At 53.3% G+C, this 54878-nt stretch carries 69 protein-coding genes and 2 tRNA genes (2 of these 71 only partly in view); 17 read left to right on the top strand and 54 right to left on the bottom strand.

Features of this window, described 5'->3' with window-relative positions:
• The 6 genes from VB016_00985 to VB016_00960 all read right to left on the bottom strand — a co-directional run.
• Positions 1 to 119 carry the beginning of an ArsA family ATPase gene (locus VB016_00985; GenBank protein ID MEA4977119.1) on the bottom strand. It extends 1075 nt beyond the left edge of the window, so the window shows 119 of its 1194 coding nt (coding positions 1–119); its start codon is at positions 117 to 119; its stop codon lies beyond the left edge, outside the window.
• Positions 120 to 266: 147 nt separating this feature from the next.
• A tRNA-Met gene (locus VB016_00980) sits at positions 267 to 371 on the bottom strand.
• A 78-nt stretch (positions 372 to 449) separates the two neighbouring features.
• The gene (locus tag VB016_00975; GenBank protein MEA4977118.1) at positions 450 to 1148 is read right to left on the bottom strand and encodes a 30S ribosomal protein S3ae; all 699 of its coding nucleotides are present in this window, start codon (positions 1146 to 1148) and stop codon (positions 450 to 452) included.
• 240 nt (positions 1149 to 1388) lie between these two features.
• Positions 1389 to 2234: a CoB--CoM heterodisulfide reductase subunit B gene (hdrB, locus tag VB016_00970; GenBank protein ID MEA4977117.1), complete on the bottom strand. Its 846-nt coding sequence runs from the start codon at positions 2232 to 2234 to the stop codon at positions 1389 to 1391.
• Positions 2235 to 2239: 5 nt separating this feature from the next.
• Positions 2240 to 2734 (bottom strand): CoB--CoM heterodisulfide reductase subunit C, encoded by a 495-nt coding sequence (hdrC, locus tag VB016_00965; protein ID MEA4977116.1) that lies wholly within the window; start codon positions 2732 to 2734, stop codon positions 2240 to 2242.
• Between the two features lie 86 nt (positions 2735 to 2820).
• Positions 2821 to 3624 (bottom strand): LysR family transcriptional regulator, encoded by an 804-nt coding sequence (locus tag VB016_00960; protein ID MEA4977115.1) that lies wholly within the window; start codon positions 3622 to 3624, stop codon positions 2821 to 2823.
• Between the two features lie 81 nt (positions 3625 to 3705).
• Here VB016_00960 and VB016_00955 point away from each other — a divergent pair, with 81 nt between their 5' ends.
• Positions 3706 to 4191, top strand: coding sequence for a hydrogenase maturation protease (locus tag VB016_00955; protein ID MEA4977114.1), 486 nt, complete (start codon positions 3706 to 3708; stop codon positions 4189 to 4191).
• Here VB016_00955 and VB016_00950 read toward each other — a convergent pair whose 3' ends face one another.
• Positions 4192 to 5463, bottom strand: coding sequence for a pitrilysin family protein (locus VB016_00950; GenBank protein ID MEA4977113.1), 1272 nt, complete (start codon positions 5461 to 5463; stop codon positions 4192 to 4194). It lies immediately after the preceding gene.
• 49 nt (positions 5464 to 5512) lie between these two features.
• Between VB016_00950 and VB016_00945 the strand changes: the two genes are divergently transcribed.
• Genes VB016_00945 through VB016_00935 form a run of 3 tightly spaced genes read left to right on the top strand, consistent with a single transcriptional unit; the run spans position 5513 to position 7203 of the window.
• Positions 5513 to 6259 (top strand): PAC2 family protein, encoded by a 747-nt coding sequence (locus tag VB016_00945; GenBank protein ID MEA4977112.1) that lies wholly within the window; start codon positions 5513 to 5515, stop codon positions 6257 to 6259.
• A gap of 33 nt (positions 6260 to 6292) precedes the next feature.
• Positions 6293 to 6766, top strand: coding sequence for a pyruvoyl-dependent arginine decarboxylase (locus VB016_00940; protein MEA4977111.1), 474 nt, complete (start codon positions 6293 to 6295; stop codon positions 6764 to 6766).
• Positions 6763 to 7203, top strand: coding sequence for a hypothetical protein (locus tag VB016_00935; protein ID MEA4977110.1), 441 nt, complete (start codon positions 6763 to 6765; stop codon positions 7201 to 7203). Before VB016_00940 ends, VB016_00935 begins: the two co-directional genes overlap by 4 nt.
• Here the strand turns inward: VB016_00935 and VB016_00930 are convergent, their stop codons facing one another.
• Entirely contained in the window at positions 7204 to 7911 is a 708-nt protein-coding gene (locus tag VB016_00930; protein MEA4977109.1) for a hypothetical protein, read from the bottom strand.
• An 18-nt stretch (positions 7912 to 7929) separates the two neighbouring features.
• Entirely contained in the window at positions 7930 to 9963 is a 2034-nt protein-coding gene (locus VB016_00925) for a phosphoadenosine phosphosulfate reductase family protein (protein ID MEA4977108.1), read from the bottom strand.
• A gap of 102 nt (positions 9964 to 10065) precedes the next feature.
• Between VB016_00925 and VB016_00920 the strand changes: the two genes are divergently transcribed.
• A complete protein-coding gene (locus VB016_00920; GenBank protein MEA4977107.1) occupies positions 10066 to 10707 on the top strand; it encodes a site-2 protease family protein in 642 nt (213 codons plus the stop codon).
• A 31-nt stretch (positions 10708 to 10738) separates the two neighbouring features.
• Here VB016_00920 and VB016_00915 read toward each other — a convergent pair whose 3' ends face one another.
• On the bottom strand, positions 10739 to 12172 hold the full coding sequence (locus VB016_00915) for an FAD-binding oxidoreductase (GenBank protein MEA4977106.1): 1434 nt from the start codon (positions 12170 to 12172) through the stop codon (positions 10739 to 10741).
• 93 nt (positions 12173 to 12265) lie between these two features.
• Between VB016_00915 and VB016_00910 the strand changes: the two genes are divergently transcribed.
• Together VB016_00910 and VB016_00905 are read left to right on the top strand one after the other, a co-directional pair.
• Positions 12266 to 12892, top strand: coding sequence for an adenylate kinase (locus tag VB016_00910; protein MEA4977105.1), 627 nt, complete (start codon positions 12266 to 12268; stop codon positions 12890 to 12892).
• A gap of 84 nt (positions 12893 to 12976) precedes the next feature.
• Positions 12977 to 13052, top strand: a tRNA-Gln gene (locus tag VB016_00905).
• Positions 13053 to 13138: 86 nt separating this feature from the next.
• Here the strand turns inward: VB016_00905 and VB016_00900 are convergent.
• Positions 13139 to 13942: a site-specific integrase gene (locus VB016_00900; GenBank protein ID MEA4977104.1), complete on the bottom strand. Its 804-nt coding sequence runs from the start codon at positions 13940 to 13942 to the stop codon at positions 13139 to 13141.
• Between the two features lie 299 nt (positions 13943 to 14241).
• Between VB016_00900 and VB016_00895 the strand changes: the two genes are divergently transcribed.
• The 4 genes from VB016_00895 to VB016_00880 are packed head-to-tail and all read left to right on the top strand — an operon-like array spanning position 14242 to position 18482.
• The gene (locus VB016_00895) at positions 14242 to 14739 is read left to right on the top strand and encodes a hypothetical protein (GenBank protein ID MEA4977103.1); all 498 of its coding nucleotides are present in this window, start codon (positions 14242 to 14244) and stop codon (positions 14737 to 14739) included.
• Between the two features lie 2 nt (positions 14740 to 14741).
• The gene (locus VB016_00890) at positions 14742 to 15905 is read left to right on the top strand and encodes a virulence RhuM family protein (GenBank protein ID MEA4977102.1); all 1164 of its coding nucleotides are present in this window, start codon (positions 14742 to 14744) and stop codon (positions 15903 to 15905) included.
• Between the two features lie 4 nt (positions 15906 to 15909).
• The gene (locus VB016_00885; protein MEA4977101.1) at positions 15910 to 16512 is read left to right on the top strand and encodes a hypothetical protein; all 603 of its coding nucleotides are present in this window, start codon (positions 15910 to 15912) and stop codon (positions 16510 to 16512) included.
• On the top strand, positions 16509 to 18482 hold the full coding sequence (locus VB016_00880) for an ATP-binding protein (protein MEA4977100.1): 1974 nt from the start codon (positions 16509 to 16511) through the stop codon (positions 18480 to 18482). The genes VB016_00885 and VB016_00880 overlap by 4 nt, the downstream gene beginning before the upstream one ends.
• 189 nt (positions 18483 to 18671) lie before the next feature.
• Here the strand turns inward: VB016_00880 and VB016_00875 are convergent, their stop codons facing one another.
• The 5 genes from VB016_00875 to VB016_00855 form a co-directional block, all read right to left on the bottom strand.
• Entirely contained in the window at positions 18672 to 18953 is a 282-nt protein-coding gene (locus VB016_00875) for a hypothetical protein (protein MEA4977099.1), read from the bottom strand.
• A 989-nt stretch (positions 18954 to 19942) separates the two neighbouring features.
• The gene (locus VB016_00870; protein ID MEA4977098.1) at positions 19943 to 21811 is read right to left on the bottom strand and encodes an AAA family ATPase; all 1869 of its coding nucleotides are present in this window, start codon (positions 21809 to 21811) and stop codon (positions 19943 to 19945) included.
• Positions 21793 to 22824: an AAA family ATPase gene (locus VB016_00865; GenBank protein ID MEA4977097.1), complete on the bottom strand. Its 1032-nt coding sequence runs from the start codon at positions 22822 to 22824 to the stop codon at positions 21793 to 21795. Before VB016_00865 ends, VB016_00870 begins: the two co-directional genes overlap by 19 nt.
• Positions 22825 to 22913: 89 nt before the next feature.
• A complete protein-coding gene (locus VB016_00860) occupies positions 22914 to 23891 on the bottom strand; it encodes an arsenic resistance protein (protein ID MEA4977096.1) in 978 nt (325 codons plus the stop codon).
• A 234-nt stretch (positions 23892 to 24125) separates the two neighbouring features.
• The gene (locus VB016_00855; GenBank protein ID MEA4977095.1) at positions 24126 to 24251 is read right to left on the bottom strand and encodes a hypothetical protein; all 126 of its coding nucleotides are present in this window, start codon (positions 24249 to 24251) and stop codon (positions 24126 to 24128) included.
• Positions 24252 to 24374: 123 nt separating this feature from the next.
• On the opposite strand from VB016_00855, the gene VB016_00850 reads away from it, so the two are divergent.
• Genes VB016_00850 through VB016_00840 form a run of 3 tightly spaced genes read left to right on the top strand, consistent with a single transcriptional unit; the run spans position 24375 to position 26893 of the window.
• Complete coding sequence (locus tag VB016_00850; GenBank protein MEA4977094.1) at positions 24375 to 25532, top strand: formate--phosphoribosylaminoimidazolecarboxamide ligase family protein; 1158 nt, start codon at positions 24375 to 24377, stop codon at positions 25530 to 25532.
• Between the two features lie 9 nt (positions 25533 to 25541).
• Positions 25542 to 26198 carry a hypothetical protein gene (locus VB016_00845; protein ID MEA4977093.1) on the top strand — a complete coding sequence of 219 codons (657 nt, stop codon included), beginning with the start codon at positions 25542 to 25544 and terminating at the stop codon, positions 26196 to 26198.
• A complete protein-coding gene (locus VB016_00840; protein MEA4977092.1) occupies positions 26195 to 26893 on the top strand; it encodes a biotin/lipoate A/B protein ligase family protein in 699 nt (232 codons plus the stop codon). Before VB016_00845 ends, VB016_00840 begins: the two co-directional genes overlap by 4 nt.
• Here VB016_00840 and VB016_00835 read toward each other — a convergent pair.
• From VB016_00835 to prf1, 3 genes are read right to left on the bottom strand one after another with little or no spacing between them, the layout of a single operon-like run.
• The gene (locus tag VB016_00835) at positions 26883 to 27380 is read right to left on the bottom strand and encodes a GNAT family N-acetyltransferase (protein MEA4977091.1); all 498 of its coding nucleotides are present in this window, start codon (positions 27378 to 27380) and stop codon (positions 26883 to 26885) included. The two genes, VB016_00840 and VB016_00835, sit on opposite strands and share 11 nt — an antisense overlap.
• Positions 27380 to 29098 carry an arginine--tRNA ligase gene (gene argS, locus VB016_00830; GenBank protein ID MEA4977090.1) on the bottom strand — a complete coding sequence of 573 codons (1719 nt, stop codon included), beginning with the start codon at positions 29096 to 29098 and terminating at the stop codon, positions 27380 to 27382. The genes VB016_00835 and argS overlap by 1 nt, the downstream gene beginning before the upstream one ends.
• A 12-nt stretch (positions 29099 to 29110) precedes the next feature.
• Positions 29111 to 30343 carry a peptide chain release factor aRF-1 gene (gene prf1, locus VB016_00825; protein MEA4977089.1) on the bottom strand — a complete coding sequence of 411 codons (1233 nt, stop codon included), beginning with the start codon at positions 30341 to 30343 and terminating at the stop codon, positions 29111 to 29113.
• 69 nt (positions 30344 to 30412) lie between these two features.
• On the opposite strand from prf1, the gene pyrH reads away from it, so the two are divergent.
• Entirely contained in the window at positions 30413 to 31087 is a 675-nt protein-coding gene (gene pyrH, locus VB016_00820; GenBank protein MEA4977088.1) for a UMP kinase, read from the top strand.
• On the opposite strand, the gene VB016_00815 is transcribed toward pyrH, so the two are convergent.
• Positions 31081 to 31917: a D-aminoacyl-tRNA deacylase gene (locus VB016_00815; protein ID MEA4977087.1), complete on the bottom strand. Its 837-nt coding sequence runs from the start codon at positions 31915 to 31917 to the stop codon at positions 31081 to 31083. The two genes, pyrH and VB016_00815, sit on opposite strands and share 7 nt — an antisense overlap.
• A 134-nt stretch (positions 31918 to 32051) precedes the next feature.
• On the opposite strand from VB016_00815, the gene VB016_00810 reads away from it, so the two are divergent.
• Positions 32052 to 33221, top strand: a complete 1170-nt coding sequence (locus tag VB016_00810; protein ID MEA4977086.1) for a helix-turn-helix domain-containing protein — start codon at positions 32052 to 32054, stop codon at positions 33219 to 33221.
• Here VB016_00810 and VB016_00805 read toward each other — a convergent pair whose 3' ends face one another.
• Positions 33222 to 34739 (bottom strand): phenylalanine--tRNA ligase subunit alpha, encoded by a 1518-nt coding sequence (locus VB016_00805; GenBank protein ID MEA4977085.1) that lies wholly within the window; start codon positions 34737 to 34739, stop codon positions 33222 to 33224. It lies immediately after the preceding gene.
• 1 nt (position 34740) lies between these two features.
• Positions 34741 to 35877 (bottom strand): tryptophan--tRNA ligase, encoded by a 1137-nt coding sequence (locus VB016_00800; protein MEA4977084.1) that lies wholly within the window; start codon positions 35875 to 35877, stop codon positions 34741 to 34743.
• A gap of 41 nt (positions 35878 to 35918) precedes the next feature.
• On the opposite strand from VB016_00800, the gene VB016_00795 reads away from it, so the two are divergent.
• A complete protein-coding gene (locus VB016_00795) occupies positions 35919 to 36431 on the top strand; it encodes a hypothetical protein (protein MEA4977083.1) in 513 nt (170 codons plus the stop codon).
• Here the strand turns inward: VB016_00795 and VB016_00790 are convergent, their stop codons facing one another.
• The 32 genes from VB016_00790 to VB016_00635 form a co-directional block, all read right to left on the bottom strand.
• Positions 36432 to 37568, bottom strand: a complete 1137-nt coding sequence (locus VB016_00790; GenBank protein MEA4977082.1) for a hypothetical protein — start codon at positions 37566 to 37568, stop codon at positions 36432 to 36434.
• Complete coding sequence (locus VB016_00785; GenBank protein MEA4977081.1) at positions 37565 to 37903, bottom strand: hypothetical protein; 339 nt, start codon at positions 37901 to 37903, stop codon at positions 37565 to 37567. Before VB016_00785 ends, VB016_00790 begins: the two co-directional genes overlap by 4 nt.
• An 85-nt stretch (positions 37904 to 37988) precedes the next feature.
• Complete coding sequence (locus VB016_00780; protein ID MEA4977080.1) at positions 37989 to 38972, bottom strand: RNA-guided pseudouridylation complex pseudouridine synthase subunit Cbf5; 984 nt, start codon at positions 38970 to 38972, stop codon at positions 37989 to 37991.
• Positions 38953 to 39501 carry an AAA family ATPase gene (locus VB016_00775; protein MEA4977079.1) on the bottom strand — a complete coding sequence of 183 codons (549 nt, stop codon included), beginning with the start codon at positions 39499 to 39501 and terminating at the stop codon, positions 38953 to 38955. Before VB016_00775 ends, VB016_00780 begins: the two co-directional genes overlap by 20 nt.
• Positions 39501 to 40184, bottom strand: coding sequence for an EMC3/TMCO1 family protein (locus tag VB016_00770; GenBank protein ID MEA4977078.1), 684 nt, complete (start codon positions 40182 to 40184; stop codon positions 39501 to 39503). The genes VB016_00775 and VB016_00770 overlap by 1 nt, the downstream gene beginning before the upstream one ends.
• 2 nt (positions 40185 to 40186) lie before the next feature.
• Positions 40187 to 41722 (bottom strand): preprotein translocase subunit SecY, encoded by a 1536-nt coding sequence (gene secY, locus VB016_00765; GenBank protein ID MEA4977077.1) that lies wholly within the window; start codon positions 41720 to 41722, stop codon positions 40187 to 40189.
• A 19-nt stretch (positions 41723 to 41741) separates the two neighbouring features.
• A complete protein-coding gene (locus VB016_00760; protein MEA4977076.1) occupies positions 41742 to 42164 on the bottom strand; it encodes an uL15 family ribosomal protein in 423 nt (140 codons plus the stop codon).
• Positions 42165 to 42173: 9 nt separating this feature from the next.
• Positions 42174 to 42638, bottom strand: a complete 465-nt coding sequence (locus tag VB016_00755) for a 50S ribosomal protein L30 (GenBank protein ID MEA4977075.1) — start codon at positions 42636 to 42638, stop codon at positions 42174 to 42176.
• A 1-nt stretch (position 42639) separates the two neighbouring features.
• Positions 42640 to 43317, bottom strand: coding sequence for a 30S ribosomal protein S5 (locus tag VB016_00750; GenBank protein ID MEA4977074.1), 678 nt, complete (start codon positions 43315 to 43317; stop codon positions 42640 to 42642).
• A 2-nt stretch (positions 43318 to 43319) separates the two neighbouring features.
• Positions 43320 to 43820 carry a 50S ribosomal protein L18 gene (locus VB016_00745; GenBank protein ID MEA4977073.1) on the bottom strand — a complete coding sequence of 167 codons (501 nt, stop codon included), beginning with the start codon at positions 43818 to 43820 and terminating at the stop codon, positions 43320 to 43322.
• Positions 43820 to 44281, bottom strand: a complete 462-nt coding sequence (locus VB016_00740) for a 50S ribosomal protein L19e (protein MEA4977072.1) — start codon at positions 44279 to 44281, stop codon at positions 43820 to 43822. The genes VB016_00745 and VB016_00740 overlap by 1 nt, the downstream gene beginning before the upstream one ends.
• 2 nt (positions 44282 to 44283) lie before the next feature.
• Positions 44284 to 44955 carry a 50S ribosomal protein L32e gene (locus VB016_00735; GenBank protein MEA4977071.1) on the bottom strand — a complete coding sequence of 224 codons (672 nt, stop codon included), beginning with the start codon at positions 44953 to 44955 and terminating at the stop codon, positions 44284 to 44286.
• Positions 44952 to 45503 carry a 50S ribosomal protein L6 gene (locus VB016_00730; GenBank protein MEA4977070.1) on the bottom strand — a complete coding sequence of 184 codons (552 nt, stop codon included), beginning with the start codon at positions 45501 to 45503 and terminating at the stop codon, positions 44952 to 44954. Before VB016_00730 ends, VB016_00735 begins: the two co-directional genes overlap by 4 nt.
• Positions 45504 to 45512: 9 nt before the next feature.
• Positions 45513 to 45902: a 30S ribosomal protein S8 gene (locus VB016_00725; protein ID MEA4977069.1), complete on the bottom strand. Its 390-nt coding sequence runs from the start codon at positions 45900 to 45902 to the stop codon at positions 45513 to 45515.
• A gap of 12 nt (positions 45903 to 45914) precedes the next feature.
• Complete coding sequence (locus tag VB016_00720) at positions 45915 to 46061, bottom strand: 30S ribosomal protein S14 (protein MEA4977068.1); 147 nt, start codon at positions 46059 to 46061, stop codon at positions 45915 to 45917.
• Positions 46061 to 46567 carry a 50S ribosomal protein L5 gene (locus VB016_00715; protein MEA4977067.1) on the bottom strand — a complete coding sequence of 169 codons (507 nt, stop codon included), beginning with the start codon at positions 46565 to 46567 and terminating at the stop codon, positions 46061 to 46063. The genes VB016_00720 and VB016_00715 overlap by 1 nt, the downstream gene beginning before the upstream one ends.
• A complete protein-coding gene (locus VB016_00710) occupies positions 46564 to 47271 on the bottom strand; it encodes a 30S ribosomal protein S4e (GenBank protein ID MEA4977066.1) in 708 nt (235 codons plus the stop codon). The genes VB016_00715 and VB016_00710 overlap by 4 nt, the downstream gene beginning before the upstream one ends.
• Positions 47268 to 47645 carry a 50S ribosomal protein L24 gene (rplX, locus tag VB016_00705; protein ID MEA4977065.1) on the bottom strand — a complete coding sequence of 126 codons (378 nt, stop codon included), beginning with the start codon at positions 47643 to 47645 and terminating at the stop codon, positions 47268 to 47270. The genes VB016_00710 and rplX overlap by 4 nt, the downstream gene beginning before the upstream one ends.
• A gap of 9 nt (positions 47646 to 47654) precedes the next feature.
• Positions 47655 to 48053, bottom strand: coding sequence for a 50S ribosomal protein L14 (locus VB016_00700; protein ID MEA4977064.1), 399 nt, complete (start codon positions 48051 to 48053; stop codon positions 47655 to 47657).
• Positions 48054 to 48058: 5 nt separating this feature from the next.
• On the bottom strand, positions 48059 to 48385 hold the full coding sequence (locus VB016_00695; protein MEA4977063.1) for a 30S ribosomal protein S17: 327 nt from the start codon (positions 48383 to 48385) through the stop codon (positions 48059 to 48061).
• Between the two features lie 5 nt (positions 48386 to 48390).
• Positions 48391 to 48645 (bottom strand): ribonuclease P protein subunit, encoded by a 255-nt coding sequence (locus tag VB016_00690; protein MEA4977062.1) that lies wholly within the window; start codon positions 48643 to 48645, stop codon positions 48391 to 48393.
• A complete protein-coding gene (gene yciH / locus VB016_00685; GenBank protein ID MEA4977061.1) occupies positions 48646 to 48945 on the bottom strand; it encodes a stress response translation initiation inhibitor YciH in 300 nt (99 codons plus the stop codon). It abuts the gene before it with no gap.
• On the bottom strand, positions 48945 to 49148 hold the full coding sequence (gene rpmC, locus VB016_00680; protein MEA4977060.1) for a 50S ribosomal protein L29: 204 nt from the start codon (positions 49146 to 49148) through the stop codon (positions 48945 to 48947). The genes yciH and rpmC overlap by 1 nt, the downstream gene beginning before the upstream one ends.
• Entirely contained in the window at positions 49148 to 49861 is a 714-nt protein-coding gene (locus tag VB016_00675) for a 30S ribosomal protein S3 (protein MEA4977059.1), read from the bottom strand. The genes rpmC and VB016_00675 overlap by 1 nt, the downstream gene beginning before the upstream one ends.
• A 1-nt stretch (position 49862) precedes the next feature.
• Positions 49863 to 50312 carry a 50S ribosomal protein L22 gene (locus VB016_00670; GenBank protein MEA4977058.1) on the bottom strand — a complete coding sequence of 150 codons (450 nt, stop codon included), beginning with the start codon at positions 50310 to 50312 and terminating at the stop codon, positions 49863 to 49865.
• Positions 50313 to 50322: 10 nt separating this feature from the next.
• The gene (locus VB016_00665; GenBank protein ID MEA4977057.1) at positions 50323 to 50784 is read right to left on the bottom strand and encodes a 30S ribosomal protein S19; all 462 of its coding nucleotides are present in this window, start codon (positions 50782 to 50784) and stop codon (positions 50323 to 50325) included.
• A gap of 4 nt (positions 50785 to 50788) precedes the next feature.
• A complete protein-coding gene (locus tag VB016_00660) occupies positions 50789 to 51490 on the bottom strand; it encodes a 50S ribosomal protein L2 (GenBank protein MEA4977056.1) in 702 nt (233 codons plus the stop codon).
• A gap of 10 nt (positions 51491 to 51500) precedes the next feature.
• Entirely contained in the window at positions 51501 to 51782 is a 282-nt protein-coding gene (rplW, locus tag VB016_00655) for a 50S ribosomal protein L23 (protein MEA4977055.1), read from the bottom strand.
• Complete coding sequence (gene rpl4p, locus VB016_00650) at positions 51779 to 52549, bottom strand: 50S ribosomal protein L4 (GenBank protein MEA4977054.1); 771 nt, start codon at positions 52547 to 52549, stop codon at positions 51779 to 51781. Before rpl4p ends, rplW begins: the two co-directional genes overlap by 4 nt.
• A gap of 2 nt (positions 52550 to 52551) precedes the next feature.
• Positions 52552 to 53550, bottom strand: a complete 999-nt coding sequence (locus VB016_00645) for a 50S ribosomal protein L3 (protein ID MEA4977053.1) — start codon at positions 53548 to 53550, stop codon at positions 52552 to 52554.
• Positions 53551 to 53800: 250 nt separating this feature from the next.
• Entirely contained in the window at positions 53801 to 54127 is a 327-nt protein-coding gene (locus VB016_00640) for a DUF5611 family protein (protein MEA4977052.1), read from the bottom strand.
• A 4-nt stretch (positions 54128 to 54131) separates the two neighbouring features.
• Positions 54132 to 54878, bottom strand: partial view of an archaeosine biosynthesis radical SAM protein RaSEA gene (locus VB016_00635; GenBank protein ID MEA4977051.1) — the 3' portion only. The gene runs 243 nt beyond the window's last position; only the last 747 of its 990 coding nucleotides appear in the window; its start codon lies beyond the right edge, outside the window; it ends in the stop codon at positions 54132 to 54134.

Genomic DNA, 54878 nt, shown 5'->3' with positions numbered 1-54878 from the left:
GCCGAGTCCGTGCTCATTATTACCGTCCTGTACCCTTTATGGGCCAGCCTGCGAGCGGTAGCGGCAGATACAGAGGTCTTTCCGACTCCGCCTTTGCCGGTGTAGATTATGATCCTCATGCATTCTCCAACGCCTGTAGTGTATAAAAGGTTAGAGAAAACACAATGGTTGATTGGATTACTGCCAGAAAGTACACCGGAATGGAACTTTGGAATTCGATAGCATGGTGTAGAAAAATCCAAAATCTGGCACAATTTTAGGTAGGGTGCCGAGGATGGGGTTCGAACCCATGACCTTCGGATTTCCCTGGAAGAGGTCTGTTGACCAGAACCCTATGAGTCCGACGCTCCACCAGGCTGAGCCACCTCGGCATTAATTGGTTTGTCCGTCAATTAGATTAGTATATAAGTAGTTTTGTGGGCCCCCTTTTTAAGGGGGCCTCACTCAGCTCAAGCGACCTCTGGCTCTTCTGCCTCGGCTGCTTTCGTGTCCGGAGACTCGGGTTCCTCTTCCTCAGCAGGCTGTGCCTCGATTATGGATCCGGGTTCCTCGTTTCCGCGCGATGTCACTTCGGACTTGCGTATCTCGATCCTCTTGATGGGGATGACGACGCGGCAGGCCCTCGCGACAGTCTTTGCCATGTCGCCCGAGATGACGGATTTGATTATGTCGGCGATGGTCATTTCTTTGCCCATCTGGACTATGGTCTCTCCGATGATACGCCTCATGGCCTCCTCCTGGGAGGTCTGGATGCGGTTGTCGGCGATGCTCATGGTCTTTATCCTCATTCCGAAGCCGTCCTTCGTAACGATGTCCACTACGTGGTCGGTCTTGGTCTTCTTTCTGCGGGTCAGTCTCCTGACGTAATCCACGGTGAGGTCCTGGCCCGTGAACACCGTTTTGGCGTCATATCCATCGACCTCGGTGATCTTGAATTTCAGCTTTATGTGCATCTTCGAGAAGTCCCCGGTAAGGTCCTGAACCGTGACCTCGGACGTCCTTCCGATAAGGTATTCAGGGTCTGCGGACGGAGTGTCTCCGATCTCGACCTCGTTGAACATGCGGGGAGCACGTACCTTATACCATTCCTTCGCCTTCCACTTGTCCTTCACCTTGCGGCTTGAACTTCCTTTCTTACCTGCTGCCATTAGAATTCTCCAAGGATTGTAATGAAAGGAGTGATTCGATATTCCTATTAAAATCTATGTGGAAGGTATTTATCAAAACTTAGTAGATAATATTGCATAGCCAGCATATTTTTGATTGCCCTTTGTGTATCATATTTTTACAGAATGGTTGATACCGCTCATATATTAACATTGCCGGCCGGCGGGCTCGTCAAAGACGTAAAAAAATAGAAAAAGGGGCGAATGCCCCTTTGAAAGGTTTCAGAGCGTCACGGGCACTTTGTGCGCTTCGAGACCGAGGTCCTTGGCGTTCATGCCCATAGCTATGCCGTACAGTTGGGACAGGTGGAGCACCGGAAGCTTGAATCCGAGCTCTCCCTCTCCTGTGTCGAACTGCAGGTGGCAGAACGGGCAGATGTCCACGATGTACTCCGCGCCGCCTTCGACCATGTTGTCGAGGTTCTGCTTGGTGAGCTTCATAGCGACGTCGCCGAGCGCGGACCTTACTCCTCCTCCGGCTCCGCAGCACATCATCTTCTGCCTTCTGGGCATGCTCTGTGCTCCGGTCGCCTCGACGAGTTCGTCGAGAACGTGTGCGTCCTCGGGGTCGTCGATCGCCTTGTGCTTGCTGGGCTTCAGGAAGTGGCAACCGTAGAAGGTCGCTACCTTGTAGTCGATGGGGTTCGTGATGCTCGCTTTGAGCTTCTCTATGCCGACATCGTTGTAAAGGACCTCTGCGAAGTGGCGGACCTTGGTGGTCCCCTTGTACTCCATTCCGATTTCGGAGAGGATCTCGTTGACCTCGGCGAGCTTCTCAGGATGATTGTTGAGCTCATGGGCCGCGTCGAACAGGGACCCGAAACATCCGTTGCATATTGTGACGATGTCGAGTTCCATCTTCTCGGCGAGCGCAAGGTTCCTTGCGGCGGCGGCGAGCCATGCCTTTCTGCTGAAGGCCCTTATTACACCGGGGGCCGGGCAGCAGCTTGCATCGGTCAGGTCGACGAGCTCGATCCCGAGGGATTCGCACACTACTCTCGTTGACTTCTCAATTCCGGGGTATCTGAGAGGCGCGATGCATCCCAGGAAGAAAGCGTATTTTGCCATTTATATCACTCCACTATCTTGTCGAAGCCTGCTGCGGCCAGTATTTTCTTGAGCTGGTCCATTGCCGCGGGGTTGGCAATCACTGTGGGAGGCTCTGCGGACAGTCCGAGCGCCTTCCTCTGTTCCCTCACCTTGTCATTGATGCTGACGGTGTGACCGATCGAATAAAGGGATTGCGCGGTCTTCTTGTGGTTCTCGTACATGTGACCTTCTGCGACGGCCATGTTCCTGAGGGTAATTATTATGTCAACAATAGGAACGGTACGGGGGCACCTCTCTTCGCATGCATAGCATGTGGTGCAGTCCCAAAGGTCCTCTCCTTCGAAAATCTGTTCCTTCAGTCCGAGCTGTGCCTGCCTCATGAGTTTTCTTACTCTGTAAGAGGTCTGTCTTCCGGAGGGGCAGCTGGCAGTGCAGGTACCGCACTGGAAGCACATTTTGACCTCAGCGCCACCGGCGTCTGCGATCTCTCTTGCAAAATCTACATTTGGTGTTACCATGAGTACTACCTTTGGGTTGGACTATCTTGATTATATTTAATAGCGCACGTCCCGAATCAAAGAGCATTAGCCTTTTGGTTAAACCATCACTCTATATGTCTTGAAAGAAGGGTCTTGTTAAGTTTTGAAATTGTGCGGTTGTCGGTGCGGTATATGGCGTTGATGGTATGCCTGAGCATCTTCGGGTCCACGGCACTCTTGAGCCTCAGTCCTTTTCTGACCAACAGGAACTCGTCGATAAAGAAGCTCTTGTTGGAGCCGAGAAGCTCGGGAAGAGAATATGTCACGGAATCGATCGTGTATTCCCTGTCCTCAGAATCCAAATACATGTACGCCACCCGCTGGGCGCCGTAGCGGTAACGTATGAACGACGGCCCGTTGTCCACCATCACCATGCCCATGAAACCGACCTCCGTCCACTCGAATTCCTCGGCTTCGAAGAGGAACATCGGATCGTCTAGGACAGCGTAGTCGGCAGTGTGTTCCTTCATCATTCTGAGATTGTTCTCGTCGTCGGATATTATCAGTTCTGCGTCGGTGAGCTTGAGGGCCGACATGACAGACATCATAAGGTCCTCGGTCACGGGGCTGCAGCATATCGTGAAACGGCGTTCGTCACGGCACCGGAGCGTGGTCGCCTGGTGCTTATCCAATATTTCTCTGCCCGCCGCGGTCAATCTCGTTCCCGACGGCGTAGAGACCGTTACCGGGATACCGGCGGCGGCCTCCACCTGAGATACATACTTGTGGACCACGGGCACGGATATTCCGAGCTCGGCGGCGGCGGCGGTCATGCTTCCCGACCTAAGTACGGCGGAAAGAACCTCGAGCTGCCTGTTGGTGACGGTTTTCCCATTGATGACCTGGTACGTTTCGGTCCTGATGTCCACGGATGTATCAGTTGTTCGGCGGTATTAACCCTTACGGACGTTGCGGAACGGTAATAATGTCTGACACGGTTCCCTGTACGGATGTCCGAGAAACTCAAAGATGCTACGATCGTGGTCGGCCTCGGAAGCCCTATCATGAGCGACGACGCCGTAGGGCTGAAAATAGCTGAGCACGTGGGAGACCTGGGCATCTCCGACATCGAGACCAGGCAAGAGGCGATAGGGGGCCTCGACATACTTCCCGTGATCAGCGGGTTCCGTTTTGCCATTATCGTCGACAGTATTCTTACAGGCAACGTCCCCCCCGGGACCGTTATGATATTCGACCCCGAGCACTTCGATCACACCGTGGTGCCCGCATCCGCCCATGACGTCAATCTCGCCACGGCGATAGCCATCGGCAGGCAGATGGACCCCGATATGATGCCCGAGTCCGTGAAGTACGTTGCCGTTGAGGCCTGCGACATACAGACGGTCAGCGAGAGCATGACGCCGGACGTGGAGGCCGCAATACCCAGCGCGGTGAGCGCCGTCCTGCACCTGATCTCCGAGTTCCGTAAAGGCTGATCAGAACTCCAGTCCGCAGATGTCCATTTCCTTGAGTTTTTTGTTGCTCTTACCAAGTATCACCGCGTTGAGCGTTTCGGGACGGATTATCTCTCCGGCCGCCTTCATGACGTCCTCTTCTGTCACCGCATCTATCTTCGATATGGTGTCCTCCAGGGAATACAGCCCACCGGACAGCATATACTCCTTGGCGGCGCTGGTCAATCTGCGGCCGGTCGATTCCTGGGACCTGATTATCTCTCCCTTCAAGAGCCTCTTGGTGCGCTCCAGCTCACCGTCCTCCAGTCCCTCGTTCAGGAACTTGCGCAGAACTTTGGCAACGGCATCGATGGAATTTTCAACGTTCTCGGCCGTAGACGACATGTAAATGCCCATGTAGGAGGCGTCGGTGCTCTGGGCGACGGACGAGAAGACGGAATACACGAGGGCATTCTTCTCCCTGACCTCCTGAAAGAGCCTTGACGATGTGCCTGCGCCGAGCACGGACGACAACATCCTGAACGGATAGCGTAGATCGTCGGCAGGGGACCTGCAAGACGGGAATCCCAGCGCCACCTGGTAGTGGTCGGCCCTGTTGGACACGAACCTGTATTTCGGTTTCGGGACCGGCGGCGGCGTGCGCTTAGGGGCGGTCGCGGCCGCCATATCGTCGAACTTTTCGGACGCCCATCTGACCGATTCCTCCTCGCTGACGTTGCCCACCGCGAATACGGCGAGATTCGGCCTGCCGTATCTGTCTTCATAGTAGGTACGGAGGTCTTCGGACGTCAGCTCCTCGACGATCTTCTCTTTGCCTCCCTCTCCTTGCGAGAGCTTGTGCCCTTTCCATATCGTCTCGTCGAACAGATCGAATATGTACGTCCCGGGATCGTTCTTCACCATGCTGAGCTCCTGTAAAACGATCTTTTTCTCCAGTTCGGTATCTTCGTGCCCGATCAGCGGATTGGCGACTATATCTGATACCATTTCCCTGGCCACATCGGCGGTCTCGCTTATGGTGAGGCCGAAGAAACCTGTGACCTCTTTGCCTGTGAACGCATTGAGCATGCCTCCCGCGCCCTCCATCTCCTTTGCCATCTGATATGACGAACGGGTCTCGGTGCTCCTGAAGACCACATGCTCTAAAAGATGGGATATGCCCATAACGTTCTTGTCCTCGTCCCTGGACCCCGTCCGGACGGCTACCAGATAGCCCGCGCTGCGGCATCCCGGTATACTGTCGGTTATTACCGGGACTGCGGCATCCGTCCTCGATTCAGATATTCCTTTCATTGCCCCGTAACCGTGGAACAGATTAATAGAATAGTGCTAATTACGTTCCATGTCCGATTTTAAGGTATTCAGGTACGACGACGGCAGGCTCAACGACGCCATAGCGATCGTCGGTTTTCCCACGGTGGGCCTTGTCGGCTCGATCGTGACCAGCTACATCGTGAGAGAACTGAAGATGCCTATACTCAGGGGAATGTCATCGGACGACGTCAGCCCTTACTGCATCCTTATCGACGGCGAGCCGTACCCTCCCATCCGCGTGCACGGACTCTGCAGAAAAGAAGACAGCAAAGACTGCAGCGACCTTATGGTTGTGACCTCGGAGATCGCCCCTAACATCACCCAGTGCTATACACTGACGAACGAGCTTCTGAACATGTTCAGAGACTACGGGGTGAAGAAGGTGATCTGCCTCGAGGGCATACCTCGCTACTGCAAAGACGACGTTATGTACGCATGCGGGAGCACCCCCGAAGCCAGAACGATGATCAGGTCGTTCGGAGTGGAAGCTTTGGAGACGGGCATGATAAAAGGGCTCACCGGGATAATGCTCTTCGAAGGGAAAGAACGCGGCATGGACATCATAACTTTACTGTGCCCCGCGGACCCCAAACTTCCCGACCCACGGGCTGCCGCCGGCGTGCTGGACCAGCTTGCAAAGGTCATCCCAGAGCTGAAGGATATGGACACTTCTCCCCTGGTGCAGGAGGCAGAGGAGCTGGACAGAAGGATACGCGCCCAGAACGAGTCGGACGCTCCCAAGGCCCTCCCTCAGGACCAACACATCTACGGGTAACCGTTATATTCGAATTCCTCTTTGGTGCAAAACATGTATCTGATACCGTCAGAATTCTTTGTGACGTCGAGCTCGGCCGTCAGCTCCGTTTCGGCGCTGAATGCTTTCGACCGCGCGCTGATCACTGCGGGCATCGGAGAGCAGAACCTCGTTTCCGTTTCTTCGGTCATACCCATCGGTTCGGTGCTGACAGATAGAAAGGAAATGCCCATGGGGGCGGTCACCCACTGTGTTCTGGCACAGATGAGGGGATCTGAGGGCGAGACGATTTCGGCGGGAATTGCTTACGCTTTGCGCCTGGACGGCATGGGCGGATATGTCGCAGAAGGACATCTCCACGGGTCCGAGGATTCTCTGAGGGAAGACCTAAGATGGAAGATGAAGGAGATGGGGCGTATCAGAGAGGTCGAGCTGGGAGAGATCGCGTTCGCGACCCAGGAGCTTAAGATCCCTACAGACAACTATGGATGTTGCATCGCGGCGCTTGTATTCACGGAGTACAGATGAAAAATTACGCAGTTACCCCGTGCTCCTGCGGAAACCTCAGAGTAATAGATCTTTCTTCCGAGACCTCAGATTGCCCCTATTGTGGAAAATCCATCAATAACGAAAGTGCCAGGGTGCTTTACAGCGACGTCGATCCAAAAGCAGCGAGGGACGCTCTGGCCCGCCTAACAGGATTCGAGGCACCTCCCCGAGACCCCGAGGTCAGGAAGCGCATCGAAGAGGCCGACCCCCTCTCCACACTTGAGTACAAGTACGAAGGATGCTCTGACGCAGAGCAGAAAATGGAACTGCTGGCACAAGGGCTTACCAAAATATATGGAACATTCACCATAGATGATGTACGTAAGGTCGAAGGCCGCGACCCTGAGAAAATCTTGAAGGGCATGATCGAGCTTTGCATTGTTTTCGAGGCCGAGCCCGGAAGATACAAAATATGATCATCTTGGTATGTCGTCCCTCTTTTTACCTTCCTGCCTGAGCACTTCCCGCACTACGTTGGGCAGGCTGACGAACGCCGTCTTGTAGAAATAGGCGGCCGCTATGACAAGGCTCATTGCAAGTGCCAGATATGCTCCGAATCCCTCTGAGTACATAAACCAGGGCACGAGCACCAGTTGGAAGACCATGTTCACCAGCACCGCCTGGGCCGTGAATTCCGCTATCCTTGTCTTGGCTACGGCCTCGCCGACCGTCAGGCCCGCGGCCCCGAGGACCATCGTCTTAGATACGGCCATTATAATCAATATCACAATGCCGGGGGCATCGATGGAGCCTGCCAGCTCCAGCAGATAATAGGTCATGCCCATCGACATGGTCGCCCCGAGTCCGAGCCCGAGTCCGTAACCGTAGAACACGGTATCCGACTTGCCGTGGAACTTTTTTAGATTGAGAACCACCAGAAGGATCAGACATTCCAGGAGCGAGAACATTATCGCATTGATCACCACGTTCCCCCAGAAATATGTGTAGACCGAGAACAGAACAGTTCCTGCTATGAGGCCCACCACGAAAAGCATGAAGAAAGTGGGGTCGCTGAAAAAAGGATTTTTGACAGCTGGATATGTGTACTTTCTGAGTACCGCATACATCATTATCATGGCAGGTGCTATGCCTATCACTGCCGCCAGCCCGAAGGTCAGCTCCATGCCGCGATTATATAATCTTCACTTATAACTCTTAGCACGTTCGAGCATGCGGGAGCCCGACCTCTTCTGGGCCTCTTCTTTTCCAACCAAACGGTCATAGTAATGGATGACCATACAGGAACTCTCGCAGGAACCGCACGAAATACACTTGTTGGGGTCTACGCGCATTCCGCCGGCGATGGTGATCGCCTTCTTGTGGCAGCTCTTGGCACATATTCCGCAGGAGGTGCACATCATGGCCCTGACCACGGCCTTTACTGTTTTTTCAAAGAGATATTCAGCATTCTTCTGTGTCGTGGCTGTGACAGAAACCTGGCCGCCGCCGAATACCTTCGCCGTACCCTTCTGGGCCCTTACTACGGCGATTTCGAACTCCGGCGAGTACTTCACATCGCCCACTGTCCTCAGGGCGTCCGCCACATAAGAGAAATCGCGGTTCCTGGGAAGCATCACCACAGCTTCGGCTGAAAAACCTCCTGCCTCGCATACCGAAGCGCCTTTTAGCATCTTCATCGATATGCCTGACGTCGACCCGGGTTTCAGGCGGAGGTTCAGCTGGTCTGCCAGAAGTACCATCTTCGGGGGAAGGGATTTCCATCTCCAGAATCCCATGTCCACATACTCGGGGGGAAGTCCGCGTTCTTTCGCGTACTTGTGAAGAAAGTCCTCCCATTCATCATACATGTCGGGATGTATCCTGCCTGTGTTCCTCCACTCGCTGGAAAGACACGATGCACATAGATAGCATCCTATTCTCTCGAAATCTTTGGCGTACAGAGGGTTGAACTTCAGACCCTCGCCCCATATGTGGCACCATACCTCTGCCGAACGCCATGAGCGTATAGGATTGATGTTCGTCTGGTTTGGCACGAACGGATTCTTTGTGATGAGCGTTGTACGTGAACGGGAGAATGACTCCAGGGCCCTGTTCCCCTCTACCGTCAAGGTTCCCCCTGGAAAATCCTTCTCGATCAATTCCGTTATCGGACCGAGCTTGCACACCTTGCAGCACCATCTGAAGTCCTTAGCGGGAGGACCGAAGGAATCGACATTGTCCTTGAAAGCGCTCCCCGCTTCCGCGATGCGGAGGTCGTAACCTCCTTCCGATGCGAACTCTTCGACGTAAGTAACGGTCTCTGGAAACTCGAGTCCCGTATTTATGAAAAGCAAGATAGGTTTCTTTTTCAGCGCCTTCTCGGTAAGAGAGCATACGACCAGGGAATCCTTACCGCCGGAGAACGAAACGGTTACCGGAAGTTTGTTGCCTTTGATCGATTCTCTGATTTCAGAAACAGCGACGGAAGTGAGTCCCTTCATATGGGCCGAATTGGCCTCTATGAATTCCCTGATGTCTGAATCGGGCGATCTGGGTCTTTCGAAGTCGGGATTCAGGTCGCGGATCTTTACTGCCTTTTCTGCATATTCGATCTCATCGCTTGTGACTAAGGCTATGCCGGGCCCCACCTTGCTGCCCTTCCTTACTATGACCGTATCTCCTTCGGAAAAATTTCCAAGTACCTCGTTTACATTGGACCCGGGAATGTTCTTGCCCTTGAGATGACCCGATAATCCCGCAAATGTTATCACATTCTCGGTCGCGACGTCCACGAAAAAGTCCGCACCGGGCTGCCTTAGTTCCAATACCAGTCTGTTCAGCCGCATGTCGAACCTTACTATGCCCAGCACCGCGCCGTGTGCGATGATTTCATCGGTCCTGTCCTCACCGGGCACCTTGTTCAGGAAGATCGCTTTGCCGTCCAGCGGCTCAGATGTTCCCAATGTCTCTTTGAAGAGGTTTATGATCATATCTCTTGATTCGCCAAAACACGGGCGTATGTCTCCCGGACTGTTGATCTCGAACTCGCGTCCCGCAGAGCCGCAACGGGAGCATGCGTCTCCCAATAGCAATGTCCCGCAGCTGTCGCACCAACGGCGGACCTCTTTTCCGTTAGCAACGTTTTTTGTAGGCTCCCTCTGACCGCCGTACGCTGGAGCCGCCCCCCTGTTGAACTGTCCTCCGGGGCCTTTGCGGAAACGTTCATTGTCGTTCACAGGCTTACCTTCTCCTTCGCGGCGTTTATCGGTAGCACTGTATTTCCCTCTGTGCCTAAAGCGGACTTCATCTTTATAAACAATAATACGAATGCGCCGAATATGGCAGATATATACGGAGCGACCAACATAACTCCCGGATTCGGTGGAACGAGGTTCAGCCGCCATGAGATCAGAGACATCCTGATCTCTGTGCTTGTACTGTCCCTTGCGTTCACACTGGTGATGATGTCGGGAATATGGGACGAAGGCGATACTGCCCTCGCCTTTGCAGGTTACTTCGTGCTTTGCCTGATACTCGTGACGGTAAGCTTCATCCCGCATGAGCTGGGACACAAATTCCTGGCCCAGAAGTACGGGGCATGGTCCGAATACAGGATGTCGGTTTCGGGACTTATGTTCTCTGTGGCCATATCATTCCTCGGATTCCTGATAGCCGCGCCGGGCGCAGTATACATAAACGGCCGCATAAGCGAAAGCGAGAACGGGAAGATCAGCGCGGCAGGGCCGATCGTCAACATAGTCATCGGAGCGGTCGCGATAGTCTGCTGTCACTTTACGACAGGGTTCGCATTCGAACTTTTCAGCATGATAGCATACCTTAACGCGATACTCGCCGTGTTCAACATGATACCGTTCCCTCCCCTGGACGGCTCTAAGATAGTAAAATGGAGCCCTGCCGTGTGGGTCGCCATGATGGCCGCCGGTGCGGCAGAGGTTGCCCTCGTATTCCTGATCTTTTAAAAAAGGGATCGCGGGGTTTTCCCGCTGGGTTTCACTGGCACTCTTTGCACGGATATCTCAGACCGCTCAGGGGGTCGCCTTCGTAATCAAAGGTCTTTCCGGGATTTAGGATGTTATGGGGGTCCATAGCTCTCTTGATCTCCCTGTACGTCTTGATGTTGGAGCCTCTCTCCTTGATGAAATCAAGCGCTTTTGCGATGCCTATCCCGTGCTCTCCGGAGACCGTGCCTCCGAGCTCTATGCACTTTTCGAATATTTCGGTGACAGCGGCGATCCCGCGCTCCCATTCGTCCCTGACATAGGGGTCGAGCATCATCTTGGTGTGCAGGTTGCCGTCGGAAGCGTGGCCGTACGTTGCGATCGTCACTTTGTACTTGTCGGCTATCTGCGAGAAGGCCTCTACAGCCTCCGGTACTTTGGATACCGGTACGCCCATGTCGTCGGCCAGCGATACCGATACATATCCGGGCTTAAGGACGGAAAGTGACGTCATCACCGATTTTCTGGCGTCTGTCCATCTCGCGATCTCGGTCTTGTCCTTCGAGGGCAATACGATGGCCGCGTTGTTCGCCTTTGCGACATCGGCGACTATCTTGAGGTCGCGGTCGACCACCTCGTCGGTCTCCCCGTCCACTTCTACGATTATGAGCGAGTTGCAGTCGGGCAACGGGTTGCCGCGCGCCTTGTTGACCGCGAAAACAGCGAGCGAATCCATCAGCTCGCAGGATGCGGGTATGAGCGGTTTGGCGATGAGGTCCGTTATGCACTTTCCTGCGGATGCGACATCGTCGAACGCACATATGCACGAAGCGGACTTCTTCGGCTTGGTGGTCAGCTTGAGAGTTACCTCGGTTATCACACCTAGCTGACCTTCGGAACCGCAGAGGAGACGTGCCAGCTGGTAGCCTGATGAGTCCTTGATGGTCCTTGTTCCGGCGCGTACTATTTCGCCGTCCGCCTTTACGAACGTTAGACCCAGCACGAAATCCCTTGTCGCCCCGTATTTTACGGCCCTCATTCCCGATGCGTTGTTGGCGACCATGCCGCCTATGGTGCACGCCTCGGCGGAACCGGGGGTCGGCGGGAAGAAGAAACCGTACTTCGAGAGCTCTTTATTAAGATCGTCGTAGACAGCTCCTGCCTCGACATCGACCCACAGGTCTGCCACGCTGACGTTCTTTATTTTGTCCATCTTCTGCATAGCCAAAACGATTCCGCCTTTCAGAGGGACCGCCGAACCGCAGAGGCCTGTGCCTCCGCCCCTCGGAGTAACAGGTATCTTCTCCTCGTTGGCGATCTTCATTATCTCGGAGACTTGCTCGGTCGTCCTGGGCTGTATTACCACATCGGGAGTGTGGTGATAGATCGAAGCATCGAATCCATAGATGTAAAGGACGGCTGAATCTGTGGAGTAACCATCCTTACCTACAACTTTCTCGATCTTGTCTAATATTCTTCGGTCCATTTGTGCACCGAAGACCATATCTTCGCTCCTGACTTATAAAATGTGCGCGAGCCGAGCAAAAAACGATTTATCCGAGGAGATGTTGCACGGGGCATGAAATCAAAGATTGTTCTGTTGGGCCCCCCGGGATCCGGAAAAGGTACACAGGGAGAGAAGCTCGGCTCGGAGCTCGGATACACAAGGCTGTCGACCGGAGACATGCTCCGCGAGGCCGTAAGGAACGGCACGCCCCTCGGTATCAAGGCCAAGGGATTCATGGACAGCGGCGGATTGGTCCCCAACGACCTCATCATCGGGCTCATGAAAGAAAAGATCTCCGAGGTCGAGGGAGGCGTCATATTCGACGGCTTCCCCAGGACCGTAGAGCAGGCCGACGCCCTCGGAAAGGAGATCGATATCGACCTGGCCATCAACCTGGATGTCGAAGATGAGGAGCTGGTCACGAGGCTGACCGACAGGCGCAGCTGCCCCAAGTGCAACGCCGTATATCACCTGGCATCCAATCCTCCCAGAAAGGAGGGCGTCTGCGACAAGTGCGGCTCGGCGCTCTACCAGAGGGACGACGACAAAGCGACGACGGTACAGAACAGACTGAAGGTCTACCGCGACAACACATTCCCGCTCATCGCCTACTACAAAGATAAGGGAAAACTCGTTACGATCATGGGCGAAGGTCCCATAGACGAGATATTCGCCAAAGTCAAAAAGGCCGTCCAGTAAAACTTTTTGAGGGGCGGCCGCCCCACTTTTGATCTTCCAGTCTACGAAAACTATTAAAATATAACAGCATTGGGGGAAAACGATAGCCTCGTAGTGTAGTGGTCAATCATGCGGGATTCTGGATCCTGCGACCGCAGTTCGAATCTGCGCGAGGCTACCACTTACCATCTGGCTCGTCTTCTTTTTCTATCGTTTCACTGTACTTTTTTTCCATATTTTTCACTCTTTTTCCCCATATTTTCTGCCTTAAAACGGTGATTTCGCCATTGCCGCCGACATCTCGTCGGTGTCGGTCCCGATGTATTTGAGGGTCATGGCCGTTGATTCGTGTCCCATGATTCTTGCCAAGGTTACAATGTCGACCTTTGCGACATAGTACATCGTACGGCCGAACGTGCTCCTAAGTGTGTGATTCGAGAAATGAAACCCGAGGGTCTCCCTAAGAGGGACGATGACCCTCCTGTCCCAACCGTCGCCAGCAGGCGCGAACGACCCGATGCGGCCGCCCATCTGGTTTGTGATGAACAGATTATCGGGGCCTATGGTCGTCGGCCGCCTCTTCTTCGCCGCGGCGATGATGCCGCGACGGTATTCCTGATACTCCGAAAGGAGCCTGTATGTGTCCTTATGAAAAGGTACGGGCCTCCACTTGCCTCCGCCACGACCCTTCCCCAGGACCTGGATATACCCGTTGTAGATCCAATCCTTCTGAAGATCCATGCACTCGCCTCTCCTGAGGCCCATGCACAGCATGAGGTGCACGGCGAGCTTCTGCAAAGGATCCCCCTGATAGTTGAGCAGCTGCTCTGCCTGCTCGAACTCCAGCCAATCCACGTTCGGGCGGTCGTCGTTCGGCCACCTTATCCGCATCCTGGCGATGGCGTTGTTGTCATAGAAGCGCATAATCTGATTCAATGCGAAGATATATCCACGCTGGGTGTGGAACGAGAAACGGCGGCGCGGGAACTCCTCGTACATAAGCCATCTGATATCCTTTTCCATAATCTCATAAGAAAGAGCTGTGCGCTCGCCGGCGGAAAGGATCCCCATTACGGCGTGCTGAGTCTCGTAGTAGAGGTTGATGGTCCGAAAGACGCAAGGCGGCAGGCCCTACAACATATCGTTCAAATACGATTCGCAGACGGCGGCAGGGGAATACGGGGAAGCCTTTGAAGCGCAAATCAAGCTCTCCGACTTCATAGATTTAGATACCGGAAGGCCAATAATGGAGAGTGGGTAGGATGACGATGCTTGATTGGGGATTGCTTGCTTCGGGCTTAATCGGTTCGATCATAGGTGGTGGCTGTACACTGATAGCTACATAGTATACACAAAGGGATGCCTGGAAGATGGAAAGGAAAAGGCGCGAAGGGGATTCGGCGGCAGAGATTAAGAAACGTAAACTGGATGAAGATGAAGCTCTGAAAAAACAGAAAGAGTTGGACGAGATCAAACTCAAAAATCTGTTGATGGAATATCTATTCTTCATCGAAAAATACAATATGAATAATGCTCCGAACAAACTCCAACTCCACCAAAAGGAGCTGGAGTACAGACTGCGTATAGAAAACCTGATGAAAACCCAGGATCTCGGAGAGGATCTAAAAAAATGCATCGGAGATGCACTAAAGACCGGAGGATCCAGAGCCAACAGTAACTTATTTGGATTGGATTCAGATGTATTTTTTGAACGCGCTACTCAAGCGATATGGCCCAATCGACTGATCTGGAATTATATAGGTTTTGACCCCATAGACGAAACAACCAAAAAGAACGAGGAGCCTGCACAGGACGGCAGCGAAGCAGGTCAAGAATCGTCTCCTGAGGATGGAGATGGAGTAGGGTGAAAATGAGCCAGAATATTAACAATGGAAGCAACTGTCCGGAATTTCCGGATAGTTCGAAAAGGACGGAAAAGGACAGAAAGGATATGATCGCCCGGGCTCCGCCCGCACCCTACGGAAGGATCCTAATGTACAACTCGGAGGACGGTAGTATCCACGTGGAGGCCGTGTTCTCCGAAGACGATATATGGCTCTCCCAATCTGGCATGGCGGAGCTCTACCAGGTCAATGTGAGGACGGTGAACGAACACGTTGGCAACATCCTCAGGGACGGCGAGCTGGACGATGCCGTCGTCAGAACGGCTATAGTCCCGCGCATGGAAGGGGAGAGGATCATAAACAGGCAGGTCACATACTATAGCCTGCGGATGATCCTCGCCGTAGGCTACAGGGTCAGGAACCATATAGGGGCGCATTTCAGGAACTGGGCCAGCTCCGTCCTGTCGGAATATATGCAGAAGGGTTTCGCCCTGGACGAACGGCGGCTTAAGAATCCCAAGGACTTCGGCACAGACTACTTCGACGAGCTCCTGGAGAGAATCCGTGACATACGGTCGTCCGAGAAAAGGCTATACAAGAAAGTCCTGGACATATACGCCCTGAGCGCGGATTACGACCCATCGGCGGAGACCTCCAGAGAATTCTTCGCCACAGTGCAGAACAAGCTGCACTATGCAGCATCCGGTAAGACGGCGGCAGAGCTAAGATATGAGCGCATCGACGGCGGGACAGAGCATTGTGGCCTCACCGCGTGGGAGGGGAATGCACCCCGGAAGAAAGACCTGGATGTGGCCAAAAACTTCATGACCGAAGAGGAGCTCAAGAACCTGAACGGAGCCGTCAGCGCATTCCTGGAGTTCGCCGAGATGAGGGCGAGGAACCGCATACCGACCTATATGTCAGATTGGGTGAAAATCCTCGACGACCTTATGCAGATGGGCGGCAGGAAGGTTCTGACTGGGAAGGGATCAGTCAGCAAGGAGATGGCCGATTCCAAAGCCGATGAGGAATACACCAAATACTCCAAGAGAATGCTCGCCGCCGCATCGAAGGGGGAGAAGGATTACATGGAATTCCTTGAGACGAGAACTTATAGAATGACGGCTGCCGAGAAGGACGATGTGGACGGCTCCGATGCACCTTCGAAAGAGGGGCATACGGTAAGGTGAAATTGTGTCTCTGATTGAATATATACCAGCTATAGTTTCAGCCATAGCCACAATAGTAGCCACGATAGTCTCATGGATTCTTAGTGCACGAACCACCGAGCAGTCAATGATTGAAAAACATAATCTTGACAAAAAGAGAGACCTCGTTAAAATCACCTTGCCTCTGGAGATAGAGGCATATGCGAAAGCCGATGCTGCGCATGCAGCATACATTGTGGACTGCATAGACCTCGTACATTCCATAAACTTTAATGGATCTGACGAAATAAGGAAAAAATTAGCTGCGTCCGGAGAAAAAGCCAGTGTGACTAGAGGGAACCCCTTCATACTGCTTGATGAAAAATGCCTCGAGGAACTTGAGAAAATAGATAAGCACTGTTCGAATGCATTTTTAAAAAAAATAGACTGTTTAAACAATCGATCACCAGGCCTTTGGGATTCTGAAATAAACTCTGCAAGGAAAGCTCTTATTTCATATAGGGAACAAGTAAAGGAAATTTTCCGAAATATAACAAAATCTATTGACATAAATGGCGTCTCTGATCATGTGCCTGAGGGTGAGACGCCTGCGAAAGAAGAAAAATCTGAGCCTGAGGTGAAATCATGACTCCTCAGCAGACAAAATTGGCAAGTTTCTCAAAAGGATTCATGATGGCTTATGCCGGAAAAGTCATGTCTTCTCCTGTAGCTGCAATAACTGAACAGATTGCAAACTCATGGGATGCCGCTGCCAGGAATATTAATATAACCTGGCCGGAAAAACTCGGAGAAAAAATTGAGATCTCTGACAATGGCCATGGCATGACTTATGATGAATTCATGGATATCTGGCCGACTGCGAGTTACAGTCGTTCCGCCAACCAGGGCGACGAAGTAATCCTGGATGATGGAACGAAAAGGAAAACATATGGTAGAAACGGCATTGGAAGATTCGGCATGTTCTACTTCTCTGATACATATGAAGTAGAAACTTGGAAGGACGGCCTCTGTAGCAAATTCGAGGTCAAGATCACCGGCAGCAAAGACAGCCCTTATTCGATAACCCCCATTGACTCTTATGACAAAGACGGCCACGGAACCACTATCGGATGCAATTGGGACAACACATCTTCTGCATTGGTCTTGGCAGAAAACGTCAGCAACATCATAAAGTCTAGATTCATGAAAACACATGGCTTCACTGTCTCAATCAACGGGAAGGAGATTGCATTCAACGATTTCAAATCGGTCTCGGACGAGGAGTTCACGCTCTCGAATGGAGAGACGATAATTGTCCGAAGATGCAAGATCGAGCACAGGAGTCAGAAGAGCGGTATAATCTGGCGCGTCAAAGGGCGCCCAATCGGAGACATATCCTGGAAGGGCCTGAAATATCGTTTCGATGAACGAAAGGATATGGTCAGAGATTATTTTCTGGTCGTGGAGGCCGATCCTATGGAAACGCATACGGAACCGGATTGGAGCGCCTTCAAAACCGACGAAGCATCCAAGAAGGTGATGGATGAAATCCTGAGTTTCGTGGAGATATCCATTAAAGATATCGTCCTACACATAAAGTCGAACAGGAAAGCCAAAGCCGTCAAGGAGAATCTGAAGGCGATAAAGGGCATGAGCTCAATAAACCAGGAAAATCTAGGAGTAGCTATGCAGGAGATACTCGACCGTTGCCCCACCATGAGCGGTAATGATCTGGTCAACGTCGTCAGCGTACTGGTTACTATGGAAGGTTCTAAGAACAAATATTCCCTGATGGAAATAATGTCTAATGCAGACTCTTACAGCGTGGATCAATTGACGGATATCATGTCCAAATGGTCCATACAGGAGATGAAGGTCGTCTTTAACGAATTGGAGTGGCGCATCGATACCGTTAGGAAACTAAGATCTCTGATAAACTCATTAGATACTCTCGAAGTTGCCCATTTACAACCCATCTTCGAAAGAAGTCTTTGGATTTTCGGTCCTGAGTATGATACTTGCAGCTTCACATCCAACGAGGCGATATCTACCGTCTTCATGAATATGATCGGTAAGAAAATCAAAGCAAAAGAATACTCCAAGAGACCTGATTTCGTGGTCACACCCGATTCTTCCCTGGGCTTCTACTCTGCGGACAGATATGATTACAATTATTCCGGAGGAGAGTCCAGAGGCTACTCCAGAATTCTGATATTGGAACTCAAGAAGGGTGGTTCGAAAATATCCTCAAAGGAACTCAATCAAGCCACGGATTATGCGAGGATTTTGATTAAAAGTCATCATATTTTAGGAGATCCAGAATATTTTTGCTACATTCTGGGATCTGAAGTCGAAGAAGGTCTGATCGAACCACTAAAACAAGGCAAAGTAGTAGCATTCTGTATCCCATATGACGTCATCCTAAATACGGCAGAAGCCAGACTCCTGGGGCTGATTGGCAAGATGAAGGCCGCGAACGAAGGGATCGATGCCGGAGACAAGGACATATCCCGCATCATAAATGAAACCCCTACACTGGACATCGACACGAATGCAATCGGGTCCTCGAACGACTCCGGAACACTAGCAAATTCAGAAGATGAAGAAGGCATACTATAGAGCTCCATGTGAAGAGTCTCGCACCCATGTCGAGCAGCACCAACCAATACTATCAGAAGATTACATGGTCCGGGTTCGAGAGCAGCCATATCCTGACGATAGTGGTAGAGACGACCGACGGAGGGCTGGGACCAACAACGAATAGTAAGTAGATACGCATGGCCCCAGGAGGATACCACAGCGTGAGCATCATGTGCTGAATCGAGAATGAACATGATGGCAGGCAACAATGATGTCTGGAGAGACCGCACCAGAGGATGGAGACCATGATGTAGCCGGCACATAGAGGATCACGCTGCCGTGCTGCGCCGACGACTTCCACGTAGTGAACTTATGCGGCTGCTCCCGGTGGCCCTTGTTCCAGATGAACTGCCGGATCCTCGGCATATCCTTGAACCACAGGTAGTTGAGGTTGCCGGGGTTCTTCGGATCGTCGATGAAGTTCCTGATCTTGGGTACCAGATTCATCATGGTGGGCGAGGCGAACCAGACACTAAGGTTGAATTTATTGCAGGAATAATCAAAAATCGGAGTGGACGTAACAAATACGATTACTGAATCTCACAGACCTCAGAATGCAGGGCCATAAGTTCCCATGCGACGATTATGCTCATGAGGGTCAGAAAATCAACAGCGATCACATACACAAAATTGATGAGCATAATCGACATAAAAACGGAAATCAGCCCAGCAAAACATGTCGGACCAGATTGTAATCTCGTCCCCCATCATGTCATCGATGGAGATCGCCGCAGATGCGAGGGGCCTCATCTCGGCAAACGATAGGCCGGGGTTGCTGTCGTGCCACGGGTTGTAGGTGGGTTCGCCAGGATTGGCCGCCAGGAGAACATCAACAAGAGAGCACCTAATATGACGAAGGGTATCGCGTTCGGAAGATGAGATCGTGCAGAACTCTCTTCATAGAAGATCTCCCAATGCGGGTTCGGTGGGATTGTGAACTTTAGGTTGCAGGACTTGGAGCATAGCCGCTCGAGTGCGTCGGCACCTATGTCGACAGTCTCGGACATATATGTGACCTCAATCTTCGTCACACAGAGGCCTCCACGACAGAAATTGCAAAGTTCCCGGGGCCCCCTCCATTGCGGCGGCGATATAAACAGGCGAGAGGCGCCTGGTCGCATTGGTCGAGCAGTGGGCAGCCGAGGCAGCGGCTCGCGGATGCAAGCTCGTAAGTTGCGGCGCATTTGACGCCGGGCTTAAGCGGACAAGACAGCATCAGACCGCCTCTTGCTCATTGAGCTCGACGAACCTTGTGTGTATTTCTTCGCGCCGTCGGGGCCAAAAATCGGGCCCTCCATGTCATTAGGCACGAAATCAGAATGTGCCAGATAATTGTAATCTGCGGTAAATCTGTGCGAGGCTACCACTTTCACTATGAATCCTGTTTTTTCTAAAATGCTGCCGATCACGCTCGAAGATTGATAAGCGTCCGTCATCGCTTAATATTCGCCCAAATCCGCTATATCGATATATCTGGCATCCAAATATCCGGCAAGCTTTCTCGCATCGTCCTTTCTTCTCACATCATAGACCTTGCCAGAGTTTATCACCGTCCATTCGATGTTCGGGTCCTTGATCACGGCCGCTATACGCTTAAGTTCCCCTTCGGCGTCCGCACACGGGAAGGCCGGGAGGGTTGCGCATCCGTCCGTTATCAGAATGATATAGCATTTTTCGCCGGGATGTTTCCTGAGGTAGTTCGCCGCGTAGTCCTTTGACACCATAAGCGCTCTTGCCAGAGGGGTCGATCCGCCGACCGGGGCCTGAGCCAGAGTGTCACATATCAGCTCTACGGAACGCGTGAAGGGGACGACGACCTCCGCCGTCCTCTCTCTGAATGTCACCAGAGCGACCCTGTCCCTCTTGACATAGCTCTCCATGAGCATCGATCTTATCGCGTTCTGAACGATCCCCATCATCCCTCCGTCTACAAGTGACCCGCTGACATCCACGGCGAAGATGAACGAACATGATTTGCGCCGGGCCCTGATCTTCTCCCGTATATCCTGGGACTCGATCTTTATGCTGAGGCCGTTCGGTTCCCTGACCGATTGATAAGGTGCCGCGGCGCGTACGGTTGCATCGAAGGCCGGATCGGCGGTCTTTCCCCGAGGCATCTTGAATCCTCTGTATCTTCCCGAGTTTCTCTTCGATATCGGCACCCTATTGATCCCGACCCCCGCAATCTCGTGCAGACGGAACGTTTCAAACTCCTCTATTTCGTCAAGGGCGCCCTTGGCCTTTTCATATATCACGTCATAACGTGTTTTAGCGACCTCAGGAGATTCCGACAGGCAGGAATCGTCGATTTCTTCCGGCTGGACCTGTATTTCGGGTTCTTCTTCGGGTATTGACAGAAATTCGGATTCTTCATCCCTGCGTTCTTCCGCTTTTTCTGTATCTTTTTCGACGATCCTTAAGGCCTCTATGTCTTCTTCCTCCGCCTTCAAGACGGGGGGCCTCCTGTGCGGCAGGCATAGTACCAGGGCATCGCTGATGTCCTCATCGGAAACATAAGTCCTGCCGTCAAGCGCGGCCAATATCCTGGAGACCTTCGCGGCAGATATGTCCGCACGGTGCCCGCGTACGTTGAGGTCCCTGCAGATCTTCACGATTGTCACCACGTCGTCCTTTTCCAAAATGACCGAAGATAATTTCTGCCTGGCACCTTGTATTGCATCGAATAATTCCGTATCGCTTCCACGATAGTCTTCCGAATAGGCGGCCATGTCTTTCCTGTGCTCGATATCTGTGTTTACAATTGCTGCCCTTTTCCGAAAATCCATTTCTGGAATGATGTTCACGCACATGTCGAACCTGTCGGATACGCTGTCGGGAAGCTCCCTCTCCACCGGGTCCATTGATGCAATGACCGATGTTTCAAGTGGATACTCTGCAGAAATGCCTTCCCTTTCCAAGATTACCGTTCGGGACTCGATACACTCCATAAGGGAGTCCAGCGTTCTGCCGTCCATCAGATTTACATTATCGATGTACGCCATGTTCCCGTCGGCACGGCTTAGGATACCCCCGAGTACCGTTGCACGGCCTTCTGTCACAGCCCTCTCGATGTCTAGTCCTCCGAAAAGCTGGTCGTCGGATGTGTTCTGAGGGATGTTGATGATCTCCTTGTTCGGCAGAACATCCGCAAAAGCACGTACAAGGACGCTCTTGCCTGTGCCGGAAGGTCCTTTGATCAGGACCCCTTTTATGCTGTCGTCCACAGCTGCGCACATGAGCGCCTTCTTAGCAAGGTCCATTCCGCGGACCGCGGAGAACGGAAGAGACGTCAGTACATTCTGATGCATTCTTTCAGTTCCTCTCTGTCGAGTCCGCTTTTCTCGAAGGGCTTTTTCTTTATACGGTGGGCCAGAACCATAGGGGCGACCGTCCTGAAATCATCCCTGTCTATCGAATCCTTGCCCTCGAAGGCCGCATTTGCCCTGGCCGCCCTAACCATCGTTATGTCCGCCCTGTGACCTTCCATCTTGAAGTATATCGCTATGTTGGAAGCCACCTCTACCATATTCTGGCTGACCTCTACGTCCTTGAACCTGTCCCTCGCGACCGAAATTCTTTCGCGCAACGTTTCGGTCTCGGCACGGAACTTCTCTATGAACCCGTCAGGGTCCGAATCGTACTCCAGCCTCCTCATCACCACTTCGGCTCTGGAGCTGACATACTTGTCTCCGACTATGTCGACGCACAGACCGAACCTGTCCAAAAGCTGGGGCCTGAGTTCCCCCTCCTCTGGATTCATTGATCCTATGAGCGTGAATTTAGAAGGATGGGAGAACGATACCCCTTCCCTCTCCACATAATTGACGCCCATGGCGGCGGAATCCAGGAGGAGGTCCACGATGTGGTCCTCTAGAAGATTGACCTCATCTACGTAGAGTATGTTGCGGTTGGCCTGTGCCAGCACCCCGGGCTCAAATCTCTTCTTGCCCGTTTGTAGGACGTGCTCGAGATCCAGCGTCCCTGCTATTCGGTCCTCTGTTGCACTAAGCGGTAGCTCTACCACCCTGACCGGCCCCTTGTCGGTCTCCTGCCTGACGCCTGCCTCCCGTGCGCTCATGCATTCGGAGCATAGCGTCTCCGGGTGGGAGGGATCGCAACGGAACCTGCAACCTTTGACGTACTCTATATCGGGCAGTACATGTGCCAGCGACCTGACGGCCGTAGATTTTGCTGTACCTTTCTCTCCCCTGATCAGTACTCCGCCGACACCCGGGTCGACGATATTTAGGACCAAAGCCCTCTTCATCTCATCCTGATCCACTATAGCTGTGAAGGGGAACGAACGTTTTTTCGAGATCATTGTAACGAAAAGCCAACGGAGTCTAATTATTAATTCCATTCCTAAGCGTATAATGACGGGCCCGAACATACTTCCATGATTCACAAGATTTATTCTGCGGCCCTTGAAACAGCTGTCTTTCCTCTGAGGCGAAGACGCAGGTGCGAAGTAAGAGACAGTATCGGTGGCTCTATCAAAGGGCCAACGATCAAAATAAGCAATATAAGCGGATTGTTAGGAAATATCGCAACGGCGATGGCCAGAGAAAGAGGGGAATTCCTGGCCATGGTCGTGAATATGAGCGACGTGGTGTCATCGAAACCGAAATGCAGCCCCTTCGAAATGAATACAGAAATCGCATAATTTACGGCAAAGAAGATCAGCATCGGAATTATCATCATTAACAATACCGACATATTTTCCGCAAGAACTCCGCTCTCCGATGCGAACATCGCGACAATGGCCAGACAAAGAAATGCCAGTTGGATGTCATCGCTTTTGGATTCGAATGCTTTCTTTGTCGAGTTGGCGGCCTTGTTCTTCGAGGCAAAATATTTCAATGCAATAGAGAAGACGATGGGGAGGGCCAGTATCGGAATCAGACTTGTCAGCATCGAGGATGGTTCGAAGGAGATCCGTTCGCCTATGAAAAGAAAAAGGTAGACCGGAAGGAGCAATATCTGCAAAACCAGGTTAAGAGGCAATATGGAGCTGCTCAAGGGGACGTTGCCTTTTGACATTGCGGTGAACACCAGATACCAGTCGGTACAGGGGGTGACCAGCAACATGAGGATCCCGATCTGGATATCGATGGAGTCTGTGAAGAATATAAGGCCCAGGACAACAGCGAAAATGGGAGTCCAAATAAAATTTATTATGAGGGCCGAAGAGGTGAATTTGATGTTTAAGAGAGATTCTTTCAACCTTTTGATGTCTACGGATAGAAAAACAAAGAAAAGCATTGCGATAAGGAACGGCTGTATCAAAACGGACGACCAGGCTCCGAAGCCTGTGTAGATTCCCAGTGCCACCCCTATGAGAGCGGACACGATGATAATGATCGGTTGAATCCGCTCCCCGTATTTCACTCGCCTTGCAGTGTAATAACCGTTTAAATATCTGCATATAGTCTCTGATATTAGAGATAAAAAACATCTTTAAGGACCTTGCAGTCATTTTTCTCATTCGGAAATGTAATCTGTTTTTAATGTGCCAGATTTAAGAAGAAGATGCGACCCATTGCGGTATACTGTAGAATCCCGGGGCCGACGGGAGTTCCGAGAGGCTTTCCTCTAAACCGTTTGTACCCCTTGCGGGCATGCTCAGGACGGGCCTATGCAGACAGTGCCACAGAACATAAAAGCAATTTCGAATTCGCCTAAATATCCCGCAGACAGCATGCCTTCGGTGTCGAGCCAGAGCTCCCTCGATGACACATCTCCATCCATGCAACTACACCGCTAACTACGTATTTTTACCTTCTATGGAAGGCTTGGCTTTTCAGATGATGCGCCCGTGCGTCAGACAAATTATATTATAGGGGACGGGTTACAGAGTGGAAGAGGGTTAATGTGATAGACAGGGACACGGTATTGAGGAACCTGGAAGGGTACGATCTGGACCAAGCAAAGGTCGGGGTGCTCGCTTCCCATTCTGCACTGGACACATGCGACGGCGCGGTTTCAGAGGGTTTCAAGACCGTGGCGGTGTGCCAGAACGGCAGAGAGAGAACATTTAAAAATTATTTCAAAGCACAGAGAGACCAATGCGGCAACGCAATAAGAGGCGTCGTTGACGATACGATCGTGCTTGGAAAATTCGCCGACGTGCTGAGACCGGATGTACAGCAGGACCTGATGAAAAGGAACACACTTTTCGTCCCCAACCGATCGCTCGTCGCCTACTGCGGCATAGATGCAATAGAAGACAAATTTGAAGTCCCGATGGTCGGAAGCCGCAATCTGCTGAGATCCGAGGAAAGAGGGGACGAAAGAGATTATTACTGGATTCTGGAGCAGGCCGGACTCCCCTTCCCCAAAAAGGTCGAAAAACCTGAAGATATCGACGGTTTGACGATAGTCAAAGTTCACCACAAAGTGAAGAAGCTCGAAAGAGGGTTCTTCACTGTCAAAGATTACGACCAGTTCTTAAAGAAGTCCGAAGAGCTCATACACCAGGGAGTAATAGAGGCGGATTTCCTGTCGCAGGCAAGGATGGAGCAGTACATCATCGGACCCGTTTTCAACCTGGATTTCTTCTACTCGCCGCTTGAGGAGAGAGATGAGAAAATAGAGCTTCTCGGGGTCGACTGGCGCTTTGAAAGCTCCCTGGACGGATACGCTAGGCTTCCGGGTAAACAGCAGGTCGAACTTGAAGAGATGGGCATCATACCGGAATATACGGTGTGCGGCCACAACTCGGCCACCCTCAGGGAGTCGTTGCTCGACAACGCCTTCGAACTTGCCGAGAAGTACGTTAAAGCCACACAGAAATTCTACAAACCCGGGGTCATCGGGCCGTTCTGCCTGCAGACGTGTGTCGACAAAGACCTCAACTTCTTCATATACGATGTCGCCCCGCGTATCGGTGGCGGAACGAACGTCCATATGTCCGTCGGACACCCATACGGGAATACCCTGTGGAGGAAAGAAATGAGCACCGGAAGGAGGCTCTCTATGGAAATCAGGCGCGCCATAGAACAGGAGCGCATCGAAGAAATAATCACGTGAGGCTTTCAAATGAACAGCAAAAAGACCATACTGGCTATCGTTTTGGTAGCACTGATCGCCGTGCCGGTCCTGTCCCTATATGAATCAGAGGATGTCGACGCCGCCCCTATAGGCAACTGCCTCATGATCGATACCCCCAGCATCTCTGCGGGAGGATTTGACACCAGGACGGCAGGATATGTCGATGTCACAATAAAGAACAACACTGCCGCACAAGCGACCGTATTGGTCTATATCACATACGAAAACGGCACATCCAAGCTTGCCCAAAAGATCATAACGGTCGATGCGGGGAGCTCTACTAAGGTCACGCTCAATTTCACCATCGATTCCCCAGGCACCAAGAACCTAACGGTTTGGGGCGAATCCGACGATGCGGAGTTCCTCACGGACAGCAGCGACAACGAGCTGAACTATGCAAACTTCACGATCAACGTCGATGAATCGATATGGTCCGGCTGGACGACGTACATTGCGATAATCGCCATTGTCGCGCTTATCGCCCTGGCAGTCTTCCTGAAGTACCGCAACGCACCCAAGGTCGAGAAGTCCATAACTTTCACGGAGCTTGATGAGCAGAAAAGAGGCAAGGCGTCTCAGAAGACCGTTGCGGCCAAGGTCCCGACCACCGAGAAGAAGCAGTACCAGAGCAAGCGCAAGCAATGAGCTCGAGGTTTATAGATCTCGGAACGGTCCCTCCCGAATACGGCGCTGCCGCCGACGCGGTAGTGTTCAGAGAGGTTTCGGAGGGACGTTCCCCGTCCACGTTGCACATTTACTCCCGCAACGGAACGACTGTATCTCTGGGAAGATTCAGGGACCTCGATAAAGACGTCAGACTTGACGAGTTGGAACGCTTGGGCATTCGCGCCGTAAGAAGGATCAGCGGCGGAAGCACGATACTTACCGGCCCTTCGCAGATCATATACTCGATAACCATGGAGGATTGTTTCCGAAGTAAGAAAGACTCCTATTCCGAGATATGCGGATGCGTGGCGTCGGCGTTGCGCTCTATGGGACTGGATGCAGAATATAAGGAACCGAACGACGTCCTCTCAGGAGGGATGAAGATCTCCGGAGGGGCGCAGTACCGTGCAAGAGGATTTCTTATACAGCACGGCACCGTCATCGTAGAGCCGGAACCTCTGATCGACAAAGTACTGAGGCCTCAGAAGGAACGGAACTATTCCGGAACCGTATCTATCTCCGAGCGTTTGGGCCGCCCTGTGCCCAGAAAGACCGTGACCGGTGCTCTGAGGACGGCTTTCCGCGATAGACTCGGCCTGGACCTGATCGAAGGACAGCTTACAGACGAAGAACGCAGATTCATCGCCGATAACGCCTTCGGATTCAAAGTCTGAGCTTGGGGTCCTTAAGATCTATCAAAGCGACCTGGCGGGGATCCATGAAGAATCCTGCTTTCTTGTGCAGAAGTATCGACGGGGCATTTTCCGACTGGATTGTGCTGTGCGCTATCTCCGCGCCCTGGACGATGCCTTCCTTCAGACATGCTATCAGCATCCTGTACGCTATCTCGTTGCGCCTGAAATACGGATGAACGCCCATATTCTCGATCCATACGAGATTTTCTGCGTCCGCTATGTGGTGCAGCATCTGCGCAAAGAGAAATCCGATGACCTCGTCATCCTCCACGGCGACGAAGCTCAGCCCGCTTTCCAGATACGCTCTGAAGTGCTTCCTGCTGCTGGCTCCGAGATTCTCCTTCCACTCTTCCGGGAGGTCTTCCCATTTGTTCTCGATAGTATCCTTGAAGTACTCCCTGATGCAGGAGATCTCCAGCTTGCGGACCCCTTCCAGGTCCTTCAACTTCAACTTTCTTATCTCCATCACATCTCCTCCGGTGCGCCCATCCCGAGACAATCCAGGACGTTTCTAAGTACTATCTTCGAGCATTCCACAAGAGTGATCCTTGCATTCGCGCATTCGCCCGACGACAGAACCGGTACCGCTGCATAGAACTGATTGAAGGCCGAGGCGACCTCGTGTCCATATGCCGGGAGCACATGAATCCGTTTCTGATTGCCTGCCTCCTCGATGATCGAACTGAACTTCGAAAGGACCTTGACAAGTTTGATCTCATACTCGTCCGTAAGTTTCGAAGCGTCGATATCGCGTTCGAAGTCTCCTGCCTTGCGGAGCATGCTGCACGCTCTCGCATGTACGTATTGAAGGTATGGTCCGCTGTTTCCGTCAAAATTCAGCGCCTCGTTCCACGTGAAGACGAACTGCTTCTCGGGCTGCACCCGGACAACGTTATATCTTATGGCCCCGACGCCGATGACACGTGCGATTTCGCGCATCTTCTCTTCATCCATGTCGTCGCGTCTGCTCTTGATCTCTTGGTATGCACGATCGACGGCCTCATCGATAAGGTCGTCCAGATAGACGACGACACCTTTCCTGGTGGACATCTTGCCCTCGGGAAGAGAGACGAAAGCGTAGAACATGGGTTCGGGCTCCATGACACATCCCAGTATCCTGAGCGCGTATGTCAGCTGCTGGGAACCCAGCTTCTGGTCTTCCCCGAGGACGTCGATAACACGATCGGACCTGGAGAATTTACTCATGTGGTACGCTATATCCCTCGTCGTGTACAGAGTGGTGCCGTCGGATCTTGTGAATGTGAACTTCGTGTTCTTGCCGTTTATGCCGAATTCGGCCAGGTCGACATACCAGGAGCCGTCTTCGGTCTGCCCGGCATAGTCTGTCCTCTTCAGTCTGGAGACTACGCCGGCCGCAGAACCGTTGGCTATGAAGTCGGATTCCCACGTATATCTGTCTAGGGCGACATTTATGCCTGCCAGAGATTGGTTCAGGCCTTCCAGCATTATTTTTGCGGTGTGCCTTACGGACCCGATCACCTCCTGGTCGCCCGCCTCGAACTTCCTGAGCATTTCCGATATCTGTTCGGCGACGGCGGGGTCTTCCTCCATAAGCTTGTTCGCTTTGCGGTAATATGCGACAAGCTTGTGGTCGGTCTTGTCCCTTTCCTCTTCCTCGACGGAACCTTTCGGAATATTCTCTACGCCCCATGTCAGGATAACGACCTGCTTTCCCACGTCGTTCACGTAGTATTCGGTTGTGACCTCGTTGCCGCACATCTTGAGGCATCTGGCCAACGTATCGCCTATTATGGGGTTCCTGGCACGCCCGACGTGGATGGGTCCTGTGGGGTTCGTTGACGTGTGCTCTACGTTCACCCTCACCCCTGTCGGCGGGCGGCTTCCGTAATTGTCGCCTTTCGAAAGTATCTCGTTCAAGGTTTCTGTGACGAGGACGTTTTGATCGACAATGAAGTTGACATATCCGTTGATTGCAGAGACCGCCTTGATGGTCCCGGACGGCTCTATTAGGCCCGCCAGTTTTTCTGCTATGTCCTTGGGGGACCTCTTCATGCTCTTGGCCATGGTGAAGCATGGTACCGCCAGGTCGGAGTCTCCGATCGACGGCACCTCGATTATGAACTCGGCTTCTGAACCGGACTCGGCCAGGGCCTTTTTCACCGCATTGTTAACCTCGTTCCTGAAATCGTCTGCTATGCTCATTTTCCCACACCTTTATGATAGTCTGTATCTGAGGATCGCCGCTATTCCTCCGAACGCCTTGACGAGCATGTCGCCCTCCTCCGATTCGGGAGAAATTATCTGAAGGCTCGTTCCGAAGCCTTCCGCTATTTCGAAGAACTCGTCCACGAGATCGTTATCTTCGGTGACCTGTGCGGACTGACCGCATTCCTTGCACAGGTGCCTGCCCTCGGAATTGTCGACGACCTCTTTGGTCACATGCCCCAACTGGCATTCTAGAGTTATGTGCCTCTTGTTCAGCGCCTCTGATATCAGCAACGTGTCCACGGCGCCCGCCTCCGTGGCCGCCCTGACGTCCTGGTATCCGTATGCTGAAAGGCCGCCATCGGGCTTCCTGATCTCGTCCAGCAACCTCTGGACATACTTTTTCTCTTCGGTGAGCTTGATCCCTTCCATCGTGTCCTTGGCTATTTCGACCAGTTCCCTGATGCCCGACTCGTCCGTGTTTCCGGTGTCGAACAGAGGGGAGACGATTTTTTTCCTTAGTTCATGCTGCAGATATTCCTCTTTGACGAAGAAATCCTTGGTGGCCCCGGGACCTCCCACTATTATTCCCTTGAGTTCCGGCTTGTCGAGGAACGCCTCGGTACAGTAGTCCGCGACCTTTTTGTAGAACTCGTGGGCGGCGATCTCGATTAGACGCTCGAAACGGACGGACGACTGTCCGCCCTGATGGTGTTTGCTGGGAACAAGGGAATCGAAATGCTTCAGTATCGATATCCTGGAACCGCTGACTATGCCTATCGTGGCCTCTCTTCGGTCTATGGTTATCAGCCCGTAGGACGTATTGTCTATGAGCATGGCCTCCAGGGTCTCGGTGTAGAACGAAGAGTCGCACCTGTAAAGGAAGGACGTGATGGGCTCGGGCGGCACCACAGTGTACTGGACCATCTTGGTCTGGTCTCCCGCTCTGGGGACTTCTCCGCAGAATATCACGAGGCCGTTGGGCGGGGGCGATTTGTAGGTTTTCAGACGCGAAGCGATAGAATCGATCGCGCTTGTTACGTTCTTCATGGTGGTCTTCGATTTTATGTTCGAAGCCTGGGACTGTTCCTCTCTGAGGTAAGCCATTACATCCGATATCTGTTTGGACTCCGGTACGTACACTGAGATAAGCTCTGTTCCTCGGCCTCGATACTGCATTATTTCCTGCATTGCCTTCTTAAAATCGTACCTAGCTCTGTCCAACGTACTCGAATCACCCATTGTACGCACCTAATATTTTTATGTCAGGTGAGCCTCCGTAATATAAGTATTGGTGATATAACGGAGAAAGTGGTTGTTTCAATAGGCGGTTCGATTCTTATACCGGGAAAGAACGATGGCAAATACATCGCCGAGCTGGCCGCGCTTTTAAAAGAATTATCGTCGGAAGTACATATCTCCGTAGTGTGCGGAGGGGGAAAGACCGCAAGATATTATGCCATGACGGGGTCCGAGGTCGGCGGTTCGATGCACCAGCAGGACATGTTCGGCATAAGTGCCACAAGGATGAACGCAGGACTGTTGGACCTTGCGCTTGGATACGGGAACTATCCCGACATCCCTGAGACAGTGGAAGAAGCCGCATCGCGATGCGAGAAGGGAAAGATCGTTGTCATGGGCGGTACCGAGCCGGGTCACACGACCGATGGGGTCGCCTCGATGCTGGCACGAGAACTGAGAGCGGACAGGATAGTGAACGCCACATCGGTGGATGCTGTGTACTCGAATGATCCTAAAACCGTCCCGGGGGCCGAAAGATATTCCGAGATAGATATCTGCAGGCTCGAAGAACTAGTTTACGGGGAGCATGGGGCTTCCAAATCCGGCATATTCGATCCTCTGGGAGTGGAGATCGCCAAGGAACATAAGATCGACATCTTCATGGTGCACGGAAGGGATCTGAAGGACCTCAGGTCTGCAATACTGGGCCGTGAGATCAAGGGTACGGTCGTCAGATCTCACTGATCCAACGGCTCGAAGTCCGATGAGCTTACGACCTCCAACCCTTCCGAGGCCGCCAGGTCTTTTATTCTGGTCGCCTGGGTTCCCTTCATGGATTTTCTGTGAAGGAAAACCGATTTGGTAGCGGTGGCCACACACGCTTCGCGCAGAATTCTGGCTATGTCCTCGTCATCCCTGTCATCGATCTGGTAGTTCGGGATCATGTGTCCGAAATCTGCCTTGAGGCTTAGCGCGGCTTCGGTGAACCTGGGCGCATAATGGCCTCCGCCTACTCCGACCACAGCGGGATTTTCGCCGCCCTTGTTTGTGGCAAGCACATGTGCCAGTATGTAAGCTGCATGTTTGTTTTCCCAATGTGAGATATCGCTCCCCACCTCTATGAAGAACGCGGGTCGATCGAGCCATGGGCCGTGATGCGTGACTTCGAAAGTCACTTGTGTGCCATCCATGTCGTTCAGCTTCGATATGCGTCTAAGGGCATCGGTCATATATCCGGGGGAAGAACTGACCAGCTTGCGGGGTCTTCCTCCGAGCTCATTGCCGTGGTAGTTGCCGATTGGATGTACGGTCAATGCGGGGCGTCCGCTTTCTGACGAGTGCCGGGACATGAAAATGACCATTTCGGGATCGACCCCGAATTCGCCCGAAACATCCAATACGTCCTCAAAATCGACGTGCCAGCGCTGGGATGAAAGCATATATGTGTCCCCATGGCGGAGCATCCTTGCTCCATTACTGCAACCGACTTCGTCCCAATCCTGAATCTCCATTAAGCAGTCCCTCATGTTTAACGAGGGGATATCTGGTTCGCTGCAGACCAAGAGCCTCTTCATTGTGAGCCCCAATGTGTACAAAATATATACTTTGGCACTAAAAAGACTTTAAGGAATATCATCATTAACGGCCGTTTACAATGGAGAACCCAACAATTCGTGAGAGAATACTCCTTCACCTCGGCCGATTCAAAATGGCAAACGAGGAAGAGGTGTACAACCTGCCATTCGACCTTACCCAGGACGGCATCGCCGCCGCTCTCGGAATCTCCAGGGCCCACTCTTCCCTGGAATTGAAAAAGCTCAGGCAGGCCGGCAAGGTAAGGGAGAACCAGGTCCATGTGATAGGCTCCGGGATCAGAAGAAAGGTATACTATCTCGAACCCGAAGGAAGGATCGAAGCGGAACACGTGAAGAAGAAACTCGAAGATGCCGGCGTGCCGTTCGAGACCGTGCTGGACATGAGAAAATGCGACCCGCGCCTCATGTGGGATAAGCTTAGCGCTTCCGACCGGGACGCGCTGGGACTGGCGTGCGTCATACGCGTATCGGTCAACAAAAAACTGCTTCCGCCCACCGATTCGGGCGTGGTCCCCGCCACCCACGAGGGCATTGTAAACATATCTCCGGACACCAAGAAATGCTACCTCGATGCGGTAGATGCCGAATCGGTCCGGAAATGGAACAGCACGGCTGCCGACTGGTGGATGGACAATATCCCGGACGAGCAGGAAAGACTTTACCACCTTTCTGCCGCCGGGCGTTCCGTAGAGGCGAACCGGTTGCTCGTAAACAAGTCCGCCTCGTTCCTGGAAAATCATAACGACGACCTTTTGGATATCGTAAAAGGCCTGGACGCTTCAACAAAGGACCCGCTGGCATCATGGAGCGTTCGCGCCAAGATCGCGATAGCATGCGGGGATGCCAAATTCGCAGAGAGAGCCGCCGCCGAGCTGGAAAAATTGGGTTCGGACGAAGCGGATATCGTGCGTGCCGAGTCAAAACTCATCGAACAGGACCCTGAAGGGTCGCTTGCGGATGCCGAAAGGATCTATGCGAAAAGCGGTACTGCCCGGTCGGCGATGCTTGTCGGCAGGTCTCTGTACACCCTCGGACGCTACGAAGATGCAGAGAAAGCACTTATCGACACCATAAGGAAGTTCAACGGAACAGGGGACGTCTCCCGTTTGGACGAGATAATGATGCTTCGGGCCGGCATAGCATACGGACGCGGGAGCAGTGAAGACTGCCTGAGCTATCTTGGCAAAGCGCTCAGTTCGTGTCGTAACGATGAGCGCAAAGAGAGTATCCTGAATTTGGCGGAAGCTGTAAAATCGAAAAGGGGCAGAATAATCTTCGACTGATCAGAAGACCTTGCTGCCCTTAAGGGTGTCCAGATCGGAGATGTAGAGCTCGCGGATGTCCTTGATGTTCCATTTGAGCATTGCGAGCCTCTCGAATCCGAACCCCCATGCGAGCACGGGGTGCTTCACGCCGAACGGAGCTACGACCTCGGGCCTGAATATCCCTGCGCCTCCCAGCTCCATCCACTTTCCGTTGAAGAACACCTCGAGTTCCAGCGACGGTTCGGTGTACGGGAAATATGCAGGCCTTATGCGGATCTTATCGAACCCCATCCTGGCGTAGAACTCGCGGATAATCGATATCAGCGTATCGAAATTCGCGTTCTCGTCGATGACTATGCCCTCGATCTGAGTGAATTCGGGGAGATGCGTGGCATCTATGGATTCCTTCCTGAATATCCTGGAGATCGAGAACGCCTTGCAGGGGGCCTCGGGATGGGCGGCGATGTAGCGTATGCTGCTCACGGTGCTGTGCGTCCTCAATATGGCCGATTCCGAGAATTCCTTAGACCATTTTCCTCCCCAACCTGTGGAGCCGGTCCCTCCGCCGTTCTCGTGGAGCTCTTTGACGCATCCCACGAGCTCGTGGTCGTCCTCGCATATCGACGAGGGGTAGTCCAGGTAGAACGTGTCCTGGAGGTCCCTCGCCGGGTGGTCCTGAGGGGTGAACAGTACATCCATGTTCCAGAAGGATGGTTGAACATAATCGGATGACATCTCCACGAACCCCATGTCCAGGAACATCTGTCTCACTTGGTCGCTGAGCCTGGTGATCGGGGACCTTTTGGCCGGGTACGAAGCTGGGGCGAACGTACGGACGTCGTATTTGCGGTATTCGGCGCCCTGCCATTCGCCGCTCTGTATCAGACGGTCGGTTATGTCGGTTATCTCCCTCTTGAGCTCGATGCCCGATCTCGCTATCCGCATACCTTCTTCGGTGATCGTAATTTCTCTGTATACCTCGGGCGCCTCGCGGATGATTCCTCCGCGTCCCTTGAGCTCGCTTATGATCGCCTTGTCCGCATCCTTTTCGGCAACCGGGCCCTCGAGAAGAGCCTCCAAAAATTCCTCGACAGGCAGTTTCTTTCCCAGAGAATCCTTGCCTTTGTCGGTAAGTACCAGGATCTTGGATTCTCCCTCCTTTACAATGTCTGCGAGCCCTTTCCTTTTCAGCCATCCGACTGCTATCTTGTCCTCTCCGCCGGGCATGGCCGCTGCTAATTCGGGCATTCCGATCTTGCCGCCTGCGGCATCGATCGCTTCAACAGCCTTTCTCTCGGGAAGTCCGTGCTTGGCAACGGATTCGTCGCCGATCGAAAAGAACATTGTGCTCTCTTCTGCGATCTTCGCCAAGCCCTTGGTCTCCAGCCAAGAAGCCGCTCCCATTACCTCCACTTCGATTGAGAAATCATATTTGGATATCAGGTCCTGAGGTGAGGCCTTTCCTCCTGCTGCATCAAGTGCCAGCAACAGCTTTATTTCATTATAGCTGAGTCCTTCCGCAACTTTAGGGTCCATCTTAATCGCCGTCCTTCTTCCATTTGAATCCGCCGTAGGTCATATTTCCCACGATTTCCCTGGCTTCCTCGCGCTTTGCCTGATGGTCCTCCAAGAACAAGTTTATCCTTGCGGTAAGCTCGACCTTGCACTCGCCGCACAGGATACATCCCGAGCGGCATTTGTCGGCCAGTTCGTTGATCTTGGAATCGTCCTTTTCGAACATGTAGAAATAATATTTGAAAACGGCGCAGACCTCTGGGTTCCCGCCTTTCTCTCTTTGTTCTTCGACCGATACGCAGCCGCCGGTGAATGCTCTGCCCACTTTCTTCTTGACCGCCTTAGGTCCATCGGTGGTGTAGATGGTTGCGTTCTCGTCGGAGGAGGACATCTTGTCCCCTCCCCCAAGGCCGGGAAACATCTTGCAGTACATCATAGCGGGCTTGGGGTATCCCAGGCCGGGGGCAACGTCCCTGGCGACCCTGAAATGCGGGTCTTGATCTATGCCGCAGGGTATCATGCACGGTACCTGCTTCCCTGCCTCCTCCGTGGGGAGGAACGCAGGCGCTGCCTGGATGGATGTGAAGAATATCGAGCCGAGATTGGTGGAGTTGTCGAAACCAAAGACTGCTTTTGCGGTCGAGAACGTGACCTTCTTCGACACTTTCAAGGCTATCGGGTAGAGGGTCTTGATGTTCTCCGTATCAAGGATTATCTTTGTGTTGTCCGGATCGAACCCCAGCGCAACGAAGTCCAGCGCATTCTCGTAGGCCATGCGCCTGGTGTCTTCCAGAGTGAGGTCTTTGAAAAGGAACTTCTCATCATCGGTCATCTGGAAAAGCATCGGTATTTTGAATACGTCCTGGATCCACTTGTTGAATATCCATGGCATCATGTGCCCCAGGTGCGTGTTCCCGGACGGCCCCCTTCCGGTATAGAGCACGAACTTGTTGCCCTTGTCATACTCGTCAAGAAGTTGGTTTATATCCCTGTGCGAATAGAATATGCCACGTCTGAGCATAGGGTGAACTTCGCCGTACTTCGACAGCCGTTCGAGGAGAGCGTCATCTATCGGCGTGGTACCGAACCTCTGCTGGAGGAGACCGTAATCGATGTCCCCGGTGACCTCCCAGGGCGTGACTTTAAAATCCTCTGTCATTGCGAACGGAACCTTCACGCACCACAACGGTTTTAATCTTTATGATATGCCACGTTACTTTCTGCGACGGAAGAACGATGGACGAATCCATTATCTATCTGGTGAGAAATCACTTCGGCATGTGGAGCATTCTCGGCAAAGAAGCCATTTATATCGATGTACCGAACATTTTCATCGAAAGGATGAGCGAGCTTGCAGGCGAAGGTGAAAAATCGGATGGTTTCAGGCGTTGCCTCGGAGAATCCGAGATCAGATTCATAATTAACAACGAGACCGGAGTTTGCTCGTTCATGATCTACGTGCCCGATGCCATGGGTCCCGAAGACATACAGAACATCGCGGAGACCGCCCTGGCAGTAGCCCAGGCTTATGAGGCCCCTCTTTTAACGACGGACGGCACCGAGCAGAGATATAAGATCATCATTACGAACAACCAGGAGCCTGAACTTCTGGGAATCAACAAGACCGAAGGGTTCAGCTCCGGGCAGGTGTTCATGCCGATATTCAAGTCTCTCGCATCGCCGGGAAGGATGAACCCGAAATTCGAGGGCTGATCATCTGTTCTGAGGAAGTATCAGCTCGCCGAAATCCGACTTGTCCCTCTTGGGCGTGCCGGGGGCCTCATCGAACATCGCTTTGTTGGACCCGTTGTCGTCTAGGCTCACAAATATCGGGACAGGGCGGAATATCCTCCATTTTATCACTATGTCGTTGATGAGCGGCCTTTCGTTCGTGGTATAGTACAGTATGCACGTATAGCCGACGACGAATATTATAGCCAGAGCGGATGCCCCGATGTATGTTATGACCTGAATGGGATCGGACTTGTTTATGGCAAGCAGAATGAATATCAGCGTCGCACCGACAGGAAGCGCCATCCTCTTCAGAGTTTCCATCACTCCGCTGTGTATGTGGAATGCGCGGTAGTTTGTCTCCACCCTAACATCAAGCGATTTGAATATTGTAAAAGGAAGCACCAGGAGAGGAATGACCAGTACCAGCGAGAACATGAATATCGGGATGGATGTGAATGTATCTTCGCTCATGAATGCCGGGTTCATCGACAGGTATATCCATATGCACATCCCCAGCATAAGCGCCATCGTTATCGTCTGGAACATCTCCTTCCAGGGGATAGATGTCCTCTGAACGTTGTAATTCATGGTTATATTGCGGGTGTCGAGATCGTCCGGGACGTTGAACAGGAATGCCACCGTCTTGTCCCAGAGGCTCAGCTTTCTCTTCACGTTCATGTATTCGACAGAGTGGACGACACGATAGAACAATGCCCTCTGTATCGCCTCGGCTATGGCCACAACGCCCGTGGCCCCTATCAGGATGAAGAGTATGAAGAACAGGCTGGTGTCGGTTACCGATATGTACTTCATAAAATGCAGAACGGCGAGCGCTGCCACAACCGCCACCAGAAGCACAAAGGATTTCCAGCGCCTTTCTTTTATGTATATCACGATCCCATCCAAAAACAGCGGAAGCGTCAGGAGCGGTACAAGTTCGTATGTAGTGTATTCGCCTGTTTTTGAAAAGTAATAGTAAGCGGCAAGGCATGGTAAAAGTGCCAGCACGGTCAATAATACAATGTATTTGTCATTTTTCCTAAGCAGGCTCAGATCGGGAGACAGCTTTGTCGACCAGAACGCGCCCCTTTTTCCCTTCTCCACTTTAGGCTTCATTTACGCTCCATCCATACCTCGACATCGGCCTTCGCCTTGTCTCCTCTGAAAAGACCTACGATGAAACCCATATCGGTCCACGTTTCGGTAGATATAGGCCCGAGCGTATCGTCCGTCACTCCATCCTTGTGGCCTATGGGCCTTCCCTTCTGGTCGACGACCGCAACATCTACCGGGTTATCAGATTTTACCCGCACATACAGCATACGCTTGGGTTTGACCTTGATCTGTGTTACGATGACATTGCGGTAACCTCCGTCCGCCTTGGGGTCAAAATCCCCCACGGACATCATCTCCGGTCCGAATACTGCCTGCTTTCCCGAAAAAATCGCCATTGGGTCCCACCCCGTATAACATGAACGATGTAGATATATTTAGGCTGAACTACTAAAGAAAACTATACTTCGGTGTAAGCGCCCATCAGACGTCTGGGTCATCGTCCAGGTCGGTCGAGAACTTCCACATCCTGGGATAATGGCCCGGGTCCATCAGAACCCTTTCGACGTTAACAGCCGTTCCCTTCTCTGTCGCCATGATCTTCGAGGAAGACATCGCGGCCTTGCCTATGGCTATCAGCTCGCCGCGTGAGGTCATCATCGCGACCAGGGCGTTCTTCCTTATTTCGTCGTCGAGTTTGTACACTCCCGAGATCATAAGGTCTGCTCCGTGGCATATTGCGTCTACCGCCGTCGGCTTGACGATGAATTTCGGAAGAGGTTCTACGAGAACCTCCATCGGTTTGATCATACTGCGCAACCAGTCTTCCCTGCCCTTCTCCTGCCAGAAAACATATGCGTCCCTAAGGTCGTGAAGCGTCACAGCGTCCGACTCCCGCATCTCTCCCGAACGGGTGCGCCTTAGCTCCACCATATTGGCTCCGCAACCCAGAGCCTCCCCGATGTCCACACATAACGTCCTAACGTATGTTCCGGCATCGCAGGATAAACGGAACAGTATGTCCCTTCCGTCGATCTCTAAAATTTCAAGCTCTTTTATCGTACGGATCCTTACCTGACGTTTGACCGATGAACGGACCGGCGGCAGCTGGTAGATCTTGCCGGTAAAGCGTGCCATGACGCCTCTGATCTTATTTTCCGGACGGTCCTTATGAAGCTTCATATAGCATAAATATTCCTTGTCCGAGGACAGAACGATGTCCGTCAGACGCACAGCCTTGCCTGTGCTTATCGGAAGTACTCCGCTTACGTAGGGGTCGAGAGTGCCGCCGTGTCCGATCCTTTCTGCATGTATCGCGTCTCTGGCCCATGCGGTCGCTTGGTGCGACGTGGGGCCGGACGGTTTATCGATAGCTATCACACCTGCCTGTAAAAGTTCGCCTACGGACCTGTCCGAGGGTCTTTTCCCCCATCTGTCCTGTAGAGTATTAGGGTCTTTTACAAGCATTTCTGTCATTTAAAGCTCCGAGAATATTATCTACTACTTCGTTGGGACTGATCTTATCAGTATTGATTATCAGATCATAAACGCTCAGGTCCGTGGTGTCGATACCGTAATACATCATATATCGCTTAGCCTCGGATTCCTCTCGCTCGATGGTCTCGTTGCAGGTACGATCGAATTCTTCGTCCTCTCGGACGCATATGCGCCTCATCCTGACATCGGGGCTCGCGTGCAAATAGATTCTGAAAGCCTCGATGCCGTTCTTTTTGGTCAGATATGCGGAAAGCCTCGACTCCAAAATAATGTCGTCGTTCTCCTTCGCGACCTGTAGTATGATCGAGTCGATCTCCCTGTCTATCGACGGGTCCTTCTCGGCCATCGCACCGAGCTCCGCCACGGAGATACCTTTGCTCGCGGCCATGTCCCTGAATACCTGACCGAAGACCTCGGCCCTGTATCCCAGGGCCTCCGAGAGTCTGGCACAGGCCGTGGTCTTCCCCGATCCGGGAGGGCCGCTGATTGTTATCCTCATTATACCGCTGCCTTCAGTCCCTCGCCTTCCAGCTCGTCGATGCGCCTCTTCAGGAGGAAGAACCTGATGATCTTGCTGACGAGCTGCCCGATGGGCAGGCTTATCAGCGTGTAAATGAGGATCCATGCCGGGAGCACATAGGACTGCAGCAGGTTGACGTCCGCCCACGGTACGTTTATCACTGTGTCGATTGCACCTGCCCCTATGAAGAACCATACCCATGCGTATATCGGTATAACGATTATCATGGTCACGGGCATGATCTTCATCTGGTCCTGGCTCGAGCTCATGGATGCCGCCATCATTTTGGGCTGCTGTTCGGTCAGTTTTTTAAGCTTGAAAAGATTGTTCTCCACCCTGGCCTTCCTCATTTCGAGATTGAACTCTTTTTGAACGTGCTGGGTCTTGGCCATTTTCAAAGGGTCGGTCATCAACGATCTGATCACGCTGCTGAGCGTTGTCATCAACAGACCGGCGATCATCAGCGTCATTACCGGGTACTTACCCCCGAAGTCTATGTACTGGAAAACATAGTTCAGGTAATAACCTACTTGCTCCCTGTACATCAGGACTATGATCATAACACCCATGGAGAGCAACATACCCAGCATGGCGTTCTTAGGCATCTGGGGCATTCCCTCCATCGTATTGGACATATTCCCTGGGCTTCCTGGATTAGGCATTTTCACTCACTCCCGAAGAACCCTCTCATGACAGGGTTCATTTCCATCATCTGCTCACGTCCCATGGACTCGTAGAACTTGATCAATATTCCCACAGTGAGCAGCACACCTGTACCGCTCGCGTTACCCGTGGTACCGAGCATGTCCGCGAATGCGGCCAGTGCGCCCACCAGGGCGCCCGATAATATCGTTATCGTCGGAATATATCTGTCAAGCACACGTTTGAGCACTCTCGGGTCCTTGCGGAACCCGGGTATCTGCATCCCGCTCTTCTGGATCTGGTTGGCGACGGCCTCGGAGCCGAGGTTCGTGGTCTGCACCCAGAATTTGGCGAAGAATATCGACCCTATGATCATCACCGTGGCATATATGGCAACGTGCGACAGATTGGCTATGGCGCCGTGCCCGTTACCGTAAACGCTCGAATCGAGTATCGGCATCAGCCATGAAGACAGACCAGTCGGCGCCGACAGGTACCAGGCGAGACCTCCGGCTGCCGACGTCGAACCTGATTCGAAATAACCGAGCGAGGAGTTTTGTCCCAGACCCGGAATTCCACCCAGGAAGTCGTTTGTATAGAACAGCAGAGCGAACATGCTGACGTTCGCGAGCAGCGCGGACATGAGTATTACCGGGATGTTGCTCGCGTAAAGCAGTTTGATAGGATAGCGTCCCCTCGCCCCTCTGGCACTTCCGTGTGAGAGCGGGAGCTCTATCCTTGTGGACTCCAAATATGCCACAACGAAGAATATCAATATCGTGCAAAGAAGCGCCACCAGGGAGTTGGGTTCCCCCAGGAAGATCGTCTCGTAGCCCCAACTTGACATCTCGCCCGAGTTGGTGTTGGCAAGTATGTAGATCGCCTTGGGTATGGTGCCCGCGGGCGGATTATCCAGACCTATTCCGGCATCGGCCGATATGGGGTTCCAGTTGAGGGTACCTGTAAATATGGCCTCGGACACCCCCGCCGCGATGAACAGAGATATACCGCTGCCTATGCCCCACTTGGATATCAGCTCGTCCATAAGGAACACAATATAGGAACCCGCGCAAAGCTGCGCTATGATCACTATTTTGGCCCCTCCGCCCCCGACATTACTTACCAGTCCCGAAGAAGGGACCAGGTAGCCGAACACCTGGGGAACGGCCTCGAAGACTATCATGAATATGACCAGCAGCTTCAGAACGGACTGATAGCATGCCTTGTCCTCACGTTTGGTAAGGTCGAGCTTGATTATCTTCGCTCCGACAAAGAGCTGCATTATGATGGAAGCAGTGACTATTGGCCCGATACCTAGCTGAAGTATTGTGCCTGAAGCCCCTGCCATGATGGTCCTGTACTGCGCGAACAGGTCCAGGGTTTCGCCCTGGTCGAGCCCGTACACATATACGTTCGTCATCACGAAGTACAGCACCAGGACGATGATGACCCACATCATCTTCGTCCTGAAGTGTACATGCCCTTCCGGGCGCTGGACCGAGGGCAACCTGTCTGATATAGGTCTTAGCTTGAACAGCAGGCTGGGTCTCTCTTCCATCCGTAATTCCTCTCAGCCGTCACTCGATAACGCTGCCGCCTAAAGCTTCGAGCTTCATGCGGGCTTTCTCCGAGCTCTGCGATACAGTAACCTTAACCGCTACATCAATGTTCCCGTTTCCGAGAAGCTTGTCGATGCCCGCCTCGGTGAGGTTGACGTTGTACACGTCTCCCTCTTTCTTGGCGAACCCTCTGCTGATGTAGTCGTCTAGGTTCTCACGAAGCTCGGACACGTTGATGGTTATGTTGGCGTGAACCTGGCTCTGCGGCCTCTTGAAGCCGTGTCTGCCGAAGTGGTCCGGGAAGTATTTCAGCATGCGCATTTTTCCCGTTTTGCTCAGTCCAGCCATTCCGTGGCCACCGATGATACCTGCTCCACGGCCGGATTTCTTACCGCGGCCGTGCGTCCTGGATCCTCTCATTTTCTTGGTTCTGCTTGGCATTTTTATCCCTCACAGCATCCTTTTGATAAGAATGTTAATGTCCGATCCTCTGTACCCGAGGGCTCCGCCGACCTTGTAAGGCCGTTTGATACCCTCATATCCCTTTATGGGCGGGTGCAGGCGGAATAAGGGCTTCGCGCCTTCGACATCTCTCATTCTGTAGTCGTTCTCTATTATCGCCTTGGCCATGTCGTCCGCATCGGAGAACTCGGTGTTCTCCTTGAGGAAGTCATCGGACAGGTCATCGCCCCCGGTGATCTTCCCGCGCTGACGGATCATCTCTGCCAGTGTCTCCGCGTCGACCTCTCCCCAGGTGCAGTAGTCCTTGATGACCTGCATCATTCCCTTGATGGATTCGGTCTCGGGCATAACAACGCAGTGGTTGACCCTGTTGAGGCCCAGGAGGTGCATGGTGTGCCTGATGTCACAGTTGACATCGGGCTGTCCGCGTACGCGTATTATTGCAAATGCCATTTCACTCATCTCCTGTGAAGCCGCTCTCGGGCTCGGTCATTCCGACCGGCCCGGAAACGATGTTAAGCTTCTTCGCCTGCTCGTCGGTGACCCTCATCGAAGACGTCATTCTGAGCGCCTCGTATGTGGCCATGGCGTAGTTGACCTTCGTCTTGGTGTTGCCTCTTGCGAAGCCCCATGCGTCATTGACGCCGGCCATCGTCAGAAGGCTTTTGGCAACGTCGCCCACCGCAAGTCCGATACCGCGGGGAGCGGGTTTGATGTACACCACTACAGAGCCTGTCTCACCGACGATCTCGAACGGCAGGGAGTGGGGCTTTCCGCATCCGCATTCCCAGGAGCCGCATCCTCTCTTGATCTCGATGATGTTCAACTTCGCGTTGTCGATCGCCTTTTTGATCGAAGGACCTACTTCCTTTCCTTTCGCCCTTCCGATTCCTACGAACCCGTCGCCGTTACCGACGATACAGGTGGCAGCGAACCTGACCCTCCTTCCGGAGTCGGTCATCCTCTGGACCATGTTAAGGTCTATTACCTCGTCTTTGAGGTCAGGGAGCAGTATGTCCACGATCTCGGCCTCGCGCATTGGAAGTTTCGTTGCAAGCGCGTCGCTCATGGTAGTGATCTCGCCGTTGAGGACCATCTGTCCCAACCTTGTTTTCGGGATCCAATCAGCCATATTCATTCAGCCTCCATTTTCTCTTTGAGGCTGCCGATGGCCGCCTCTATTCCCTCGTCGATATGACTGCCGTTCAGCCTGTCCTCGGACGGGAGTATGGTCTCTCCGTGGGGGATTTCCAGCCCGGCATCGCACATTCCTGCGACTGCCGCGAACAGCACTCCGCCCGCTTTCGGGTTCTGCATTCCGATGTCGAGCACCGCGTATTCGATGCCCGCCGCCAGAGCCTTCTTTCCAGCAAGGTAGCCGGTCAGGTAGGCTGCGGGAATGGACGAGCACGAGTACTCCCATCCCATTTCGCGGATCTCTTTGGAACTGGCCGTAGCCAGTATCTTGTCTCCTTCCATGCTGAACGCGGCGAACTGGACGCTGACGTTCTTGTTGGAACGCCTGAGCACAGCTCTGACCGCGCGGCCGTTGAGAAGCTTACGGCGGACGTAGTAGTCCGTGCGGCCTTCCCTTCTCCTGCGGAAAGCGACTTTGTATCTGGGTCCTGTTGCCATCAGTTCTCCTCCTCCTTGAGGTATCCTTCACTGGTCATGTGCTGTCTGAGATTCCTGCGCGACTTGTACTGTCCGCCCTTGGCCCTTCTGTAGAACAGCCTGTAAGCGGACGGCGTGATGTCGCCGTTCTCTCTTAGTGTCTTGAGCTCGTCGCGTATCGGCCTGATGATCGCTATCCAGCGGGACTTGTCGCTGACACGTGCGTTCGCAGAGCCTTCCCTGCTGCCCGGTCCTTTCCTCTTTCCGGATGCTTTCTGCGCCGCGGCGTGCCTGATCCTTCCTCTTGATGTGCCGTTCTTGGCCTTCGCCTTGATGGTTCCCGAGTTGATCGCCGTGCGTATATCGGCACGGGTGATGCACTCTGCGACCTCATCTGTGCTGTTAGGGTCTATCCAGACCCTGTTCTCTCCGCACTTGAGGACCTCTGCCGCCATCCTCTTCTGGTTGTTGAGGTTGGACATCTTCACACCATCCTGTTTAGGACCCTTATGCCGAGCTCGGTTGCCCTGTCCTCTATGGCGATCCTCTTCTTGGTCCCCACGGTTCCGCCTATGCGGGCCGCCTGGACCTTGGAATCGATGTCTTCCAGTCCTTTTACGTTATAGACAAGCACTTCCTGGAATCCAGAGGGGTGCAGGTCCCTGACCGATACGGGTCCGCGGAACCCTATGTCGACCACCGGGGGGCGCCTCTTAAGGTTCCTCTTCATCTTTGAGTGGATACCTTTCGGCCTTCTCCAGCTGTCTCCGAGCTTTGCGTACCTGAACCACTCCTGCCTCTTGAAGGCAGGCCTGCGGCCACTTATGATCGCTCTGACTGCAAGCGCATCGACGGTCTCGTCGCTGAGCACCGGCTTGGCCTTGACTATGTATCCGCTCTGCTCTCCGGACTCGACGACCTTTGATTCCTCCGCCTTTTCCTCGGCGGCGGACTCCTCGGGCGTTCCGATAGCGTCCTTCCATTTCTCGGCGGTCTTGGGACCGACTCCCGAGAGGTTCTTGATTATCTCTTTGATCTTGCCTTCGTCATTGAGGGCCTCTGCGAGCTCGGAGACCGTGGTGATGCCCATGGCCTTGAGCTCTGCCAGGTTCTCGTTTTTGAAGCCAGGAAGGTCATTGAAGTTCTTTACGGTCATTCTTTCACCTTGTGGGATTTGTGGACGATGTATATTCCGTCCTGGAATGTTCTCTTGTCAAATCCGAGCCTTCTGGTCGCCCTCTCTATGTTGGCCGCGGTCTGTCCACAGGCCTCCACGTCGATACCCTCGACCGTTACATCTGCGCCGTTGACCTTGACCTTGCATCCGCGGACGATGTCCGCGAAGCGCATGGCGTGGCCTCCGAGGTAGTTGCTCACTTCGACATGGTCGCCTTTCACAACGACCTTCATCGGGAAGTGCGAGTACACTACCTTGAGTCCGTAGGTGTAGCCCTCGGTCACGCCGCGTACCATGTTCCTCACATGAGCGGCGAATGTTCCGACCATTGCTTTCTCCTGTTTCTTAGGGTACTCGCAACTGACTACCACGTGCTGTGCGTCGACAGCAACGTTAACGCTGGGGTGTGCGAAGTTTCTGCTCAGTTCTCCCTTAGGTCCTTTGACCTTGACGGTGGTCCCGTCCTTCGTGACGGTGACCCCTGTCGGGATGGCGATGGTGCTTTCGATTATCCCTGCTATTGTCATCTTTATTCCTCAGTATACGTATGCCAGCAGTTTCCCGCCGATTCCGAGCTCCTTGGCACGGTCTTGTGTGATCACTCCTGCGGTAGTGGTCATTATGAGGAGTCCGAAGTCCTGGGCGGGGAGGAACCTCGCTTCGAACTTCTCGATCTCGTCTTTTCCGACCGAATACCTGGGCTTGATCACGCCACAGTTGTTTATTGCGCCTTTGAGCATCACATGGAACTCTCCGGCTTTCCCGTTCTCTACGTACTCGAACTGATTGATGTACCCGTGGTCCTGCATAACTTTCAGCACGCGGCCGATTAGTTTTGAGGACAGCGAAATGGTACACTCTTTCTTTCCGTTCGTAGCTGCATTTTTCATTACGCACATGGCGTCATTGAGTGGATCGCTCTGCATTTCATCATCACCTCACGAATACTTCTTAAATCCCAGTTCCGGCGCGATGTCCCTGAAACACTGGCGGCACAGGTGCATCCCGTACCTTCTGATTATTCCCCTTCTGCGTCCGCAGCGGGTGCATCCAACCGCCCTTCCGAACTGTTTCTTAGGCTTCATCATTCCACCTCGATGTTGTACGTGTCCATCATGAATTGGATCGCTTCTCCGCGGTCCACGCGCTGGGACTTAGGGATCCTCTTGGTGAGGAGCCTTCTGCGCTCGATCCTGCTGCCGGGCATTCTGAGAACTACGCTTACGTCCATCCCGAAGATTCCTATCTCGGGGTCGTACTTCATTCCCTCGAAGTCGGTATAGTCGGATATTCCGAACGACATGTTTCCTTCCTTGTCGAAAGAGTACTTCTGAATGCGGTTCTCCCTTATGGACAGGGCTTTCTTCAGGAAGGTGTCTGCAACCTCGCCTCTGAGGGTGACCTTGCACCCGAGGGGCATGCCTACACGTATTCCCAGGTCCCTGTTGACCGTCTTCGATATGGTCTGCACAGACTTCTGCTTAGTGACCATCTGGAGGACCTTTTGAGCCTTGACGAGCCTCTCGCCCGCCTCGCCGACGCCGATGTTGACTACGACTTTCTCGATGTGGATTTCTTTCATCCCGGTCATTCAGATGCCCCCGGCAGTATGATCTCCGGCTTCTTTCCGCCTATTACGAAAACGTTCTTCTTTACAGTCTCCGCCCCGCCCTCGAACTTGACGACGTTTGCACCGTTGCTCTTGGTGATCAGGTACTCGGAGACGGTCTCCGCCTTTCCGGCGTGCACGCCTTCGATGATCATGGCCGATGCGCCGGCAACGAGGCCGTAGTGCGCCAGGACCTTCTGGTCCCCAAAGTTGATCTTGAGGGTGTCTCCGGTCTTGTATTCGTCCTTGTCCAGGATGATGTTCCTTCCGCCGCTCATGTTGATCTGGTACTTTCCGCCCTTCAGGATAGTCTTGCCCTCGATTCTGCAGAGTGTCCACGTGGACCTGTCCTCGGCGATCTTCGTTGCGGTAAGTTTTCCCTTATCGGTCAGGAGAATGCGGTAATGGACGTTCATCTTCGGTATCGAAATGACATCCATTATTCCTACGGGCTCCTTGGGGCTCTTGACGGGCTTCCCGTCGACGAGCACCTCACGGTTTCCGATGATTCTCTTGGCCTCCCTCGCGGTGTCACAGACCCCGATCATATCCCTTAGGATGGTGACCGCGGGCATGCTGTTCTCCACGGAGTGTGCTCCGGGAGACTGCTTGGCCGTCCAGACGCTGGATTTCCTTTTGATGGGCCAGGATCTGGGCGCGGCCAGTCTTTTCATGTGGTCGCTCATTGTTTAGCCTCCTTCTTATTCTCCAGGGCGTCCATCCTCCATGCATCTTCATCGTTCAACTTGACGATGACGAGGTTGGAGGCGTGGATGGGGCGCACAGTGGCGGTCCCGTCGGCCTGGTTAATCGTAATGCCCTCTATGGATACGCGACCGGTATCGGTGAACACATCGAGGACCTTGCCCTCGATGTCGCGGATATCCTCGTTCCCTCTGAGTATGACGACCGTGTCGCCTTTACAGACCCTCGCGGTGCGTACCCCGTACTTCTCGCGGAGGGCGTCGCTCAGGTGGGATGAGACCATCTTTCTCTTTACGTGGGCCGGCGCGTTCGCCTGCCTCTTTCTCTGGACCCTTGCTTTGCTGCTTGCTGCCATCCTGATGCCTCACACAATAATGTTGGCGGTCGCAGACACGCGGGGCCATCTCTCTGCGGCCTCTCTGGCCACTGGTCCCTTTATGTCGGTACCTTTAGTCTCTCCGGTGTCGGTCACGATGACCGCGGCGTTGTCCTCGAAGGACACCATGGTCCCATCGGGACGCCTCATGGCGCGCCTCTGGCGGACGATCACTGCGAAAACGATCTGCCTCCTCATCTGGGGAGTGCCTTTCTTCACCGACGCGATGACCATGTCACCTACGCCGGCGGAAGGAAGCCTCCTTGCGACACCGTGGTAGCTGGGCACCGTTATGATCTCGATCACTTTGGCGCCGGTGTTGTCTATCACGTTGAGGCGGGAGCCTACTATCAGACCGTTCGTCTGGTTACCTGCGATTCCCTTCATCCTGCTCACTCCCTCTTTGCGATAACCGCATATGATACGGTCTTAGAGAGAGGGCGACACTCCATGATGGTGACCTTGTCGCCTACCTTCACGGCCATGCAGGGCGCGAGGTGTGCGGAGTAGCGTTTCGTCCTCTTCTCGTATCTCTCGTATTTCTGATCGTATCTTGTGAGCGTGCGTTCAACCACTGCCGTCTTGTCCATTTTGACGGATGCGATGACGCCGTCGATAATCTGCCCCCTGACCGGGAGGCTGCCGTGGAACGGGCAGTCCGGGTCGGTGCATTCCGCCTCGGGGGCCTTTACGTCGATTCCAATGTTTCTGGCTGTCATAATATTCACCTTACTTTTTTGATTCTGTCCTCGGGCCTGAAAAGGATCTCCGACCCGTTGAGGTCGATTTTTCCTTCATGCATGGCGAATCTGAACACATTGCCTGGTTTGGGTACCATTTTCTCAGTTCCGGCCGATTCGATGGTGAACGTGTTCTTGGTCTCATCGACCACTTTACCGGTAATTCCCGAGTATGGTGCTGACAGCACTTCCACGTCCAATCCAATGAGTTCAGTTCTCATGAGGTCCACCTTTTTCATTCATCTTACTTCCGTCGTGAAGCCCATCTCTTCGAGGGTTGCTTTCACTTTTTTCTTGTGATCGCCCTGAAGCTCGATGCGTCCGTCCTTATAGGTTCCGCCGGCCGCACACTTGTTCTTCAGCTGTTTCGCCAGGTCCGCGATGTTAATGTCATTCTCATCGATGCCATCGATTACCGTGACCATTTTGCCGTACCTGCGGCTGTCCACCGATATCCTGACGCTCTGCTGTCCACGTGCGATTTCCTCACACATGCACAGTTCTTCCGGAAGCCCGCAAACAGGACAGATCCCACCCATCAGATTTCTTCCTCCTCCTTCTGGATAGTAAGAATTCTGGCGATGTTCAATCTCAGTGCGCGGATCGCTCCGGGGCTTGTAGGGGCTCCGCCGGTGGCGGAGACTCCTCTCTCATGCATCAGTTCGTTGCGGAGCTCTTTGAGCTTCTGGTTGCGCTCTTCGGCGCTCATGTTCCTGATGTCGGCCGCTTTGATGGACGCCATTAACGGGCCTCCTTGACGGCTGGCTTCGCAACAGTCTTCGCAACGGGCTTTGCAACAGGCTCTGCGACCTGGGTCTGCTCGGTCCTGAATATGTCGGGGAGTAGCTCTGCGGCCTCGGTCTTGCTGACGATCAATATATCGTCAGGCAGCCTGGCGTCGCGGTCCATGATCTCGACGGTCACACCGATTACGCCCATCTTGAGTTTGGCCACGGCGAACCCGCGGGTGATGAATATCTCGCTGGGTTCTCCGCAGAACTTGATGTAGCCCTCTTTGAACTTCTCGGTCCTGTGCCTCTGTCCGGTCAATTTTCCGGCGAGGATTATGTGACACCCGCGTGCGCCGGAGTCCATGATCCTGCGGACCGTGGAGTGCCCTGCCCTGCGGAAGTGCCATCCTCTCTCGAGCGAGAAGGCGAGCTTCTCGGCCATGATCTGGGCATTCAGGTTTGCGTTCTCGACCTCGACGACCTCGATAAAGGGGTTCTCGAAGTTGAAATCGTTCTTGATAGCTGCAGTCAATGCTTTAATCGTCTGTCCGTGCGGTCCAATGACCAGGCCCGGCCTCTCGGTGGTGAGCTCCACGCGGGTACCGTTAGGTCCCCTCTGCACCTGGAGCCCGCCGAAACCTGCGCGGCTGACCTCTTTCATAAGGAACTCCTTCAGAAGGACCCTGCGTATGTTCTCGGAAACGAACTTCCTCTCAGATGCCATTTCACTCAACCTCCTCAATTATTACTTCTATATTGACCGTCTCTTGGTTCCACTGCGTCGCCCTTCCGTGCGCCCTGGGCATGTGACCGGGAATGGTCACGCCCCTGGCTATCGAAATGGTCGCTATGGACATGCTGGAGACGTCCAGTCCCTTGTACTCGGCGTTGGACGATGCGCTCTCGAGTATCGAGAGGATCGCCTTGGCCGCCTTCACGGGGTATCTTCCGGGGCCTATGCCTGCTTTGTGGGACACACGCTTGTTGTATCTCTTCAGCGGGACTGCCCTCTTCTTTGCGATGACCTCTTCAAGCATCACTGCCGCTTCCTCGACCTTCCTTCCGCGGATCATTCCTACGACCTCGCGGGCGAATTTGGGGGAAACAGGCATGTCCTTGCCGACCGCTTTGGCAGAGATGTCCGGGTCAGATGTTGCTGTATATCCTGAACTCATAATCTTCACCTCACTTCAACGGCATGAACTTAGAGGACCTTGTCGCACCGACACCGGGTCCTGAATGCTGCGGCGCCTTTCTGTTCAATACGAACTCTCCGAGGAAGTGCCCGATCATCTCGGGTTTGATCTCCACTTCTTTGAATTCTTTGCCATTATAGACGGCAACGGTCTTTCCGACGAACTGCGGGATTATCGGGAGGTCTCTGCGGTGGGTCCTGATCGTCTTCTCGGCGACGGTCAGCTCATCGAAGAGAAGCTGCTGCTCATAGTTGAGCCCGCGCAGGTACGTCCTCCTGGCCCTGGAGGGCAGAAGTCCGAGTATCTCGTCGAAGGACATCACCACGAGCTCGTCCATTGTGAACCCGCGGTAGAGGAACTCCTTCTTCCTCCTGGACTGGATCGCTGACGCCTTCTTCCTGGTCCTACGCCTGGATGCCTTGGCCGACCCCTGGATTATTTTCTTAGCCATTTAATTACCTCTTACCATTGGTTCTCTTCTTCTTGGCAATGAACCCTACCTTCTGTCCGGGCGATGCCGTCCTCTTCTGGCAGTTCGGTCCTCCGACGTGCGGGTGGCCTCCTCCTCCGTGGGGGTGGTCCACAGCATTCATGGCGATTCCCTTGACATGCTTGTTGGCCTTGGACCTGGACCTGAGGGCCAGCATGTTGCTGCCGGCCTTAGCGAGCGGTTTTTCGACCCTTCCGCCGCCTGCGACTATTCCAATCGCTGCGCGGCATGTGGGGTGGAACTCCTTGAGTATGCCCGAAGGCATCTGAAGGACGACGGCGTCGCCTCTGCTGACGACCGTGGCGGATGTGCCTGCGGTCTTCACGAACTTTCCTCCGTCTCCCGGTTTGCCCTCGATGTTGTGTACCAATGTCCCTTCGGGAATCATGGACAGCACCGTGATATTACCGGGCTTGACTGTGTTGCCGCCGACGTCGACCGTCTGACCGACCTTCATCCCCTCGGCTGCAAGCTGGTAGTCGAACTTTCCGCCGAAATCCACAACGGCGAGGGGGCATGTTCTGCCGGGCGCCTGTATCAGGTCGGCGATGATTCCTGTGCCCTCGTTCATAGGGGGCAGCTTGACATCGTCAACGTGCCTGTGGCTGGGAGAGCGGTAGAGGGGCGTTCCGCGCCCCCTTCTCTGTGTTCTCAATCTCTTTCCCATTCATCTCACCTCAGAATACTCCGACCCTCATGCCTACATCCTCTGCGGAGTATCCCTCCGCAAGCTTGATGATGGCGTGCTTGCCGTCTTTCTCTATTCTTACCCAGACCCTTTCGACCTTGACCTCGAAGCGCTCCTCGAAGATTGCTTTGATGGTCGGCTTGTCAGCCTGCCTGTGAACAATGAATTCGATCCTGTTCCCGTCCCTGAATCCCTGTGTGGGGGTTCCGGACGTGTGGTTCATCGACTTCTCTGTAACATACGGTCTGATCAGAACATCGCTCTGCTTCACTGTGTCCACTCTCCTATCTTTGCGAATGCTGACTGGGTGTACACCGTGAGCCTTCCTGCGTCCCCTCCGGGAGCCAGGTTGCTCGTGTTGAGCGTGCCGACGGTCTCCACCTCGACGCCTGCCAAGTTGGAGGCGCCCTTGAAGACCGGTACTTCCCTGTCCGAGACAACTACGAGTATGGACACGGGGGTGCGGTACTTCCTGTTCCTCATCTTTCCCCTTCCTGCGCGGATTTTGGTTCCGTCCTTGGCGCGGTCGACGTCGTATCCGATGCCGATCCTGTCAAAGAACTCGGCCACTCCTGCAGTGGTTGCGATATCCTGGAAGGCATCCTCGACCACGATCGGGAATGATACTGTGTCGTCGAACTTGTGCCCGCGGTTCTTCACACACTCTGCGTCGCCAGTGGCGGCAAGTGCGGACTTGCGTGCAATAGCCAGCTCCTTCTTGTTGACCTTCTGTTCCCATTTCCTCTCGGGCATCGGGGGGTGTGCCCTGCGTCCGGAGACGTTGTTGGGGGACTGTGCACCCTTCCTTCCGTCCTTCAATCTCTGTACACGGGAGACACCGCGTCCCTTTCCCCATGTGCTGACGGAGTGCCTCTGTCCGGACCCTTTGTTAGGTCCGTAGGGCTGCCTGGAATTGGCGGCTGCCGCGAGAACGGCCTTCTTGATTATGTCAGGCCTGTATGTGGTCTCGAAGGCTGCGGGGACGTCCGTTTTTCCGGAAACCTCTCCGCTTACATTGTAAACATTTGTCTGTTTCATCCTCATGCCCCCTGCTTGGATTCGGTGGACACGTACGTTACCTCAGGTACTCCCGTGTCGGCCTTCTTGGGCAGTCTTGTTGCATCTCTCAGCCTGATGATCCTCTTGGTGGGACCGGGAACCGACCCGCGCACGAGAATGTAAGTGTTCCTTACCTCTCCGTAGTTGAGGAAACCGCCCTTAGGGTTGATTTCGGCGCCCTCTTCTCCTACCTTGACGATCTTCTTGTTGCACTCGGTCCTCTGGTGGTATCCCATCTGACCGGACATGGGAACGGTTCCCCTTACGTATCCGGGCCTCTTGGGTCCGAGGTTACCGATCATGCGGCGGTGCTTGCTGTTCCTGTGGGACAGAAGCTTGACTCCCCAGCGCTTGGTAGCGCCCTGGAATCCCTTTCCCTTGGTGATCGCGATTACATCGACAAACGCTCCCTCAGGGGCGAAGTCGGTTACTGTCATTTCTTTTCCCAGGATCCCTTTGGCGTAGGCGAGCCTCTCTGCGATAGTGCCTCCGCCGATCCTCAGCTCCATCAGCTCGGGGACCTTCTTGGGGACTCCGCTGACAAGCTTGGGCTGCGTGTATGCGAGAACGCGTATATCCTCGATGTCCAGACCGTCATACCTGGCGAAAGATTCGGCAGTGTGTTCCTTGGGTACCCTCATCTTCCTTTCAAGAAGGGGGTCCAGGTCCTTTGCCCAAACCTCGCCGGCGGTCTTCAGACCAAGCGTGCTGTTCTCATAGAATCTTACCGCGGCTATCTTCATGGGGGGCACCTCGATAACGGTTACCGGGGTCTGGACCTCCATGCCCGATGTCGTGCTCTTGGCGCGCTTATCGACGATGAAGGCATGTGTCATCCCAGCCTTGTAGCCTGCGAAACCCTGTATCTTGGGGGCACCGCTGACCTCAGGCCAAGAGTCCAACCTAGGCCTCTGTGCCGGCGCTCTTTTCCTAGGGCCGTATCCCTTGGATCCTCTCTTTGGACGTCTCCTCTGTGACATTTTTTCACTTCCTGCGAGGGTCTCTTCGCTAACCTCGCTGTCTTAATCGACGGAACGTCTGGATATTCCGACCGTGACGCCTGTTCAGCCCCAAAATCAAATTTTGTACGGGGCGAGCATGGGATGCGACAGCATAGCCCGTGCGTCTGGTCGGACATCATATAGTCCAATCTAGCGATGGTATTCCCATGTTGTACTTAAAACCTCTGCCCCATATATATGAAAAAAAGGGGCGAGAGGTCGTGATTTCTCAGAGCGTTCCTTTCTTGGCCTTGTCCTGGGCACGTTTCTTGCGTGCCTTGACATCGAAACCGGTGGCCGCCTCTACGAAAACATTGAGCTTCCTCTTGGTGTCCAGGATCTCGTCGTCTTTCATAGGGCCTGTGACGTTCGTCGTCTCGAGGCGAAGTACCGCCTTAGAAGTCATTTCGGCCTCTATTTTTTCGAGCACCCCGTACTTCGAGACCACTGCTCCGCCCCTCCTTTCGGCGTTGCCGAAAGTTTCTTTCATCAGGGTCTCGAGCCCGTCACCTTCGATCTTGCCTGCCCAACCTTTCTTAATGTCGTAGTCAACCATATGCTTACATCCTAAGTGCCAGATCGTTAATTATTCCCCTTTCGAGGTCGGCCGATGTACCCAGCATTTTCTCGGCCCTGAGATAATCTTTCCATTTTTCAACGCATGCACAGCTTGCATCCAGGTCGCGGATGTCCTGCGAGAAGGAGAACTTTTCCACTGCGTCCAATACACTGCGGTCGCATTCGCCGCAGTTATGCACTCCCCTCTGAGAGCCTCCACCTGATGGCGAAGACATCAGTCTGGCACTTACGTTTCCAGACAGACGCCTGAAGACCTCGACCAGAGACCATATCCATGGAGATCTGAACTCTCCGCGCTTCCATAGCCGTTCCGTCTGTGTACCGTACTGAATGTTCAGCGGGTTTATTGAGATCTCGGCAGAATAAGGGTCGGCGAACAATGCCGACCTGACAGAATCTTCTATAGCCTGGCTCTCCATCATGTAGATTGGTTTGAGCAATAAATAAGTGCGTACCGAAAGTCCGGCATCATGTATTCTTATCCCGGCCTTCCTGCTTTCATCCGGCGTAAAACCCTTATGGATGGATGTGCGCAGTACCTCGGGGTCCGAACTCTCAAGACCCAGCGCTATGGTCATAATCTTCGGAAGCGAGGCTACGGTGTCTTCGTGTACGAACTCCGGACGGCTCTCTATGAGTATCCTTTCGCATTGCGAGAACTCATCAAATATTCTCTCTCTGACTGCAATAGGAATCTCCCCTGTGTCGAGGAAACTTCCGGAAGTGTA

The sequence above is a fragment of the Methanomassiliicoccaceae archaeon genome, from assembly GCA_034928305.1.
Lineage (GTDB): Archaea > Thermoplasmatota > Thermoplasmata > Methanomassiliicoccales > Methanomethylophilaceae > VadinCA11.
This window is presented reverse-complemented; position numbering and strand designations above follow the sequence as displayed.

Bases quoted from the DNA above. Each gene is read 5' to 3' on its own strand.
- VB016_00800 (MEA4977084.1), bottom strand. From the start codon at position 35,877: ATGACAGAGGATTTTAAAGTCACGCCCTGGGAGGTCACCGGGGACATC.
- VB016_00915 (MEA4977106.1), bottom strand. From the start codon at position 12,172: ATGGACCGAAGAATATTAGACAAGATCGAGAAAGTTGTAGGTAAGGAT.
- VB016_00735 (MEA4977071.1), bottom strand. From the start codon at position 44,955: ATGACCGTAAAGAACTTCAATGACCTTCCTGGCTTCAAAAACGAGAAC.
- VB016_00660 (MEA4977056.1), bottom strand. From the start codon at position 51,490: ATGGGAAAGAGATTGAGAACACAGAGAAGGGGGCGCGGAACGCCCCTC.
- VB016_00740 (MEA4977072.1), bottom strand. From the start codon at position 44,281: ATGTCCAACCTCAACAACCAGAAGAGGATGGCGGCAGAGGTCCTCAAG.
- VB016_00955 (MEA4977114.1), top strand. From the start codon at position 3,706: ATGTCCGAGAAACTCAAAGATGCTACGATCGTGGTCGGCCTCGGAAGC.
- VB016_00715 (MEA4977067.1), bottom strand. From the start codon at position 46,567: ATGACCGGGATGAAAGAAATCCACATCGAGAAAGTCGTAGTCAACATC.
- VB016_00870 (MEA4977098.1), bottom strand. From the start codon at position 21,811: ATGCATCAGAATGTACTGACGTCTCTTCCGTTCTCCGCGGTCCGCGGA.
- yciH (MEA4977061.1), bottom strand. From the start codon at position 48,945: ATGGGTGGGATCTGTCCTGTTTGCGGGCTTCCGGAAGAACTGTGCATG.
- VB016_00675 (MEA4977059.1), bottom strand. From the start codon at position 49,861: ATGGCATCTGAGAGGAAGTTCGTTTCCGAGAACATACGCAGGGTCCTT.
- VB016_00945 (MEA4977112.1), top strand. From the start codon at position 5,513: ATGTCCGATTTTAAGGTATTCAGGTACGACGACGGCAGGCTCAACGAC.
- VB016_00720 (MEA4977068.1), bottom strand. From the start codon at position 46,061: ATGAAGCCTAAGAAACAGTTCGGAAGGGCGGTTGGATGCACCCGCTGC.
- VB016_00695 (MEA4977063.1), bottom strand. From the start codon at position 48,385: ATGACAGCCAGAAACATTGGAATCGACGTAAAGGCCCCCGAGGCGGAA.
- hdrC (MEA4977116.1), bottom strand. From the start codon at position 2,734: ATGGTAACACCAAATGTAGATTTTGCAAGAGAGATCGCAGACGCCGGT.
- VB016_00795 (MEA4977083.1), top strand. From the start codon at position 35,919: ATGATATGCCACGTTACTTTCTGCGACGGAAGAACGATGGACGAATCC.
- VB016_00950 (MEA4977113.1), bottom strand. From the start codon at position 5,463: ATGAAAGGAATATCTGAATCGAGGACGGATGCCGCAGTCCCGGTAATA.
- hdrB (MEA4977117.1), bottom strand. From the start codon at position 2,234: ATGGCAAAATACGCTTTCTTCCTGGGATGCATCGCGCCTCTCAGATAC.
- argS (MEA4977090.1), bottom strand. From the start codon at position 29,098: ATGAGCATAGCAGACGATTTCAGGAACGAGGTTAACAATGCGGTGAAA.
- VB016_00815 (MEA4977087.1), bottom strand. From the start codon at position 31,917: ATGAAGAGGCTCTTGGTCTGCAGCGAACCAGATATCCCCTCGTTAAAC.
- VB016_00785 (MEA4977081.1), bottom strand. From the start codon at position 37,903: ATGGCGATTTTTTCGGGAAAGCAGGCAGTATTCGGACCGGAGATGATG.
- VB016_00760 (MEA4977076.1), bottom strand. From the start codon at position 42,164: ATGCCAAGCAGAACCAAGAAAATGAGAGGATCCAGGACGCACGGCCGC.
- VB016_00780 (MEA4977080.1), bottom strand. From the start codon at position 38,972: ATGCTTGTAAAAGACCCTAATACTCTACAGGACAGATGGGGGAAAAGA.
- rpl4p (MEA4977054.1), bottom strand. From the start codon at position 52,549: ATGAAACAGACAAATGTTTACAATGTAAGCGGAGAGGTTTCCGGAAAA.
- VB016_00935 (MEA4977110.1), top strand. From the start codon at position 6,763: ATGAAAAATTACGCAGTTACCCCGTGCTCCTGCGGAAACCTCAGAGTA.
- rplX (MEA4977065.1), bottom strand. From the start codon at position 47,645: ATGGCAGCAAGCAGCAAAGCAAGGGTCCAGAGAAAGAGGCAGGCGAAC.
- VB016_00855 (MEA4977095.1), bottom strand. From the start codon at position 24,251: ATGGATGGAGATGTGTCATCGAGGGAGCTCTGGCTCGACACCGAAGGC.
- VB016_00725 (MEA4977069.1), bottom strand. From the start codon at position 45,902: ATGCAGAGCGATCCACTCAATGACGCCATGTGCGTAATGAAAAATGCA.
- VB016_00700 (MEA4977064.1), bottom strand. From the start codon at position 48,053: ATGAAGGGAATCGCAGGTAACCAGACGAACGGTCTGATAGTAGGCTCC.
- VB016_00755 (MEA4977075.1), bottom strand. From the start codon at position 42,638: ATGGCATTTGCAATAATACGCGTACGCGGACAGCCCGATGTCAACTGT.
- VB016_00730 (MEA4977070.1), bottom strand. From the start codon at position 45,503: ATGACAATAGCAGGGATAATCGAAAGCACCATCGCCATCCCGACAGGG.
- VB016_00900 (MEA4977104.1), bottom strand. From the start codon at position 13,942: ATGGGGATCCTTTCCGCCGGCGAGCGCACAGCTCTTTCTTATGAGATT.
- VB016_00710 (MEA4977066.1), bottom strand. From the start codon at position 47,271: ATGAGCGACCACATGAAAAGACTGGCCGCGCCCAGATCCTGGCCCATC.
- VB016_00890 (MEA4977102.1), top strand. From the start codon at position 14,742: ATGAGCCAGAATATTAACAATGGAAGCAACTGTCCGGAATTTCCGGAT.
- VB016_00840 (MEA4977092.1), top strand. From the start codon at position 26,195: ATGAGCTCGAGGTTTATAGATCTCGGAACGGTCCCTCCCGAATACGGC.
- VB016_00770 (MEA4977078.1), bottom strand. From the start codon at position 40,184: ATGCCTAATCCAGGAAGCCCAGGGAATATGTCCAATACGATGGAGGGA.
- VB016_00875 (MEA4977099.1), bottom strand. From the start codon at position 18,953: ATGATGAATCTGGTACCCAAGATCAGGAACTTCATCGACGATCCGAAG.
- VB016_00845 (MEA4977093.1), top strand. From the start codon at position 25,542: ATGAACAGCAAAAAGACCATACTGGCTATCGTTTTGGTAGCACTGATC.
- rpmC (MEA4977060.1), bottom strand. From the start codon at position 49,148: ATGGCGTCCATCAAAGCGGCCGACATCAGGAACATGAGCGCCGAAGAG.
- VB016_00865 (MEA4977097.1), bottom strand. From the start codon at position 22,824: ATGATCTCGAAAAAACGTTCGTTCCCCTTCACAGCTATAGTGGATCAG.
- VB016_00910 (MEA4977105.1), top strand. From the start codon at position 12,266: ATGAAATCAAAGATTGTTCTGTTGGGCCCCCCGGGATCCGGAAAAGGT.
- VB016_00640 (MEA4977052.1), bottom strand. From the start codon at position 54,127: ATGGTTGACTACGACATTAAGAAAGGTTGGGCAGGCAAGATCGAAGGT.
- VB016_00690 (MEA4977062.1), bottom strand. From the start codon at position 48,645: ATGAAAAAGGTGGACCTCATGAGAACTGAACTCATTGGATTGGACGTG.
- VB016_00670 (MEA4977058.1), bottom strand. From the start codon at position 50,312: ATGAGTTCAGGATATACAGCAACATCTGACCCGGACATCTCTGCCAAA.
- VB016_00805 (MEA4977085.1), bottom strand. From the start codon at position 34,739: ATGGACCCTAAAGTTGCGGAAGGACTCAGCTATAATGAAATAAAGCTG.
- secY (MEA4977077.1), bottom strand. From the start codon at position 41,722: ATGGAAGAGAGACCCAGCCTGCTGTTCAAGCTAAGACCTATATCAGAC.
- VB016_00745 (MEA4977073.1), bottom strand. From the start codon at position 43,820: ATGGCAACAGGACCCAGATACAAAGTCGCTTTCCGCAGGAGAAGGGAA.
- VB016_00940 (MEA4977111.1), top strand. From the start codon at position 6,293: ATGTATCTGATACCGTCAGAATTCTTTGTGACGTCGAGCTCGGCCGTC.
- prf1 (MEA4977089.1), bottom strand. From the start codon at position 30,343: ATGGGTGATTCGAGTACGTTGGACAGAGCTAGGTACGATTTTAAGAAG.
- VB016_00810 (MEA4977086.1), top strand. From the start codon at position 32,052: ATGGCAAACGAGGAAGAGGTGTACAACCTGCCATTCGACCTTACCCAG.
- VB016_00930 (MEA4977109.1), bottom strand. From the start codon at position 7,911: ATGGAGCTGACCTTCGGGCTGGCGGCAGTGATAGGCATAGCACCTGCC.
- VB016_00975 (MEA4977118.1), bottom strand. From the start codon at position 1,148: ATGGCAGCAGGTAAGAAAGGAAGTTCAAGCCGCAAGGTGAAGGACAAG.
- VB016_00750 (MEA4977074.1), bottom strand. From the start codon at position 43,317: ATGGCTGATTGGATCCCGAAAACAAGGTTGGGACAGATGGTCCTCAAC.
- VB016_00665 (MEA4977057.1), bottom strand. From the start codon at position 50,784: ATGGCTAAGAAAATAATCCAGGGGTCGGCCAAGGCATCCAGGCGTAGG.
- VB016_00775 (MEA4977079.1), bottom strand. From the start codon at position 39,501: ATGAGGATAACAATCAGCGGCCCTCCCGGATCGGGGAAGACCACGGCC.
- VB016_00895 (MEA4977103.1), top strand. From the start codon at position 14,242: ATGGAAAGGAAAAGGCGCGAAGGGGATTCGGCGGCAGAGATTAAGAAA.
- VB016_00920 (MEA4977107.1), top strand. From the start codon at position 10,066: ATGGCAGATATATACGGAGCGACCAACATAACTCCCGGATTCGGTGGA.
- VB016_00880 (MEA4977100.1), top strand. From the start codon at position 16,509: ATGACTCCTCAGCAGACAAAATTGGCAAGTTTCTCAAAAGGATTCATG.
- VB016_00835 (MEA4977091.1), bottom strand. From the start codon at position 27,380: ATGGAGATAAGAAAGTTGAAGTTGAAGGACCTGGAAGGGGTCCGCAAG.
- VB016_00790 (MEA4977082.1), bottom strand. From the start codon at position 37,568: ATGAAGCCTAAAGTGGAGAAGGGAAAAAGGGGCGCGTTCTGGTCGACA.
- VB016_00645 (MEA4977053.1), bottom strand. From the start codon at position 53,550: ATGTCACAGAGGAGACGTCCAAAGAGAGGATCCAAGGGATACGGCCCT.